54 protein-coding genes (2 of these 54 running past the window's edge) are annotated in these 55,098 nt (G+C 66.7%); 36 read left to right on the top strand and 18 right to left on the bottom strand.

Translation table 11 applies throughout. The annotated features are described in order from the left end of the window. Nucleotides 1–341 carry the 3' portion of an ABC transporter ATP-binding protein gene (locus AC07ZS_RS03000; protein WP_494797155.1) on the top strand. 745 nt of this gene lie to the left of the window's left edge, so the window shows 341 of its 1,086 coding nt (coding positions 746–1,086); its start codon lies beyond the left edge, outside the window; its stop codon occupies nt 339–341. Then, complete coding sequence (locus AC07ZS_RS02995; protein ID WP_494797147.1) at nt 341–1,237, top strand: LysR family transcriptional regulator; 897 nt, start codon at nt 341–343, stop codon at nt 1,235–1,237. The genes AC07ZS_RS03000 and AC07ZS_RS02995 overlap by 1 nt, the downstream gene beginning before the upstream one ends. 6 nt (nt 1,238–1,243) lie before the next feature. Here AC07ZS_RS02995 and AC07ZS_RS02990 read toward each other — a convergent pair whose 3' ends face one another. Genes AC07ZS_RS02990 through AC07ZS_RS02975 form a run of 4 tightly spaced genes read right to left on the bottom strand, consistent with a single transcriptional unit; the run spans nt 1,244 to nt 4,669 of the window. After that, nucleotides 1,244–1,645, bottom strand: coding sequence for a YbaN family protein (locus tag AC07ZS_RS02990; RefSeq protein ID WP_494797146.1), 402 nt, complete (start codon nt 1,643–1,645; stop codon nt 1,244–1,246). 30 nt (nt 1,646–1,675) lie between these two features. Further along, on the bottom strand, nt 1,676–2,377 hold the full coding sequence (locus AC07ZS_RS02985) for a fumarylacetoacetate hydrolase family protein (protein ID WP_494797145.1): 702 nt from the start codon (nt 2,375–2,377) through the stop codon (nt 1,676–1,678). A 16-nt stretch (nt 2,378–2,393) separates the two neighbouring features. Continuing rightward, on the bottom strand, nt 2,394–3,452 hold the full coding sequence (locus tag AC07ZS_RS02980; protein WP_494797144.1) for a cupin domain-containing protein: 1,059 nt from the start codon (nt 3,450–3,452) through the stop codon (nt 2,394–2,396). Between the two features lie 14 nt (nt 3,453–3,466). Further along, the gene (locus AC07ZS_RS02975) at nt 3,467–4,669 is read right to left on the bottom strand and encodes a 3-hydroxybenzoate 6-monooxygenase (protein ID WP_494797143.1); all 1,203 of its coding nucleotides are present in this window, start codon (nt 4,667–4,669) and stop codon (nt 3,467–3,469) included. Between the two features lie 111 nt (nt 4,670–4,780). Between AC07ZS_RS02975 and AC07ZS_RS02970 the strand changes: the two genes are divergently transcribed. After that, complete coding sequence (locus tag AC07ZS_RS02970) at nt 4,781–5,257, top strand: MarR family winged helix-turn-helix transcriptional regulator (protein ID WP_494797142.1); 477 nt, start codon at nt 4,781–4,783, stop codon at nt 5,255–5,257. Between the two features lie 16 nt (nt 5,258–5,273). Here the strand turns inward: AC07ZS_RS02970 and AC07ZS_RS02965 are convergent, their stop codons facing one another. Both AC07ZS_RS02965 and AC07ZS_RS02960 read right to left on the bottom strand, forming a co-directional pair. Beyond that, on the bottom strand, nt 5,274–6,158 hold the full coding sequence (locus AC07ZS_RS02965; RefSeq protein WP_494797141.1) for an alpha/beta hydrolase: 885 nt from the start codon (nt 6,156–6,158) through the stop codon (nt 5,274–5,276). Nucleotides 6,159–6,215: 57 nt separating this feature from the next. Continuing rightward, nucleotides 6,216–6,818, bottom strand: coding sequence for a TetR/AcrR family transcriptional regulator (locus AC07ZS_RS02960; protein ID WP_494797140.1), 603 nt, complete (start codon nt 6,816–6,818; stop codon nt 6,216–6,218). 132 nt (nt 6,819–6,950) lie between these two features. On the opposite strand from AC07ZS_RS02960, the gene AC07ZS_RS02955 reads away from it, so the two are divergent. Both AC07ZS_RS02955 and AC07ZS_RS02950 read left to right on the top strand, forming a co-directional pair. Then, the gene (locus AC07ZS_RS02955) at nt 6,951–7,424 is read left to right on the top strand and encodes a pyridoxamine 5'-phosphate oxidase family protein (RefSeq protein ID WP_494797139.1); all 474 of its coding nucleotides are present in this window, start codon (nt 6,951–6,953) and stop codon (nt 7,422–7,424) included. Continuing rightward, nucleotides 7,421–8,785 (top strand): GAF domain-containing protein, encoded by a 1,365-nt coding sequence (locus AC07ZS_RS02950; protein WP_494797138.1) that lies wholly within the window; start codon nt 7,421–7,423, stop codon nt 8,783–8,785. Before AC07ZS_RS02955 ends, AC07ZS_RS02950 begins: the two co-directional genes overlap by 4 nt. Here the strand turns inward: AC07ZS_RS02950 and AC07ZS_RS02945 are convergent. From AC07ZS_RS02945 to AC07ZS_RS02930, 4 genes are all read right to left on the bottom strand, one after another. Then, nucleotides 8,782–9,525 (bottom strand): hemerythrin domain-containing protein, encoded by a 744-nt coding sequence (locus AC07ZS_RS02945; protein ID WP_494797137.1) that lies wholly within the window; start codon nt 9,523–9,525, stop codon nt 8,782–8,784. The genes AC07ZS_RS02950 and AC07ZS_RS02945 overlap by 4 nt on opposite strands. 169 nt (nt 9,526–9,694) lie before the next feature. Beyond that, on the bottom strand, nt 9,695–10,099 hold the full coding sequence (gene arfB / locus AC07ZS_RS02940) for an alternative ribosome rescue aminoacyl-tRNA hydrolase ArfB (RefSeq protein ID WP_494797136.1): 405 nt from the start codon (nt 10,097–10,099) through the stop codon (nt 9,695–9,697). Nucleotides 10,100–10,122: 23 nt separating this feature from the next. Continuing rightward, a complete protein-coding gene (eutC, locus tag AC07ZS_RS02935) occupies nt 10,123–10,896 on the bottom strand; it encodes an ethanolamine ammonia-lyase subunit EutC (protein WP_494797135.1) in 774 nt (257 codons plus the stop codon). Continuing rightward, nucleotides 10,893–12,308: an ethanolamine ammonia-lyase subunit EutB gene (locus AC07ZS_RS02930; RefSeq protein ID WP_494797134.1), complete on the bottom strand. Its 1,416-nt coding sequence runs from the start codon at nt 12,306–12,308 to the stop codon at nt 10,893–10,895. The genes eutC and AC07ZS_RS02930 overlap by 4 nt, the downstream gene beginning before the upstream one ends. A 79-nt stretch (nt 12,309–12,387) precedes the next feature. On the opposite strand from AC07ZS_RS02930, the gene mnmA reads away from it, so the two are divergent. Further along, the gene (gene mnmA / locus AC07ZS_RS02925; RefSeq protein ID WP_494797133.1) at nt 12,388–13,539 is read left to right on the top strand and encodes a tRNA 2-thiouridine(34) synthase MnmA; all 1,152 of its coding nucleotides are present in this window, start codon (nt 12,388–12,390) and stop codon (nt 13,537–13,539) included. Here mnmA and AC07ZS_RS02920 read toward each other — a convergent pair. Beyond that, on the bottom strand, nt 13,536–14,879 hold the full coding sequence (locus tag AC07ZS_RS02920) for a DUF3422 family protein (protein ID WP_494797132.1): 1,344 nt from the start codon (nt 14,877–14,879) through the stop codon (nt 13,536–13,538). The genes mnmA and AC07ZS_RS02920 overlap by 4 nt on opposite strands. A 76-nt stretch (nt 14,880–14,955) precedes the next feature. After that, complete coding sequence (locus AC07ZS_RS02915) at nt 14,956–15,453, bottom strand: NUDIX hydrolase (RefSeq protein WP_494797131.1); 498 nt, start codon at nt 15,451–15,453, stop codon at nt 14,956–14,958. Between the two features lie 104 nt (nt 15,454–15,557). On the opposite strand from AC07ZS_RS02915, the gene AC07ZS_RS02910 reads away from it, so the two are divergent. The 6 genes from AC07ZS_RS02910 to AC07ZS_RS02885 all read left to right on the top strand — a co-directional run bounded on the left by AC07ZS_RS02910 (nt 15,558) and on the right by AC07ZS_RS02885 (nt 21,525). Then, entirely contained in the window at nt 15,558–16,688 is a 1,131-nt protein-coding gene (locus tag AC07ZS_RS02910; RefSeq protein WP_494797130.1) for a Re/Si-specific NAD(P)(+) transhydrogenase subunit alpha, read from the top strand. After that, on the top strand, nt 16,685–17,047 hold the full coding sequence (gene panD, locus AC07ZS_RS02905; protein ID WP_291113658.1) for an aspartate 1-decarboxylase: 363 nt from the start codon (nt 16,685–16,687) through the stop codon (nt 17,045–17,047). Before AC07ZS_RS02910 ends, panD begins: the two co-directional genes overlap by 4 nt. Nucleotides 17,048–17,062: 15 nt before the next feature. Beyond that, complete coding sequence (locus AC07ZS_RS02900) at nt 17,063–17,386, top strand: NAD(P) transhydrogenase subunit alpha part 2 (protein ID WP_494797129.1); 324 nt, start codon at nt 17,063–17,065, stop codon at nt 17,384–17,386. After that, the gene (locus AC07ZS_RS02895) at nt 17,383–18,807 is read left to right on the top strand and encodes an NAD(P)(+) transhydrogenase (Re/Si-specific) subunit beta (protein ID WP_494797128.1); all 1,425 of its coding nucleotides are present in this window, start codon (nt 17,383–17,385) and stop codon (nt 18,805–18,807) included. The genes AC07ZS_RS02900 and AC07ZS_RS02895 overlap by 4 nt, the downstream gene beginning before the upstream one ends. Nucleotides 18,808–19,007: 200 nt before the next feature. Next, a complete protein-coding gene (locus AC07ZS_RS02890) occupies nt 19,008–20,696 on the top strand; it encodes a long-chain-fatty-acid--CoA ligase (RefSeq protein WP_494797127.1) in 1,689 nt (562 codons plus the stop codon). Between the two features lie 103 nt (nt 20,697–20,799). Further along, nucleotides 20,800–21,525 (top strand): 5'-methylthioadenosine/adenosylhomocysteine nucleosidase, encoded by a 726-nt coding sequence (locus tag AC07ZS_RS02885; RefSeq protein WP_494797154.1) that lies wholly within the window; start codon nt 20,800–20,802, stop codon nt 21,523–21,525. Nucleotides 21,526–21,531: 6 nt separating this feature from the next. On the opposite strand, the gene corA is transcribed toward AC07ZS_RS02885, so the two are convergent. The 3 genes from corA to AC07ZS_RS02870 form a co-directional block, all read right to left on the bottom strand. Next, complete coding sequence (corA, locus tag AC07ZS_RS02880; protein WP_494797126.1) at nt 21,532–22,518, bottom strand: magnesium/cobalt transporter CorA; 987 nt, start codon at nt 22,516–22,518, stop codon at nt 21,532–21,534. 210 nt (nt 22,519–22,728) lie between these two features. Continuing rightward, complete coding sequence (locus tag AC07ZS_RS02875) at nt 22,729–23,994, bottom strand: patatin-like phospholipase family protein (protein WP_494797125.1); 1,266 nt, start codon at nt 23,992–23,994, stop codon at nt 22,729–22,731. A gap of 31 nt (nt 23,995–24,025) precedes the next feature. Continuing rightward, a complete protein-coding gene (locus tag AC07ZS_RS02870) occupies nt 24,026–25,807 on the bottom strand; it encodes a hybrid sensor histidine kinase/response regulator (protein WP_494797124.1) in 1,782 nt (593 codons plus the stop codon). A gap of 229 nt (nt 25,808–26,036) precedes the next feature. Between AC07ZS_RS02870 and hpf the strand changes: the two genes are divergently transcribed. From hpf to hprK, 3 genes are all read left to right on the top strand, one after another. Then, nucleotides 26,037–26,366: a ribosome hibernation-promoting factor, HPF/YfiA family gene (gene hpf / locus AC07ZS_RS02865; RefSeq protein ID WP_291113681.1), complete on the top strand. Its 330-nt coding sequence runs from the start codon at nt 26,037–26,039 to the stop codon at nt 26,364–26,366. Nucleotides 26,367–26,508: 142 nt separating this feature from the next. Further along, nucleotides 26,509–26,979, top strand: a complete 471-nt coding sequence (locus AC07ZS_RS02860) for a PTS sugar transporter subunit IIA (RefSeq protein WP_382153173.1) — start codon at nt 26,509–26,511, stop codon at nt 26,977–26,979. A 13-nt stretch (nt 26,980–26,992) separates the two neighbouring features. Further along, nucleotides 26,993–27,943 carry an HPr(Ser) kinase/phosphatase gene (gene hprK / locus AC07ZS_RS02855; protein WP_494797123.1) on the top strand — a complete coding sequence of 317 codons (951 nt, stop codon included), beginning with the start codon at nt 26,993–26,995 and terminating at the stop codon, nt 27,941–27,943. Nucleotides 27,944–27,958: 15 nt separating this feature from the next. On the opposite strand, the gene fur is transcribed toward hprK, so the two are convergent. Continuing rightward, nucleotides 27,959–28,402, bottom strand: a complete 444-nt coding sequence (gene fur / locus AC07ZS_RS02850) for a ferric iron uptake transcriptional regulator (protein WP_291113688.1) — start codon at nt 28,400–28,402, stop codon at nt 27,959–27,961. Between the two features lie 175 nt (nt 28,403–28,577). On the opposite strand from fur, the gene AC07ZS_RS02845 reads away from it, so the two are divergent. The 7 genes from AC07ZS_RS02845 (at nt 28,578) to holA (ending at nt 35,449) form a co-directional block, all read left to right on the top strand. Then, nucleotides 28,578–29,114 (top strand): outer membrane protein assembly factor BamE, encoded by a 537-nt coding sequence (locus AC07ZS_RS02845; protein WP_494797122.1) that lies wholly within the window; start codon nt 28,578–28,580, stop codon nt 29,112–29,114. Beyond that, nucleotides 29,111–29,929, top strand: coding sequence for a 4-hydroxy-tetrahydrodipicolinate reductase (dapB, locus tag AC07ZS_RS02840; RefSeq protein ID WP_494797121.1), 819 nt, complete (start codon nt 29,111–29,113; stop codon nt 29,927–29,929). The genes AC07ZS_RS02845 and dapB overlap by 4 nt, the downstream gene beginning before the upstream one ends. A gap of 8 nt (nt 29,930–29,937) precedes the next feature. Next, nucleotides 29,938–30,615, top strand: coding sequence for a MotA/TolQ/ExbB proton channel family protein (locus AC07ZS_RS02835; protein WP_494797120.1), 678 nt, complete (start codon nt 29,938–29,940; stop codon nt 30,613–30,615). Continuing rightward, nucleotides 30,612–31,046: an ExbD/TolR family protein gene (locus tag AC07ZS_RS02830; RefSeq protein WP_494797119.1), complete on the top strand. Its 435-nt coding sequence runs from the start codon at nt 30,612–30,614 to the stop codon at nt 31,044–31,046. The genes AC07ZS_RS02835 and AC07ZS_RS02830 overlap by 4 nt, the downstream gene beginning before the upstream one ends. A gap of 115 nt (nt 31,047–31,161) precedes the next feature. Further along, nucleotides 31,162–33,843, top strand: a complete 2,682-nt coding sequence (gene leuS, locus AC07ZS_RS02825; RefSeq protein ID WP_494797118.1) for a leucine--tRNA ligase — start codon at nt 31,162–31,164, stop codon at nt 33,841–33,843. Between the two features lie 10 nt (nt 33,844–33,853). Next, a complete protein-coding gene (locus AC07ZS_RS02820; protein ID WP_494797117.1) occupies nt 33,854–34,387 on the top strand; it encodes an LPS-assembly lipoprotein LptE in 534 nt (177 codons plus the stop codon). A gap of 9 nt (nt 34,388–34,396) precedes the next feature. After that, the gene (holA, locus tag AC07ZS_RS02815) at nt 34,397–35,449 is read left to right on the top strand and encodes a DNA polymerase III subunit delta (protein ID WP_494797116.1); all 1,053 of its coding nucleotides are present in this window, start codon (nt 34,397–34,399) and stop codon (nt 35,447–35,449) included. Between the two features lie 251 nt (nt 35,450–35,700). Here the strand turns inward: holA and AC07ZS_RS02810 are convergent, their stop codons facing one another. Further along, the gene (locus tag AC07ZS_RS02810) at nt 35,701–36,654 is read right to left on the bottom strand and encodes an AraC-like ligand-binding domain-containing protein (protein ID WP_494797115.1); all 954 of its coding nucleotides are present in this window, start codon (nt 36,652–36,654) and stop codon (nt 35,701–35,703) included. Nucleotides 36,655–36,849: 195 nt separating this feature from the next. On the opposite strand from AC07ZS_RS02810, the gene AC07ZS_RS02805 reads away from it, so the two are divergent. The 11 genes from AC07ZS_RS02805 (at nt 36,850) to AC07ZS_RS02755 (ending at nt 51,331) form a co-directional block, all read left to right on the top strand. After that, nucleotides 36,850–38,046: an amino acid ABC transporter substrate-binding protein gene (locus AC07ZS_RS02805; RefSeq protein WP_494797114.1), complete on the top strand. Its 1,197-nt coding sequence runs from the start codon at nt 36,850–36,852 to the stop codon at nt 38,044–38,046. A 109-nt stretch (nt 38,047–38,155) separates the two neighbouring features. Continuing rightward, nucleotides 38,156–39,058 (top strand): branched-chain amino acid ABC transporter permease, encoded by a 903-nt coding sequence (locus tag AC07ZS_RS02800; protein WP_494797113.1) that lies wholly within the window; start codon nt 38,156–38,158, stop codon nt 39,056–39,058. Next, nucleotides 39,055–40,083, top strand: a complete 1,029-nt coding sequence (locus AC07ZS_RS02795; protein WP_494797112.1) for a branched-chain amino acid ABC transporter permease — start codon at nt 39,055–39,057, stop codon at nt 40,081–40,083. The genes AC07ZS_RS02800 and AC07ZS_RS02795 overlap by 4 nt, the downstream gene beginning before the upstream one ends. Next, nucleotides 40,073–40,867, top strand: a complete 795-nt coding sequence (locus AC07ZS_RS02790) for an ABC transporter ATP-binding protein (protein ID WP_494797111.1) — start codon at nt 40,073–40,075, stop codon at nt 40,865–40,867. The genes AC07ZS_RS02795 and AC07ZS_RS02790 overlap by 11 nt, the downstream gene beginning before the upstream one ends. Then, nucleotides 40,864–41,682: an ABC transporter ATP-binding protein gene (locus AC07ZS_RS02785; protein WP_494797110.1), complete on the top strand. Its 819-nt coding sequence runs from the start codon at nt 40,864–40,866 to the stop codon at nt 41,680–41,682. Before AC07ZS_RS02790 ends, AC07ZS_RS02785 begins: the two co-directional genes overlap by 4 nt. Nucleotides 41,683–41,709: 27 nt before the next feature. Further along, the gene (locus AC07ZS_RS02780) at nt 41,710–43,164 is read left to right on the top strand and encodes an aldehyde dehydrogenase (protein ID WP_494797109.1); all 1,455 of its coding nucleotides are present in this window, start codon (nt 41,710–41,712) and stop codon (nt 43,162–43,164) included. Nucleotides 43,165–43,653: 489 nt separating this feature from the next. Further along, a complete protein-coding gene (locus AC07ZS_RS02775; protein ID WP_494797108.1) occupies nt 43,654–45,213 on the top strand; it encodes a type I restriction-modification system subunit M in 1,560 nt (519 codons plus the stop codon). Continuing rightward, on the top strand, nt 45,210–46,436 hold the full coding sequence (locus AC07ZS_RS02770; RefSeq protein WP_494797107.1) for a restriction endonuclease subunit S: 1,227 nt from the start codon (nt 45,210–45,212) through the stop codon (nt 46,434–46,436). The genes AC07ZS_RS02775 and AC07ZS_RS02770 overlap by 4 nt, the downstream gene beginning before the upstream one ends. Before the next feature lie 55 nt (nt 46,437–46,491). Then, nucleotides 46,492–47,553, top strand: coding sequence for an anticodon nuclease (locus AC07ZS_RS02765; protein WP_494797106.1), 1,062 nt, complete (start codon nt 46,492–46,494; stop codon nt 47,551–47,553). A gap of 3 nt (nt 47,554–47,556) precedes the next feature. Continuing rightward, the gene (locus tag AC07ZS_RS02760) at nt 47,557–50,655 is read left to right on the top strand and encodes a type I restriction endonuclease subunit R (RefSeq protein ID WP_494797105.1); all 3,099 of its coding nucleotides are present in this window, start codon (nt 47,557–47,559) and stop codon (nt 50,653–50,655) included. Nucleotides 50,656–51,010: 355 nt separating this feature from the next. Beyond that, nucleotides 51,011–51,331: a hypothetical protein gene (locus tag AC07ZS_RS02755; RefSeq protein ID WP_494797104.1), complete on the top strand. Its 321-nt coding sequence runs from the start codon at nt 51,011–51,013 to the stop codon at nt 51,329–51,331. An 8-nt stretch (nt 51,332–51,339) separates the two neighbouring features. Here the strand turns inward: AC07ZS_RS02755 and AC07ZS_RS02750 are convergent, their stop codons facing one another. After that, nucleotides 51,340–52,023 carry a winged helix-turn-helix transcriptional regulator gene (locus tag AC07ZS_RS02750; RefSeq protein ID WP_494797103.1) on the bottom strand — a complete coding sequence of 228 codons (684 nt, stop codon included), beginning with the start codon at nt 52,021–52,023 and terminating at the stop codon, nt 51,340–51,342. Nucleotides 52,024–52,150: 127 nt separating this feature from the next. On the opposite strand from AC07ZS_RS02750, the gene AC07ZS_RS02745 reads away from it, so the two are divergent. From AC07ZS_RS02745 to AC07ZS_RS02735, 3 genes are all read left to right on the top strand, one after another. Further along, on the top strand, nt 52,151–53,032 hold the full coding sequence (locus tag AC07ZS_RS02745; protein WP_494797102.1) for a class I SAM-dependent methyltransferase: 882 nt from the start codon (nt 52,151–52,153) through the stop codon (nt 53,030–53,032). A gap of 126 nt (nt 53,033–53,158) precedes the next feature. Beyond that, nucleotides 53,159–54,805, top strand: coding sequence for a PhoX family protein (locus AC07ZS_RS02740; protein WP_494797101.1), 1,647 nt, complete (start codon nt 53,159–53,161; stop codon nt 54,803–54,805). Nucleotides 54,806–54,881: 76 nt separating this feature from the next. After that, a protein-coding gene (locus AC07ZS_RS02735; protein ID WP_494797100.1) for a CreA family protein crosses the window boundary here: on the top strand, nt 54,882–55,098 show its 5' end (the start). The gene runs 257 nt beyond the window's last position; only the first 217 of its 474 coding nucleotides appear in the window; it begins with the start codon at nt 54,882–54,884; its stop codon lies off the right edge, out of view.

Genomic DNA, 55,098 nt, shown 5'->3' with positions numbered 1-55,098 from the left:
TCAACGGCGAGACCCTGCATTTCCAGGCCGACGGCCTGGGCGAGATGGTGCTGCCGCGCAACCAGGAGAGCCCGGGCACGGGGCCTGCTTCCCTGGCGTTCCGGCCGCACACCGTGCACATCCGCGTGCGCGACGAGCATGGCGATGCCTCGCGGATCTGGCTGGACGGCCGGGTGGAGAGCTCCGAGTTCCTGGGCGAGACCTCGCGCTACCGCGTGCGCGTGGGCGAGACCCTGATCGTCGCCAACCAGGCGCACTTCTCGGGCCTCTCGCTGTTCCCGCCCGGGGCCGAGGTGCGGCTGGGCATCGAGCCTTCGCAGGCGCGCTTCCTGACGCACTGATGGAGATCTACCAGCTGCGTGCCTTCGTCACGGTGGCCAAGATCGGCCAGCTCACGCGCGCGGCCGAGGCCCTGCACGTCACGCAGCCCGCGGTCACCGGGCAGATCAAGGCGCTGGAAGAAGAGCTGGGCGTCTCGCTGTTCGACCGGCGGCCCGGGCGCATCGCGCTCACGCGCGCCGGCGAGCGCCTGTTGCCCGAGGCCGAGAAGGTGCTGGCCGCCGCGGGCTCGCTGATCGGGCGCGCGCGCGAGCTGCAGGGCGAAGTCGCTGGTTCCCTGGTCATCGGCACGCTGGGCGACCCCGATGCGCTGCGGCTGGGCTCCCTGCTCGGCGGTCTGGTGGCGGCCTTGCCCCTGCTGGACATCAAGACCCGCTCGGGCGATGCCGAGACGCTGCGCGAGGGTGTGGCCACCTCCACGCTGCAGGCGGCGTTCTACATCGGGCCCCACATCCCGCGCGACGTGCTCGGGCTGCCCTTGCAGACCCTGCACTACCGCGTGGTGGCACCAGTGGCCTACCGCGATCGGCTGTTGCACGCGGGCTGGCGCGAGATCGCCGACCTGCCCTGGATCGGCACGCCGCACGCCGGCCATGTGCAGACACTGCTGCGCGACCTTTTTTCGCGCCAGGGGTTGCTGCCCAACCAGGTGGTGGAGTCCGACGACGCCTCGGCGCCCTACAGCCTGGTGCGCGCCGGGCTGGGGCTGGCGCTGCTGCGCGAGGACATGGCGGTGCCGGCGGCCGAGCGCGAGGAGCTGGTGATCTGGCCGCACACGCGCGTGGCCGCCTTGCTGAGCTTCATCTACCCCAAGACCGCGGAGCACGACCCCGCCATCGTCGCGGCGCTGTCGGTGCTGCGCCAGGTCTGGGGCCTGCCGCCGCGCCAGCCGGCCTGAGGCGGTTCAGGAAGTGGGGCGTTCGCGCGTGGGGATGCGCGCCACCACGATGAGCCCGATGGCGGCGGCGGCCAGCAGCGCGGCCAGCACCCAGGGTTGGTGGCGAAAGCCCCAGGCCGAGAGGCCGACCATCACCACCATGGAGCCGATCGCCACCGTCTTGGTGCGGCGCGTCAGGCTGCGGTGCTGCTCCCAGTCGCGCACCATGGGGCCGAGAAAACGGTGGTTGAGCAACCAGGCGTGCAGGCGGGGCGAGGCCTTGGCGTAGCAGGCGGCGGCCAGCAGCACGAAGGGCGTGGTGGGCAGGCCCGGCAGCACCACGCCGATGAGGCCCAGCGCCAGCGACACCGTGCCGGCCAGCCAGAGCAGCCAGCGCACGGTGCGGGAAGACGAGGGCGTGGAGGACATGACGCTGGCATCATAGCCAGCGCCTCTGTTTCAGGGTTTCGGGCCGACCGTAAGTTCGACCGTGCCGACACCGTCCACGCTGCCGGTGATCTTGTCGCCCGGCAGCACCGCGCCCACGCCTTCGGGCGTGCCGGTGTAGATCAGGTCGCCGGGTTGCAGGTGGTAGAACAGCGAGAGGTCGGCAATGATCTCGCGGATGTTCCAGATCAGCTTGTCCACATCGGACTTCTGCTTCACGGCGCCGTTGACGGCCAGCTCGATGCCGCCGCGCTCGATCACCACGCCCGGCATGGGCACGATCTCGCTGCACACGGACGAGTGCTCCACATCCTTGCCCAGGTCCCAGGGGCGGCCCTTGTCGCGCGCGACCAGCTGCAGGTCGCGCCGCGTCATGTCCAGGCCGCAGGCATAGCCGTAGATGATGTCCTGCGCGTCTTCCGCCTTCACGCGGAAGCCCGCCTTGCCCACCGCCAGCACCAGTTCCATCTCGAAGTGGTAGTTGTTCGTCTCGCTGGGGTAGGGCGTGGTCGCGCCCGAGAGCGCGAGCGTCTGCGGGGCCTTGGTGAAGTAGAACGGCCGCTCGGCCGTCTTGTCCACCGGCCGGCCCATTTCCACGGCGTGCGCGTGGTAGTTGCGGCCAACGAAGAACAGGCGGTTGACGGGGAATTGTTCGGTCTTGCCGCGCACGGGAACGGACGCGACGGGGGGCGGGGGGAAGAGGTAGGTGGTCATGGGAGGTCAGGCCGCTTCACGGCATGTGGGGTTGGTTGTCGGGGCGCACTTCATAGACACCGAGCTTGCGGTGCAGCGGCGACTCGTCGGCGAGGAACAGGAACGCGGGAGCGGTGGACGAGGCGTTGGTGAGCGTGGTGCCGGTGTAGCCGGGGATGCAGCAGGTGTCGGCCGACACGAGGTCGAAGCCCTGCGCGTCGGTGGCCACGCGGGCCGCACCTTCGATCACGTGGTAGACCACGGCGGGGGAGCGCGCGGGCAGCGTGAGCGTCTGGCCCGGGCGCAGCATCAGCGCGTGAAAGCCCAGCACGTTTTCCGCGTCCTCGCCGGATTCGGGGTTGGTGTAGGTCACCTGCACGGCCTCGAGGTCGGGTCGGTCGGCGGCCATCGATTCCAGCGCCGCCTTGGCGTCGACCCAGGCGTAGCGCAGCATGGGGTAGCGCTTGCCGCTGCGGCCGAACACCGGCGTGGGCACCACGCCCGGTCGTGCGTAGGCGCGGTCGCCCCGGCCCGGCAGGGTTTCCTGGCGCCCGCCGTTGAGGTGGTAGCTCACCTCCAGGTAGTACATCAGCGGCAGGTCGAGCACGTCGAGCCAGATCACGGGCTGGTCGCCGTCGTGGCCGTGCTCATGCCAGCGGCCTGTGGGCGTGAGGATCAGGTCGCCGCGCGACATCGGGCATTTCTCGCCGTCCACCGTGGTCCAGGCGCCTTCGCCTTCGACCACCATGCGCACCGCGTTGGGCGTGTGGCGGTGGCTGGGCGCCCACTCGCCGGGCAGCAGCAGCTGCATGCCCAGGTAGATGGCCGAGCTGGCCTGCATCTTCTCCAGCGTGTGGCCCGGGTTGGCCAGCACCAGCACGCGGCGTTCGGCCTTTTCGATCGGCGTGAGTTCACCGGCCTTGAGCAGCAGGGGCTTGATCGACTGGTAGGCCCAGTGCGTGGCCTGGGTCTGGCGCGTGGGGATCTTCGGCGGCAGCACGCCGCGCAGGCTGGGCCACAGCGGCACCAGGTTGAGCGCGCGCAGCTCGGCCACGTAGTCGGCGGGCAGGTCTTCGAGTCGTCCGAGGTCGTTCATGGGGTCTCCTGGGTTCAGTGATCGGCCAGACAGTTGTCGACGTTCCAGCCGTACAGCCACTCCATCGCATCGTAGAAGCGCTCGGGGCTGCGGCCGCGCCAGAGGTCGTTGCGCACCAGGCGCTCCACACCGCTGGCGTGGTAGATGCGGCCCATCTCGCGCGAGCTCAGCACGATGCGCGCGGTGCGCGCCACGCGCGACCGTTGGTACAGGTCGAACGCCTTCTCGAAGTGATTGTGGTTCGCGCGCAGGGCCTCGCCCAGCGTCACCGCGTCCTCGATCGCCATGCAGGCACCCTGCGCCATGTACTGCGTGGTGGGGTGGGCGGCGTCACCCAGCAGCGTGACGCGGCCGTAGCTCCATTGGCCGATCGGCTCGCGGTCGGCCGTGGCCCAGCGCTTCCAGCTCTTGGGCAGGTCGATCAGCTGGCGGGCCCGCGGCACGATGCCCTGGAAGTAGCTCTGCACCTCTTCCTTGCTGCCTTCCTTCACGCCCCACTCTTCGGCGTCGCGGCTGTGGAAGGTCACGACCACGTTGTACTGCTCGCCGCCGCGCAGCGGGTAGTGCACCAGGTGGCAGTTCGGGCCGACCCAGATGCTGGCCGCGTTCCAGCGCAGGTCTTCGGGGAAGTCGGCCTTGTCCACCACCGCGCGGTAGACCACGTGGCCGGTCACGCGGGCCTCGTCGCCCACGAACTGCTGGCGCACCACGGACTTCACGCCGTCGGCCCCGATCAGCGCCAGGCCCCGGTGCGCCGTGCCGTGCTGGTCGTGCACCGTCACGCCGTCGGCGTCCTGCTCGATGCGTTCCACGCGCGTGGAGGTGAGGAATTCGATCTGGCCGCTGGCCTGCACGCCTTCGAGCAGCGAGCCGTGGGCGTCGGCGCGGTGGATCACCGCGTAAGGGTTGCCGAAGCGCTGGCGGAAGGCCTCACCGGTGGGGATCTTGCCGACCTGGTATTCGTTCAGCGCGTCGTGCATCACCATGAAGTCGGTGTAGACCGCGCGGCTGCGCGCCTGCTCACCCACGCCCAGTGCGTCGAAGGCGTGGAAGGCGTTGGGGCCGAGCTGCATGCCGGCGCCGATCTCGCCGATCTCCGGCGCCTGCTCCAGCACCTTGACGCGAAAACCCTGGCGCACCAGGGCGAGCGCGGCGGCCAGGCCGCCGATGCCGCCACCGGCCACCAGCACGGGAAGTCCCTGGGAGGGCGAAGTCATGGGTGTCTCCTTCACATGCACGGCATGCAGATGCTAAGTGTACTTATTGTATGGGCGATGCTAGGATTCCGGCAACCCCCTCCTGTCTCCTGACGCCCTCCCGACCTTCTCATGAAGCGCTGCCAGCCTCCGGCCATCGACATCGACGATCAGCCCGGTCACAACATCCGGCGGCTGCACCAGATTTCGGTCGGCATCTTTCTGCAGGAGCTGGGCGAGCTGGGCCTCACGCCGGTGCAGTACGCGGCGCTGCAGACCGTGGCCAACCACCCGGAGATCGACCAGCGCACGCTGGCGCGCACCATCGCGCTGGACGCGTCCACCACCGGCGGCGTGGTGGATCGCCTGGCGTCGCGCGGCCTGCTGGAGCGGCGCACCTCACCCGAGGACCGGCGTTCGCGTCAGCTGGTGCTGACGGACGCCGGCCAGGCCCTGCTGGCCGACGCCGTGCCGGCCATGCTGCAGGTGCAGGAGCACATCCTGGCGCCGTTGTCCGAGCGCCAGCGGAGCGAGTTCATGAAGCTGCTTCGCCTGCTGGTGGACACCAACAACGAGCACAGCCGCGCGCCCAGCGAAGCGATGAAGTAGGTGAGCGCGGCGGGGCTCAGCCCTGCACGTGGGCGACCACCGCCTGCAGCACCTGCTCGTCGCGCAGCAACCGGGTGTGGCCCAGGCCCTGGGTGGCCACCAGTCGCGCCCCGGCAATCGTGTCGCGGTAGGCCTCGGCGTCGGCAAAGCGGTTGATGCGGTCCTCGCGGTCGTGCACGATCAGCGTGGGCACGGCCACGCGCGGGCCGACCGCGGCCGGCTCGAACTGGCGCATCAGAATGCCCTCGCGCGCTTCCACCCGCTGCTGCAGGCGTTCCCGGGTGTGTTCGCTCAGGCCGAAGACCATGGCAAACAGGCGCGTGTACGCGTGGGGCGAGGCCGGCGGCGCCAACAGGGCCAGCCGGGCCACGGGCAGGCCGCGCGCGGCCGCATAGGCCAGGGCGTTCGCAGCCAGCGAATGCGCCACCACGGCGCGCACCTCGTGGCCTTGCTGCTGCAGGCGGGCGGTGAGGTACTCGATCGCGCGGGCGAACTGCGGCAGGTTGCTGGTGCTGCCCTGGCTGCGCCCGTGGGCGGGCAGGTCCACCAGCACGGGGTGCAGGCCCTGCTCGATCAGGGCCTGCGCCAGCGGCAGCATCTGCGCGGCGTGGCCGCCCCACCCGTGCAGCAGAAGCACCACCGCCCCTTGCGGGTTGGGCGGCTGGTAGAGCGTGACGCTGGCCTGCTCGAAGGGCCAGGGCGTGGCCTGCCAGCCGCTCAGCCCGGGTTGCCGGCGGTGCAGCCATTTGGGCGGCAGGGGCGTGCCGAACAGGCGGTAGGCCCCGCGCACGGCCAGCGCAGGCCAGAGCCGTTCCGACAGGCCCAGCGCCCAGCGCAGCCAGCGCGTGCCCGGGTTGGCCTGGTAGTAGGCGGAAGCGGTCTGCAGCGGGGTGGTGTTCATGAGAATCTCCTGTAAATCGCACAGTCGTGCGAAATTGATGGAAAAAAAGGAAATGGGTCAGCGTTCGTAGGTCTTGACCAGGCGTTGCCAGGTGGCCTGGGCGCGCTCGGCGGCGCGGGGATCGCGCAGGAAGCGCACGTCGTGAACCAGCCCGATCGCCAGGCTGCAGATTTCGCCGACCAGTTGATCCGGGTCGGTGTCGGGCTGAAGGTGGCCGATCTCGATCGCCTGCAGCACGGTGCGCCGCAGCGCGGCGCGCCAGCGCGTGACCTCGCCGAGCAGGAGCTCGCGCAGCTCGCCCTCGCGGTCGTCGAGCTCGAAAGCGCCCGAGGTGTAGAGGCAGCCGTTGTGTGCTTCCACGTCGCGCAGGCGGATCAGCCAGCGCCGCACGATCTCGCTCAGGCGCGGCAGCCCCTTGGGCATCTGCATCGCGGGCACGAAGACGTCGCCGATGAAGCGGCGGCCGAACTCCTCGATCACCGCCTTCTGCAAGGCCTCGCGCGAACCCACCCGCGAGAACACGCCGCTCTTGGACAGGCCGATGCGGTCGGCCACCGACTGCAGGCTGATCGCCTCCAGGCCGTCGGACGCGGCGAGGTCCAGCGCCGCGCCCACGATGGCGGCGCGCGTCATTTCACTTTTCTGGGTCCGGGCGTCCATGGAATAACTTTAGCACGGTTGTGCGAAATTGCAAGGCCGCGCCGCGCTTGGCGCCACCACCCGCCGTCGCTATGATTTCGGGGTCCTGTGCACCTCGAGCCGCTGCCCTTGGAACAACCCCATTCACCCCTGTTGACACCGGCGCACCTGGCCATGCTGGACGCCGGCATCTCCGTCATCGTCAGCAGTTGCGGGCCGGACCTCGTGCCCAGCGTCATGCGCGCGGTGGGCAGCCGGGTGGGGCCCCAGGGCCGCCTGTTCACGGTGTACCTGTGCCGAAGCCAGTCCGCGCAACTGCTGCGCGATGTGGCCCGCAGCGGGCGCCTGGCGGCGGTGTTCAGCCAGCCCAGCACCGACAAGACCGTGCAGCTCAAGACGCGCGCCGCCCGCCTGCGCGAGGCGCGCGAGGACGATGCGCCGGTGCTGCAGCGCTACCTGCGCAACATGGAGCGCGAACTGGGTCTGCTCGGATTCCCGCCCGTCTTCGCGCGCGCGATGCTCGCGCACCGCCTCGACGACGTGGTGGCGATCGAGTTCGAGCCCGAGCAGGCCTTCGACCAGACGCCCGGCAGCAAGGCCGGTCAGCCGATCGCGGTGCGTGCATGAGAGCCGTGGAACTCGCCGAGGTGCGGCCCTGCCTGGAGGGCGTGATCCCGGCCATGGTGGCGACCACTGCCGCCGACGGCACGCCCAACGTGGCCTACATCTCGCAGGTCTACTACGTGGACGAGGGCCATGTGGCGCTGTCGTTCCAGTTCTTCAACAAGACGCGCCAGAACCTGCTGGCGCATCCCCGCGCGACCTTGCTGGTGCTCAACCCGCTCGATTCGGTGTTCTACCGGCTGCACCTGCGCTACCTGCGCACCGAGGAAGAGGGGCCGGTGTTCGAGAGCATGAAGGCGCAGCTCGCCGGCATCGCCTCCCACACCGGCATGGCCGACGTGTTCCGCCTGCGCGGCTCGGACATCCACGAGGTGATCGAGGTCGAGCGCCTGCCGCAGGAGCCGCTGGCCGAGGCCTTGCCGGCCCCCCCGCCCAGGCCGCCGGCGCTGGCGGTGCTGCGCACGGTCAGCGTGCGGCTGTCGGCCGCGCGCAGCCTGGACGCGGTGCTGGAAGCCACGCTGGATGTGCTCGACAAGTCGCTCGCGATGCCCCACGCGATGCTGCTCATCCTCGACGCGGCCACACAACGCCTCTACACCGTGGCCAGCCGCGGCTACGCCACCTCGGGCGTGGGCTCGGAGATCGCGCTGGGCGACGGCGTGATCGGCGTGGCCGCGCGCGAGCGCACGCCGGTGCGCATCGGCCACATGGCCGGCGCCTACCTGTACAGCCGGGCCATGCGCGACAGCCTGGTGGGGGACGGCAGCGGTCCGGCTGCGACCGACATCCCGTACCCCGGCCTGTCGGAGCCGCACAGCCAGCTGGCCGTGCCCCTGGTCTCGGCCGACCGGGTGATCGGGGTGCTGTTCGTCGAGAGCCCGATGGACCTGCGGTTCGGCTACGAAGACGAGGACCTGCTGGTCGCGCTGGGTGGGCAGCTGGCCACGGCGATCGACCTGATGCAGGAGGCCGAGACGGTCTGCACCGACGAAGAGGTGCAGAGCGCCGCCGCTCCGGTGCCGCCGGTGCCCGCAGGCCCCCCGCTGCGCGTGCGGCACTACCGCAGCAACGACAGCGTCTTCGTCAACAACAACTACCTGATCAAGGGCGTGGCGGGCGCGATCCTCTGGAAGCTGCTGCAGGACAGCCATCGCCAGGGCCGCAGCGAGTTCACCAACCGGGAACTGAGGCTCGACACCTCGCTGCGCCTGCCCGACGTGGCCGACAACCTGGAGGCCCGCCTGCTGTTGCTGCACCGGCGGCTGGCCGAGCAGTGCCCGCAGTTGCGCATCCAGAAGACCGGGCGGGGCTGCTTCCGCTTCGAGGCCCTGCGTCCGGTCGAGCTGGAAGAGGTGGCCGCTTAGAAGGTGGCCAGCCCGGGCACGGGCGGCAGCCCGAGGCCGCGCGCGAGCTTCATCGCGTTGTGCGCATTGAGCATGCCGCGCGTGGCGTCGAGCATGCCCTCGAACACCGGCGCCGGTGCGCCCGAGCGCATCTCCTGCAGCACGCCCAGGCGCTCGGGCGCGTTCAGGTTGGGCAGCATCCAGCGCATCACGAGCATCATCTCGGCCTGCGGAATCGTCGCGATCAAGGCGTCGTGAATCGCCACCAGTTCGGCGTCGGTGTAGGCGGCCCACAGCGCGGCGTTGTGCACGGTCTCCTCCTGGTGCATGTGCTGGAAGTTGTCGGCCACGAACAGGGCCAGCGCCAGGTACAGCGCGTGCAGACCGGCTTCGCGCTCGTCTGCGTCGCAGGCGGGCAGGGCCCGGGCGGCATCGCCCAGGTGGGCGATGTGGTGGAGGTGGCCGACGTGCTCCTCTGCCACGGGGGCCGAGACGCCGGGGCAGCGCGCCTCCAGAGCCGGGTGCGCGAAGTTGTTCTCGTGCGCCACGTGGCTGGCGCACAGCTCCATCAGCTCGGTGACTTGCGCGACGGTGCGCGCCAGCTCCGCGTCGTCGGTGGGGTCGGTGCGGCCGACCGTGAGCAAGGTGTCGGCCATGAAGGCGCGCAAGGCCTTGTGGATGCCGGCATAGAAGTTGAAACGGCCCAGGCCGGTGCGGGCGGTGGCGGCGACGTGCGCCATTTCGAGAGTGTGGGATTGCATGGTGTGGATTCCTTGGGTGGGCGGTGGCCCGGGTTGTCTCTGCATGACCGCCGCACCCCATGTGCGACGAATCATGGAAAGGCAGTCTAGGAATCCGCGCCGAAGCGCGCCGCTAAATAGCGCTTAAAGGAATCGTAAAAAAACCTTAAGCGCCCAGAACGGGTTTCGATCAGTCCAAACCGCGCACGCGTCCGCGCAATTGTTTGACTTCCGAGCGCGTGGCCTTGCCTTCGAGCCGCCGTTGTTTCGAGCCGAAGCTGGGCTTGGTGGCCTTGCGCGCCTTGGGCACCGTGGCCACGCTATCGACCAGCGCCTGCAGCCGCTCCAGGGCTTCGGCCTTGTTCTGCTCCAGGCTGCGGCTGGTCTGGGCCTTGATCACCACCACGCCCTCGGTGGTGATGCGCTGGTCGCTCAGCGCGAGCAGGCGTTCCTTCACGGCCTCGGGCAGCGAGGAGCCGTGCACGGCGAAGCGCAGGTGGACCGCGTTGGAGACCTTGTTCACGTTCTGTCCGCCCGCGCCTTGCGCGCGGATGGCGGTGAATTCGACCTCGGCGGGATCAATGGTGAGCGGCATCGGCGCAGTGTGCCACGCAGCCTTCAGCCTGAAGGCAAGGCCGCGGTGCCGTCGTCGGTCTCGTCCTTCAACCCGATGCCCGTCAGCCGGCGCTCTCGGGCCTGTGTGAGCAGTGCGTGCAGCTTCGCTGCGGCGCGCGCGGGCGGCAGGCCGGCATCGCGCACGTTGGAGATGCAGTTGCGCTCGGCATCGCTGCGGCCCGGCCGGGGCGCCCAGGTGAAGTAGATGCCCAGGCTGTCGGGCGAGCTCAGGCCGGGCCGCTCACCGATCAGCACGACCACGGTGCGCGCGCCCAGCGCTTCGCCGACCTCGTCGCCGATGGCCACGCGGCCCTGTTCGACCAGGGCCACGGGCGCCACCGTCCAGCGGTGCGCGGGATCGGCGCGCAACCGGGCCATCAGCGCGGCCATCAGGGGCGCGGCATGGCGCATCACGGCCAGCGCCGAGAGACCGTCGGCGATCACGAAGGCCAGGTCGGGTTCAGCGCGCCAGGCGGACAGGGTCTCGCGCGAGGCGGCATCCAGCTGCCGCCCGAGGTCGGGGCGCTGCAGGTAGGTCGCGCGGTCGGGTGCGGCGCTGTGCAGGGGCAGGGTGGGGAGGTCGAGTGCCCGCAATGCGCCGGCCAGTTCGCGGGTGTCGAAGGCCTCGTGCACCGCGTCGCGGGCCTGGGCGTGCGCCAGCTGGAAGGCCAGGTGCGCGGCGGTGGGCTGGCTGTGGCCCGCGCGGCCCAGCGCGATGCGCGCGTCGGTGAAGCGCCGCAGGCCCTCCCACCCGGCGGGGATCACGGGCCGGTTCATGGCGCGCTGCCCAGCCGGGCGATGGCGGGGGCCAGGGCGGGCGGCAGGGCCGGGCTCAGGCGCAGCGCCTTGCCCGGCTCAGTGACGCCCATGCGCTGCAGCCAGGCGGCGAACTCCGGGGCCGGTTGCAGGCCCAGCAGCTGCCGCATGGCCAGCGCGTCGTGGAACGAGGTGCTCTGGTAATTGAGCATGATGTCGTCCGCCCCCGGCACGCCCATGATGAAGTGAACGCCGGCGGTGCAGAGCAGGGTGAGCAGCGCGTCCATGTCGTCGGCGTCGGCCTCGGCGTGGTTGGTGAAGCACACGTCGCAACCCATGGGCAGGCCCAGCAGCTTGCCGCAGAAGTGGTCTTCCAGCCCGGCGCGCAGGATCTGCTTGCCGTTGTAGAGGTACTCGGGGCCGATGAAGCCGACCACGGTGTTGACCAGCAAGGGCTGGAAATGCCGCGCCACGGCGTAGGCCCGTGCTTCAAGGGTCTGCTGGTCGCAGCCATGGTGCGCGCCGGCCGACAGGGCGCTGCCCTGCCCGGTCTCGAAGTACATCACGTGTTGCCCGCGCTGCCCGTCGTCGAACAGCGCGCCGCGCTGCAGCGAGAGCGCGGCGGCGCGCGCCTCGGCCAGCAGCGCGAGGTCGATCCCGAAAGCCCGGTTGGCGGCCTCGGTGCCGGCGACGGACTGGAACACCAGGTCCACCGGCGCGCCGCGTTCGATCGCCTGCAGCGTGTTCGTCACGTGGGTGAGCACGCAGCTCTGGGTGGGCATGGCGTAGCGGGCGATGAGTTCGTCGAGCATGGCCAGCAGGCGCATCACCTGGAGCACGTTGTCGCTCGCGGGGTTGATGCCGATCACCGCGTCGCCGCTGCCGTGCAGCAGGCCGTCGAGCAGGCTGGCCGCGATGCCGGCGAGGTCGTCGGTCGGGTGGTTGGGCTGCAGCCGCGTCGCGAGCCGCCCTGGCAGGCCGATGGTGCCGCGAAAGCGCGTCACGACCCGGCATTTCCGCGCGATCAGGGCCAGGTCCTGCAACCGGCAGAGCTTGCTCACCGCCGCGACCATCTCGGGTGTGAGGCCGGGCGCCAGTGCGGCGAGCGCCTCGGGGCTGGCGGCGTCGCCCAGCAGCCAGTTGCGGAAATCGCCCACCGTGAGATGGGCCACCGGTGCAAAGGCCGCCGCGCCGTGCGTGTCCACAATCAACCGCGTGACCTCGTCGTCCTCGTACGGCACCACGGCTTCTTGCAGGAAATGCGACAGCGGCAGCTCGGCCAGCGCCATCTGTGCCGCCACGCGCTCCTGGCTGCTGGCGGCGGCCACACCGGCCAGCTGATCGCCCGAGCGCAGGGGCGTTGCGCGCGCCAGGAGCGTGCGCAGGTCGTCGAACCGGTAGGTCTGCGCGCCGACGCGGTGGTGAAAGCCCATGCGCCCCACTGTACGGCCAAGCGCGGGCGCAGTCACCCCAGGCCCTGCGGGTGGATCGGGGCGCTGGGATAATCGCGCCATGGCAAGCAAACAGCGCGTGGTGGTCGGATTGAGCGGGGGCGTGGACTCCGCGGTGAGCGCGTACCTGCTCAAACAGCAGGGCTACGAGGTCATCGGCATCTTCATGAAGAACTGGGAAGACGACGACGACAGCGAATACTGCTCGACGCGGCAGGACTTCCTGGACGCCGCCAGCGTGGCCGATGTGCTCGGCATCGACATCGAACACGTGAACTTCGCCGCCGAGTACAAGGACCGGGTGTTTGCCGAGTTCCTGCGCGAGTACCAGGCCGGGCGCACGCCCAACCCCGACATCCTGTGCAACGCCGAGATCAAGTTCAAGGCCTTCCTCGACCACGCCATGCGCCTGGGCGCCGAGAAGATCGCGACCGGCCACTATGCCCGGGTGCGCGAGCGTGCCGGGGCCTTCGAGCTGCTCAAGGGCAGGGACCCGCTCAAGGACCAGAGCTACTTCCTGCACCGCCTGAACCAGGCGCAACTGGCCAAGACCCTGTTCCCGGTGGGCGAGCTGCCCAAGACCGAGGTGCGCCGCATCGCCGCCGAGATCAACCTGCCCAACGCGAAGAAGAAGGACAGCACCGGCATCTGCTTCATCGGCGAGCGGCCGTTCCGCGACTTCCTCAACCGCTACATCGCCAAGGAACCGGGGCCGATCAAGGACGCCAAGGGCCGCGTGCTCGGCCAGCACGTGGGGCTGAGCTTCTACACGCTGGGCCAGCGCCAGGGCCTGGGCATCGGCGGCGTGCGCGAGAAGGGCGCCCAGAAGGGCGGCAACGACCACGCGCCCTGGTTCGTGGCGCGCAAGGACGTCGAGAAGAACACGCTGTGGGTGGTGCAGGGCCACGACCATCCCTGGCTGCTCACGCCGCGCCTGCGCGCGCAGGACGCGAGCTGGGTGGCGGGCCGTCCACCCGAGGCCGCCGCGCTGGCCGCCAAGACGCGCTACCGCCAGGCGGACGCGCCCTGCCGTTTCGAGGCCGAAGGCGAGAGCGGTTTTGCCCTCGACTTCACCGACCCGCAATGGGCCGTGACCCCGGGCCAGAGCGCGGTGCTGTACGACGGCGAGGTCTGCCTGGGCGGCGGCGTGATCACCACCGACGCCGCGTCCTTTCAGGCACCACCGGCGAGTGCCCGGCCTGTGGCGGCCTAGGCCTTGTGCGACGCCCCGAGCCGGGCGTGAATCCGCCGCGTGGTGCGCCACACGGCCCACAGCACCAGCGGAATCAGGGCGCCCGCCGCCATCTCGGGCTGGATCGGCAGGCCCGCGGCCTTGGCGCCCTTGGCGAGGTAGAGCAGCAGGCTGATCACGTAGTACGAGATGGCCGCGATCGACAGGCCCTCCACCGTGGTCTGCAGGTGCAGCTGCATTTCCTGCCCGCGCGTGAGCTTCTCCAGCAGTTGCTGGTTCTGCGCCTCGGTCACGATGTCCACCCGCGTGCGCAGCAGGGCGCTGGTGCGCGAGATGCGCTCGGACAGCGAGGTGAGCCGTTGCGCGCTGGCCGCCACCGTGGCCATGGCCGGAGAGAGGCGCCGCTGCATGAACTCACCAATGGTCTGTGTGCCCGGGATGGGGCGCTCGCGCAGCTCGGCGATGCGCTGCTTGACCAGCGCATCGTAAGCGCGGGTTGCGGAAAAGCGGTAGGTGTGTTCGGCCGTGGCGCGTTCCACGCGCGCGGCGAGTGACACCAGCTGGTCCAGCAGATCCTGTTCCGAGGCCGACTTGTTCTCCAGCTGCGCGGCGATGCTCGCGAGCTGTGCTTCGGCCTGCGTCAATGTGGGCCCGAGCGCCTTGGCCACGGGCAGGCCGCGCAGCGCCATCAGCCGGTAGGTCTCCAGCTCCAGCAGGCGTTGCGAGATGCGCCCCGCGCGGGTTTCGCTGACGTCGGGCGGTGCGATCACCAGCACGCGCTCGAACCCCGAGGGCTGGAGCTGGAAGTCCGTCACCGCCCACGAATGGCCACCGCCGAGCTGGGAGGCCACCACGGTGCGGCCGCCGAACCAGCGCTGGGCCGGGCCCATGAGCGCGGCCTGCGCCGACGTGGTCTGCTCCGGCAGTTCGGCGTGCAGCATCACGAGCTGGATCGCCGCGATGGTCCGGCCGGGGATGTCGCGCAGCCAGCCGGGCGGGGCCACCAGCGCCTCCAGCAGGTCGGGGTCGCTGGCCCCCAGGCCCGCCTGGGCGGGCAGCGGCTGCACGATGGAATAGCGCGTGAACTCGGTGTGGCGCTCCCACTTCAGCGTGTGTTCCTCGAAGCGCAGCCGCAGGAAGTTGCCTTGCATCTGCTCGAGGGCAAGGTCCTGCTGGCCGGGCAGCCGGCGCAGGTGTTCGCACTCCTGCTCCCGGCTCACGCCCTCGTTGAGCACGGCGACGAACACCACGAGCGCGGGCAGGCGGATGCGCGCGGAAGGCCGCGCATGCACCTCGTTGTGCAGCTCGGCGCGCAGCGCATCGTCGGCGGGCAGGATGGAAGGTTCGAGAGATTCGATCATGGTCGGGGCATCGGCGATGGACGCTCACTGTATGCGAAGTGACAGCGCCTTCCGTGCCCCGTGAGGGGTGACAGCCTTACCGAATAACGGGGCTGACCGATGGGTCGGTGAACACCAGTGACAAGGGATAGCGCTGCCCCGACAAATGGTCTTCCATGCAGCGCAGCACCAGCGGGCTGCGCAGGCGCGCGGCGTTGGCGCGGATCTCCTCGGGTGTCATCCACAAGGTGCGCACGATGCCGGTGTCCAGTGCGCGGCCGGGCAGCGCCTCACCCAATTCACCGCTGTAGGCGAAGCGCAGGTAGGTGATGTCTTCGTCCGGCTGGCCCGCGCGGCCCGGGCGCTGGAAGCGCGAGAGGTACACGCCGACGAGGGCCGTGGGCGTGAACGCGTGCGTGGTTTCTTCCAGCGTTTCGCGCACCACGCCTTCCAGCGGGCCCTCGCCCGGATCGAGGTGGCCAGCCGGGTTGTTCAGGCGCAGGCCTTCGGCGGTGTGCTCCTCGACCAGCAGGAAACGCCCGTCGCGTTCGATGACGGCGGCCACGGTGACGCTGGGTTTCCATCGGGTGTCCATGGCGCGCATTATGGGGTTTGCGGCGTTCTGACATGGGCCGGATCGACCGCTTTCGGGTAAGCTCGCGCGACTTTCACATTCAACCTGTGGGTGAGGAGATATTCATGCTGATAGGCGTACCCGCTGAGACCACAGTGGGCGAGACCCGAGTGGCCGTGACCCCGGAGACGGCGAAGAAATACGTGGCGCAAGGCCACACCGTGCGCGTGCAGTCGGGTGCCGGCGTGGCCGCGAGCGTCACCGATGCCGCGTACACCGCGGTCGGTGCCGAGATCACCGACGCCGCCGGCGCCCTGGGCGCTGACCTGGTGCTCAAGGTCCGCTCGCCGTTCGACAACGAGATCGCGCTGATGAAACCGGGCGCCACCGTGGTCGGCATGCTCAACCCCTTCGACGCCGCCGGCCTGCAGCGCCTGGCCACGGCCGGCCTCACCGCCTTCGCGCTCGAAGCCGCGCCGCGCACCACGCGCGCGCAGAGCATGGACGTGCTGTCCTCGCAGGCCAACATCGCCGGCTACAAGGCCGTGATGGCCGCCGCGCACCACTACCAGCGTTTCTTCCCCATGCTCATGACGGCGGCGGGCACGGTCAAGGCCGCGCGCGTGGTCATCCTGGGCGTGGGCGTGGCGGGCCTGCAGGCCATCGCCACGGCCAAGCGCCTGGGCGCGGTGATCGAGGCGTCCGACGTGCGCCCGAGCGTGAAGGAGCAGGTCGAGTCGCTGGGCGGCAAGTTCATCGACGTGCCCTACGAAACCGCCGAAGAGAAGGAAGCCGCTGAAGGCGTGGGCGGTTACGCCCGCCCGATGCCGCCGTCCTGGCTGGAGCGCCAGAAGGCCGAGGTGGCCAAGCGCGTGGCCCAGGCCGACGTGGTCATCTCCACCGCGCTCATCCCCGGCCGCGCCGCGCCCGTGCTCATCACCGAGGACATGGTCAAGTCCATGAAGCCCGGCAGCGTGATCGTGGACATCGCCGCCGGCAAGGGCGCCGACGGCGTGGGTGGCAACTGCCCGCTCACCGAAGCCGACAAGACGGTCGTCAAACACGGCGTGACGCTGGTGGGCGAGACCAACCTCGCCGCCATGGTCGGTGCCGATGCTTCGGCGCTGTATGCGCGCAACGTGCTGGACTTCCTCAAGCTCATCATCAACAAGGATGGTGCGCTGCACGTGGACATGGAAGACGACATCGTGGCGGCCTGCCTGATGGCGCAAGGCGGTGAGGTCAAGCGCAAATGAGCCGTGTGATGCTGCGCGCGAAACTGCACCGCGCGACCGTGACCGAAGCCGACCTGCACTACGAAGGTTCCTGCGGCATCGACGAGGACCTGATGGACGCTGCCGACATGCGGGAGTACGAGAAGATCGAGCTCTACAACGTCAACAACGGCGAGCGCTTCTCCACCTACATCATCAAGGCCGCGCGCGGCTCGGGCGCCATCTCGCTCAACGGCGCGGCCGCGCGCAAGGCGCATGTGGGTGACCTGCTGATCATCTGCACCTACTCCCCGGTGGACGACGCGGCCGTGCCGCAATGGAAGCCCCGTGTCGTGTTGCTCGGCGAGGGCAACCGCATCAACGAGATCAAGAAAACCTGAATCGAGGAGATTCTCATGGAAGCTGTATCCCCCACCGTCCTCAACCTCATCATCTTCGTGCTGGCCATCTACGTTGGCTACCACGTGGTGTGGAACGTCACGCCCGCGCTGCACACGCCGCTGATGGCCGTGACCAACGCCATCTCGGCCATCGTGATCGTGGGCGCCATGCTGGCCGCCGCGCTCACGGAAACCAACCTGGGCAAGACCATGGGCGTGCTGGCCGTGGCGCTGGCCGCGGTCAACGTTTTCGGTGGCTTCCTGGTCACCCGGCGCATGCTGGAGATGTTCAAGAAAAAGGAGCGCAAGGCGCCCGCTGCTGAGGGAGCGCACAAATGAGCATGAACCTCGTCACGCTGCTGTACCTGGTTGCCAGCGTCTGCTTCATCCAGGCCTTGAAGGGCCTGTCGCACCCCACCACCTCCATCCGCGGCAACGTCTTCGGCATGACCGGCATGGCGATTGCCGTGCTGACCACCGCCGCGCTCATCGTCGAGCTCTCCGGCGGCAAGGCGCAGGGCATGGTCTGGGTGCTGGGCGGCCTGGTGGTCGGTGGCGCCATCGGCGCCCTCATGGCCAACCGGGTCGAGATGACCAAGATGCCCGAGCTGGTCGCCTTCATGCACAGCATGATCGGCCTGGCCGCTGTCTGCATCGCCGTGGCCGTGGTGGCCGAGCCCTGGGCTTTCGCCATCGTCGCCAAGGGCGAAGCGATTCCGGGCGGCAACCGCATCGAACTCGCGCTGGGCGCCTTCATCGGGGCGGTCACCTTCTCAGGCTCGGTCATCGCCTTCGGCAAGCTCTCGGGCAAATACAAGTTCCGCCTGTTCCAGGGCGCGCCGGTCACGTTCGCGGGTCAGCACAAGCTCAACCTGCTGCTGGGCCTGGCCACGGCCTTCTTCATCTTCGGCTTCTGGCACTCGCAGAGCTGGATGGACATCGTGCTGGTGATCGCCCTGGGCTTCATCCTGGGCGTGCTCATCATCATCCCCATCGGCGGCGCCGACATGCCGGTGGTGGTGTCCATGCTCAACAGCTACTCGGGCTGGGCGGCGGCCGGCATCGGCTTCAGCCTGAACAACTCCATGCTGATCATCGCCGGCTCGCTGGTGGGCTCCTCCGGTGCCATCCTCTCGTACATCATGTGCAAGGCGATGAACCGCTCGTTCTTCAACGTGATCCTGGGCGGCTTCGGTGGCGATGCTGCGGCGGCCGTGGCCGGTGGTGGCGTGCAGCGCACCGCCAAGAGCGGCAGCGCGGACGATGCGGCCTTCATCCTGGGCAACGCCGAGACCGTCGTCATCGTGCCCGGCTACGGCCTGGCCGTGGCGCGCGCTCAGCACGCGGTGAAGGAACTGGCGCACAAGCTGACCGAGAAGGGCATCACCGTGAAGTACGCCATCCACCCGGTGGCGGGGCGCATGCCGGGCCACATGAACGTGTTGCTGGCCGAAGCCGAAGTGCCTTACGACCAGGTGTTCGAGATGGAAGACATCAACGGCGAGTTCGGCCAGGCCGACGTGGCCATCATCCTGGGCGCCAACGACGTGGTGAACCCGGCCGCCCTGCAGAAGGGCAGCACGATCTACGGTATGCCGATCCTGGAGGCCTACAAGGCCAAGACGGTGATCGTGAACAAGCGCTCCATGGCCGCCGGTTACGCGGGCCTGGACAACGAGCTGTTCTACATGGACAAGACCATGATGGTCTTCGGCGACGCCAAGAAGGTCGTCGAAGACATGACCAAGGCCATCGAGTAAATCGAAAGCGTCCATTTCCGACCGATACCCGAAGGGCCCGTGGCGACACCGGCCCTTCGGTTTTTGTAGCATGCTTGCAGCCAGTCGCGGGTTTTAGAGTCGGCTGTCAGAGCCGCGTAAGGGAAAAACACGAGGCCCCGGGTCTTGCTTCCCACTGAAAATGCCCGGTTGATCTATCCACAAGAACGAGGAGATTCCGAATGAGCGAACCGACGGCCAACCGTCCCTGGCTGGGTGCCTACCCCGCCGGCGTGCCCGCCGACATCGACGTGGCGCAATACCCCTCGCTGGTGCATCTGATGGAGGAGAGCTTCCAGAAGCACGCCGGCCGCACCGCCTACAGCTTCATGGGCAAGGACGTCAGCTTCGCGCAGACCGACAGCCTTTCGCAGGCCTTCGCGGCCTACCTGCAGGGCCTGGGCCTGGTCAAGGGCGATCGCGTGGCCATCATGATGCCCAACGTGCCCCAGTACCCGGTGGCGGTGGCGGGCATCCTGCGCGCCGGCTTCGTGGTGGTCAACGTCAACCCGCTGTACACGCCGCGCGAACTGGAGCACCAGCTCAAGGACTCCGGCGCCAAGGCCATCGTGATCATCGAGAACTTCGCGCACACGCTGCAGCAGTGCATCGCCAACACGCCCACCAAGCACGTGGTGCTCGCGGCCATGGGCGACCAGCTGGGCCTGCTCAAGGGCGCGCTGGTGAACTACGTGGTGCGCAACGTCAAGAAGATGGTGCCCGCCTACAGCCTGCCCCAGGCGGTGCGCTTCAACGACGCGATCGCCAAGGGCACGCGCGGCACGCTCAAGCGGCCCGAGATCAAGCCCGACGACATGGCCGTGCTGCAGTACACCGGCGGCACCACCGGCGTGAGCAAGGGCGCCGTGCTGCAGCACCGCAACGTGATCGCCAACGTGCTCCAGTCCGAGGCCTGGAACGACCCGGTGATGAAGAAGGTGCCGGCCGGCGAGCAGCCCACCAGCGTGTGCGCCCTGCCGCTGTACCACATCTTCGCGTTCACGGTGAACATGATGCTGGCCATGCGAACGGGCGGCAAGACCATCCTGATCCCCAATCCGCGCGACCTGCCGGCGGTGCTCAAGGAGCTGAGCAAGCACACCTTCCACAGCTTTCCGGCCGTCAACACGCTGTTCAACGGCCTGGCGAACCACCCCGACTTCAACACCGTCAACTGGAGCAACCTCAAGGTCTCGGTGGGCGGCGGCATGGCGGTGCAGAGCGCGGTGGCCAAGCTCTGGCTGGAGAAGACCGGTTGCCCGATCTGCGAAGGCTACGGCCTGAGCGAGACCAGCCCGTCGGCCAGCTGCAACCCGACCACCAGCACCGAGTACAGCGGCACCATCGGCGTGCCTCTGCCCAACACGTTCATGAAGTGCCTGGACGACGACGGCAACGAGGTGCCGATGGGCCAGCCGGGCGAGATCGCCATCAAGGGCCCGCAGGTCATGGCGGGTTACTGGCAGCGCCCCGACGAAACCGCCAAGGTCATGACGGCCGACGGCTTCTTCAAGAGCGGTGACGTGGGCGTGATGGACGCGCGCGGCTACTTCAAGATCGTGGATCGCAAGAAGGACATGGTGTTGGTCAGCGGCTTCAACGTGTACCCCAACGAGGTGGAGGACGTGGTGGCCTTGCTGCCCGGCGTCATGGAGTGCGCGGTGGTCGGCGTGCCGGACGAGAAGTCGGGCGAGGCGGTCAAGCTGGTGATCGTGAAGAAGGACGAAAGCCTCACCGAAGCGCAGGTGCGCGAGTACTGCAAGACCAACCTCACCGGCTACAAGCAGCCCAAGGTGGTGGAGTTCCGCACCGAACTGCCCAAGACGCCCGTGGGCAAGATCCTGCGCCGCGAGTTGCGCGACAAGAAATGACCCCCGGCGCCCTGCGCCACAATGCAAGGCGGCTTCGGCCGCCTTTTCTTTTTGCTTCTCCAGGAGTGAGCTTCCCGTGACCATCACCGCCATCGTGAGTGCCATGCACGAAGAGCTGGCCGCCGTGCTCGATCTCATGCCCGACGAACAGCAGCAGACCGTGGGAGGGCGCACCTTCTGGCGCGGCCACCTGCACGGGCAGGCGGTGGTCGCGGTGCTCTCGGGCATCGGCAAGGTGGCGGCGGCCACCACCGCCGCCGTGCTCATCGAGCGCTTCGGCGTGCAGCGCATCGTGTTCACCGGCGTGGCCGGCGGGCTGGCGCCGGGCGTGAACGTGGGCGATGTGGTGGTGGCCCGGCACTTTCTGCAGCACGATATGGACGCCTCGCCGCTCTTTCCGCGCCACGAGGTGCCGGGCTATGGCCGATCCCGCTTCGACGCCGATGCCGACCTGAGCGCGCGGCTGGCGCGGGCGAGCGAGCAGGTGCTGCGTGATCTGCCCTCGCGGCTCGGTGCCGGGGTGATGCAGGCCTTCGGGCTGGAGGCCCCGCGTTGCCACCAGGGCCTGCTGATCAGCGGTGACCGGTTTGTCTCGTCCACCGCAGAGAGCCTGGCCCTGCGCGAGGCGCTGCCCGACGCCCTGGCGGTGGAGATGGAAGGCGCGGCCTTCGCCCAGGTCTGCCACGATTTCGGCGTGCCGCTGGCCGTGGTGCGCACCATCTCGGACCGGGCCGACGACGCGGCCCATGTGGATTTCCCGCGTTTCCTGCGCGAGGTGGCGAGCCGTTACAGCGGCGCGGTCATCGACGCGCTGCTGACGCAGCGCTGAGCAGGTCTACCTCAACCAGCCTCGTTTGCGGAAGTAGAGCATCGGCAAGACCGCCGACAGCACCATCAGCGCCAGCGCCAGCGGGTAGCCGTAGTGCCACTTCAGCTCGGGCATGAAGTCGAAGTTCATGCCGTAGCTGCTGGCCACCAGCGTCGGGGGCAGCAGCGACACGCTGGCCACCGAGAAGATCTTGATGATCTTGTTCTGGTTGATGTTGATGAAACCGACCGTGGCGTCCATCAGGAAGTTGATCTTGTCGAACAGGAACGCGGTGTGGCTGTCCAGTGAATCCAGGTCGCGCAGGATCTGGCGCGCGTCCTCGAACTGCTCGGCGCTGAGCATGCGGCTGCGCATCATGAAGCTCACGGCACGGCGCGTGTCCATCACGTTGCGGCGGATGCGGCCCGACATGTCCTCGTGCCGTGCGATGGCCGACAGCGCCTCGCTCAGCAGGTTGTCCGAGGCGTTGCTGTCGAGCACCTTCTTGCTCACGGTCTCGATCTCGTCGTAGATGTCCTCCAGCGTGTCGGCGCAGTACTCGGCATCGGCGTCGAACAGCATCAGCAGCACGTCCTTGGCGTCCTCGATCAGGCCCGGCATGCGGCGCGCGCGCATGCGCAGCAGGCGGAACACCGGCACGTCTTCGTCGTGGATGGAGAACAGCACGCCCCGGCTCTTGAGCGTGTCGTTGTGCTCGTTCAGGATGAAGGCCACACGCACCGCGCGCGGGTCTTCGTCGTCGTCGATCAGGAAGTCGGAGCGCACATGCAGCTCGCCGTTGTCTTCCTCGAAGAAGCGCGCCGATTCCTCGATGTCCTCGTCCATCGCGTCTTCGGGAATCGACAGGCCGAAGTGCTGCTTGACCCAGCGGCGTTCTTCGGGGGTGGGGTCTTCCAGGTCGACCCAGATCGGCTTGAACCGGGCCAGCTCTTCGAGCGACTCGATTTCTTCCTGGAACAGGCGGCCATTGGCCAGGGTGAATACGTTGAGCATGACGGCGCTCCCGGCGGTTTCGTGCTGTCTGGCAAAAGGTCGAGGCCGGCGCGGCGGGCCTCGGGGGCGGTTCGGGTGCTGCTTTCAGCCGTCCGGCCGCCTGACCCAAAGCCGCTCGGGGCGGCGCTCAGACGGTCGCGGGGGTGGCTGAAAGCACGCAACTGGGGGGCGTGCTTTCCATGCGGGTCTCCATGTGTGAAACAGGCCGAATTATGGCACCGAGGTGCCGGCCTTCTGTTCCCCGGATGGGGCAAAAAACCGCATCAATTCGTCCTTTCGGCGCCAGGCGTCGTGTTCGCCCAACTCGATCAGGGCGTTGACGAACCCCGGCTCGAAGAGCAGGTAGCTCGCCAGCGCGGCGGCGCTGCCGGCCGCACCCCGCCGCGTGTCGAGCGCACCCAGGCCGGCCAGGGTGTTGCGGGTGGGCGCTGGAAGCTCCCGAATGTGCTTGCTCGCCAGCTCGTCCAGCGAGAAGCTGGGCTGGATCGCCAGCACCTCCACCGGCCGGTAGGGCAGCGCGGCCGCGAGGCCCGGGGGCAGCCGTGCCAGCGTCTGGCTCACCCGCTGGGCCTGCTCCACGTCGGCCTGCAGCGTGTCGTGGAACACGCTGGCCATGGCGTGGCCGGCGATGGTGCCCGCCGTCGGCTCGCCCGCGCTGCCGGCGGCCAGACCGGCCCGTTGCGGCTGGCCCACCCCGATCACCAGGATGCGGCGCGCGCCGAACTGGATCGCGGGCGAGAGCGGCGAGAGCTGGCGCATCGAACCGTCGCCGAAATGCTCCTTGTGGCCGTCCACCCAGAGCGGTACGGCCGGGAACAGGAAGGGGATGGCGCTCGACGCCATCAGGTGCTCGATGGTGATGGGCTGGAACTCCGAGCGCCGACCGGGGCGGTGCCAGGGCTGCACCGGGTGGTCGGGGCGGGTCTGGCAGAAGGTCCAGTGCTCACCGGTGCTGTAGCTGGACGCCGTGACACCCAGGGTGTGGATCAGCCTTTGCTCCAGCGCGCGCTCCAGCCCTTGCAGGTCGATCGCCCGGTGCAGGGTGTCCACCAGCGGCAATGTGTCGAGCAACGCACGGTGCCGGCGCACCTGCCGGGCCAGCGTCAGCCCGGCCACCACGCGGTTGGCCCGCACCCAGCCGGGTGCCTGAAGCTGGTAGACGCGATCGGAGTGCAGCGCGCTCCAGAAGGTGGCCAGCTGCGACAGGGCGGGCAGGCCCTGGGTGGCGATGCTGCCCAGGTAGGCGGCGTTGAGTGCGCCGGCCGAGGTGCCGAACAGCCACTGGAAGGGAAATGCCGGTATCGCCGCGCCGGCGGCCACCCGCGAAGCCAGGAGAGCCCCCACCGCCTTGAGAACGCCCACCTGGTACGCGGTGCGCGCCCCGCCGCCCATGAGCACCAAGGCACAGGCATCGTCACCGTATTCGGGTGCGGCCGGCAGCAGCGTGTTGTGGGTGATGAGGGTGTCGAGGGACAAGGGTGGGGCGAATGGTTGGGTTCGTCACATCCTAATCAATCGTCGCGGGTGTTGGTGTGGCTTCGTTCATCCAGCGCAACAGCGCGCGGGGATCGACGGGCTTGTTCAGCAGGACAATGTCCTGGTCCCCGTCCTCATCGGTCAGGTGCACGCTCGCATCGCCGGTGATGATCAGCGCCGGCACATCGCGCTCGAGAATGCCTCTGAGGCGGGCGATGGCCTGAAGGCCGTCGAAGGTCTCGCTCAGGTGGTAGTCGGCCACGATCAGCGAAATCGAGGCACTGTTGTTCCAGGCCAGGACGAGGGCTTCGCGCATCGCCTGTGCCCCCAGCACCGTGTGGCCCACGCCAGTCAGCAAGTGCGTGAGCGCGCGCACCACCTGTTCGTCGTTGTCCAGCACCAGCACGACCTGGCCGGATGCGGTGGGAGCGGGCGTCTTGCGGACACCCGGCGCATCGGCCTGGGCTTCGCAGCGCTGCAGGAACACCGAGAACACGGAGCCTCGACCCAGGCGCGAGTGCACATCGAGGCGGGCATCCAGCAACTCTGCCGAGCGCTGCACGATCGACAGGCCCAGGCCGAAGCCGCGCGTTTGCGCCGATGCCCGGTGCGCATTGCGGGCCTGGTAGAACTCGTCGAACACCCGGGGCAGGTCCTGCTCAGGAATGCCGATGCCGGTGTCCCAGACCTGAATCTCCACTTCGCCGCCTCGCCGCCGGGCGCCCACCAGCACCCCGCCATGCTTGCAGTACCGCACCGCGTTGGTGACCAGGTTGAGCATCACCGTGTGCAGGACCGCTGGGTCGGCCCGGACCCACAGCGGCGTTTCCACCAGCCGCAGCCGAAGGCCTTTGGCCTTGGCCTGTTCGCGCAGGACCTCGCCGACCTGCTGCAGGACCGGGTTGACCGCGCAGGGGCTTCGTCGGACCGTGACGACGCCGGAGTCCAGTCGGGAGATCTCCATCAGCACGTGCAGCAGCTGGCCCATGCTCTCCAGCACCGAGTGCATGCGGTCGGCAATGTCGGTGAGCGCGTGGGGCGACGGCCGCGCGTGCCGCACCAGGCGCTGGAGCGCGGGCACGAACAGGCCCATGGCGTGGATCGGTTGGCGAAGGTCGTGGCTGGCCGCGGCGAGAAACCGCGTCTTTCGGCGATCGGCCGCCTCGGCATGCTCCTTGGCCCGGGTGAGGCTTTCCACCAGCGCCTCGTTTTCCATGCGCAGCGCGATCGATTGGCGCAGCGACAAGGGGATGCTGCGTGCGAACGAGGCGGAGAACGCCAGAAACAGCAGCGACAGCACCCCCAGGGTGATCGACGCCGATCCACCCTCGATCAGGCAATGGATCGAGAAAGGCAAGGCGCAAGGGATGGCAAACGCCAGGTGCGCAGGCCAGTAGGCGCCGATGGACTGGGTGGCGCTGGCGAGGATGCCGCACAGGGCGATCGCGATGACGGCTTGCGCGTACAGGTCATCGTGTGTGAAGAACAGCCAGGGGATCGCCCCCCACATCGCACCAGCACCGCCCGAGGCCACGGTCAGCGCCAACGCCCATTGACGCAAGTTCGCTCCGGCAGGAGGGTATCGGCGGCGCCCCAGGAGCAGCACCAGACGAAAGATCGAGTACAACGCCATGCTCGCCAACCAACCCAGCACCTTGACCGCGGGCTGATCCTGCAGGATCAGCAACCAGGCCACGCCGCTGGCCAGTACTACAGTTCCCACCGCCATGCCTGGCAGGTGGTTCAACAGAATGCTCACCTGTTCGTGCAGCAGGCGCTGCTCGAGATCCATCGATTTGACGGTGTTGGGCATGAACGAGTTCGTACCTGAGGTCGCCTCCATTAGCGAGCCAACTCCCGTTTGCCCCTTAGTTTACGATTTTGTCGGGCTTTCTTTTCATCGGTTTCTCACGCTTTGTTGCCCCCTGCGGCTTGCGCCAGCGGGCATTCATGGGCATAGTGGTCTCAAGACATCCCCGTGGCCGTCGGGAGGTCTTGCCCCAGGCGGCTTGTGTCAACCCGGAGCAAATGGAGGCTCATCTATGAACCTGACGATCAGCGGTCACCACCTCGAGGTCACGCCCGCCCTGCGCGGCTATGTCACCACCAAGCTGGAACGCATCTCCCGACACTTTGACCAAGTGGTCGACATCAAGGTGCTGTTGACGGTGGACAACCTCAAGGAGAAAGATCTGCGACAAAAGGCCGAATGCAATGTCCACGTGAAGGGGCGCGATCTGTTTGCGGAAAGCGTCCATGCCGATCTGTATGCCGCGGTGGACGAACTGGCCGACAAACTGGACCGCCAGGTGCTGCGCTACAAGGACAAGACGCAAGACCATCACCACGGTACGGTCAAACGATTGATGTGACCCACCTCACGGCCCCTGCCGCAGGGGGCGTGAACAATGTTGCAATGCAGCAAGCCGCTTGATATGTCAAGCGGCTTTTTTGTCTCCGCAGTCTAGCCAAGGGACACCAACTCGGCATAATTTGCGGTCCGAAAGGGCCTACATGAACCGACTTTCCGCCATATTGCCCGCCGTGCAAGTGCTCGTTGGCGTTGACGCCACCAGCAAGAAACGTGCATTCGAAGAGGCCGGCCTGCTGTTTGAAACCGAGCACGGACTCAACCGTGCCCTGATCACCGACAGTCTCTTCGCGCGCGAGCGCCTCGGCTCCACCGGTCTCGGCCATGGCGTGGCCATCCCCCACGGTCGCATCAAGGGCCTCAAACAACCGCTGGCCGCGGTATTCCAGCTGGCCAGCCCGATTGGCTTCGACGCCCCCGACGAACAGCCAGTGCAGTTCATGATCTTCCTGCTGGTGCCCGAAGTGGCAACGCAGAAACACCTGGAGATCCTCTCCGAGATCGCCGAAATGCTCAGCGACAGCGCCTTGCGTGAACAGATGAAAACGTCCACCGATGCCGCCGAGCTGCACAAGCTGATCACCTCCTGGCAGTCGGCCCACGCCGCCGCCTGAGCCTGAGCCCCGTTTGAAACCCACCGTCGTCAGCGCCGATGTCCTGTTCGAGGACCATCGCGACGCCCTGAAATGGCAGTGGATCGCCGGTCTCGGTGCCTCCGAGCGCCGCTTTGACGAGGTGGCCATCCGCGCCGCCCGCTCGGGCGCGGATCTGGTGGGCTACCTCAACTACATCCACCCTTACCGCGTGCAGGTCTTCGGCGAGCGCGAGGTGAAGTACCTCACCAGCCCGAGTGAAGACGACAACCGCCGGCGGGTGGCGCGCATCGTCACGCTGGAGCCGCCGGTGCTGGTCGTGGCGGATGGGCAGACCGCGCCCGATGCCCTCACGGCCATGTGCGAGCGCGCCCAGATCCCGATGTTCTCCACGCAGGAGTCGGCGGCCTTTGTCATCGACGTGCTGCGCGCCTACCTCTCGCGCCATTTCGCCGACCGCGCTTCCATGCACGGCGTGTTCATGGACATCCTGGGCATGGGCGTGCTGATCACCGGCGAGTCCGGCCTGGGCAAGAGCGAGCTGGGGCTGGAGCTGATCTCGCGCGGCCACGGCCTGGTGGCCGACGACGCGGTGGACCTCTACCGCATCAACCAGACCAGCATCGAAGGCCGCTGCCCCGAGCTGTTGCAGAACTTGCTGGAAGTGCGCGGTATCGGCCTGCTCGACATCAAGGCCATCTTTGGCGAAACCGCCGTGCGCCGCAAGATGCGGCTCTCGCTGATCGTGCACCTGGTGCGCCGCGAAACCATGGAGCGGGACTACGAGCGCATGCCCCACGAACCGCTGTACCAGGACGTGCTGGGCGTGCCGGTTCGCAAGGCGGTGATTCAGGTGGTGGCCGGCCGCAACATCGCCGTGCTGGTGGAGGCGGCTGTGCGCAACACCATCCTGCAGCTGCGCGGCATCGACACGTATCAGGAGTTCGTCTCACGCCACCGCGCCGCCATGTCGCGCAGTGAATGAGGCGTTCGCGTCGCCTCAGGTGACGCGGTGCACATTGCCCCGGTGAGGGCAATCGGTCTTGCTGCAGTTCGCGTAGAGCGAAAGGGCGTGCTCCTGGAGCACGAAGCCGCGTGCCTTGGCCACCATCTGCTGGCGCTTCTCGATCTCGGCGTCGAAGAATTCCTCGACGCGTCCGCAGTCCAGGCACACCAGGTGGTCGTGGTGCTGGCCCTCGTTGAGCTCGAACACCGATTTGCCCGACTCGAAGTTGCTGCGCGTGAGCAGGCCCGCCTGCTCGAACTGCATCAGCACACGGTAGACCGTGGCCAGGCCGATGTCGGAGCGTTCTTCGAGCAACACGCGGAACACATCTTCGGCCGTCATGTGCCGCTGCTTGGCGTTCTGGAACACCTCCAGAATCTTCAGGCGGGGCAGGGTGGCCTTGAGCCCCGTGCTCTTGAGTTCTTCGATGTTGGTCATGGCAGGCAGGTGCAAGGGGTTGAAACAGGCGCCCACCGGCGCCACCGACCCCTGGGGCGGGCGCCCGCCGGCGCAGAACCCCGGGGCTACAATGACCGGATCATATCGCCAGCGTCCGCCGCCTGCCGCATTACCCCCTGTGTCGCACACGGCGTTTCGTCTCCAGGGTCAGCCCATGCATCTCTTCTCTTCCCGTTTTGCCCCCGTCCTGTGTGCGCTGGTGGCCGCTGCGTCGCTCTCGGCCTGCAGTTACGTGCCAACCGTCGTCACCCCCTACAAGATCGACATCGTGCAGGGCAATGTGGTCACGCGCGAGCAGGCGCAGGCCCTCAAGCCGGGCATGACCCGTGCCCAGGTGCGCGACATCCTGGGCTCGCCCTTGCTGGCCAGCGTGTTCCACGCCGATCGCTGGGACTACGTGTTCACCTTCCGTCGCCAGGGCCAGCCGGCCCAGGAGCGCAAGCTGACGCTGTTCTTCAAGGGGGAGGCGCTCGAGCGCTTCGAGGGCGACGACCTGCCCAGCGAAATGGAGTTCGTCGCGTCGCTCGACGCCCGTCGCAAATTCGGCAAGGTGCCGCCGCTGGAGGCCACCGACGCGCAGTTGAAGTCCTTCCAGGACAAGAACACCCCCGCGGCGCCCGAGCCCACGCCGCCCGCGCCGTCGGCCGACACCGTCTACCCTCCGCTGGAAAACTCGGGAGCATCGCGATGAGCGCCGGCAACGCACCCCTGCGCATCAGTGTGGCCGGCGCCAGCGGCCGCATGGGCCAGATGCTGGTCGAAGCCGTGCGCGGCAGCGGCGATTGCGCGCTCTCGGGCGCGCTCGACATCGCCGGCAGCCCGGCCATTGGCCAGGACGCGGCCGGCTTCGCGGGCCAGGCCAGCGGCGTGGCCATCACCGCCGACCTCGCCGCCGGCCTCTCGGGCAGCCAGTTCCTCATCGACTTCACCCGGCCCGAAGGCACCATGGCGCATCTGCGCGAGTGCGCGAAGCACGGCGTGGCCGTGGTCATCGGCACCACCGGCTTCTCCGATGAGCAGAAGGCCGAAATCGCGCAGATCGCGAAGCAGATCCCCATCGTCATGGCACCCAACATGAGCGTGGGTGTCAACGTCACGCTCAAGCTGCTGGAAATGGCCGCCAAGGCCATGTCCACCGGCTACGACATCGAGATCATCGAAGCGCACCACCGCCACAAGGTGGACGCACCCAGCGGCACGGCGCTCAAGATGGGCGAAGTGATCGCCGATGCGCTGGGTCGCGACCTCAAGGAATGCGCGGTCTACGCGCGCGAAGGCATCACCGGCGAGCGCGATCCGTCCACCATCGGTTTTGCGGCCATCCGGGGCGGCGACATCGTGGGCGACCACACGGTCCTGTTCGCCGGCACTGGCGAGCGCATCGAGATCACGCACAAATCCAGCAGCCGCGCCACCTACGCGCAAGGCAGCCTGCGCGCCGTGCGCTTCCTCGCCGGCAAGCCGGCCGGCCTGTACGACATGTTCGACGTGCTCGGCTTGCGCTGAGCCGACTCATGGACGCCGCCAGCGCCCCGGTGAGCCTCCTGCAGACCCTGGCCCAGGCCGATACCCTCGGCCGCGCCGTGGCCCTGCTGCTGCTGGCCATGTCGGTCGCGAGCTGGGTGGTCATCCTCTGGAAGGCGTGGCTGCTGCGCCGCGCCGCCGCCGACCTGAACCTGAGCACCGCCGCCTTCTGGCAGGCCAGCGACCTGGACGACGCCCAGGCGCGCCTGGGCCGTTTCGACCCGCAGCAGCTCGTGTTGCCCCTGCTGCAGGCCGCGCGCGGCCTGGACAGCGCCGCACCGCACACCCTGGCCGCCGCCGGTGACCGCTCGCAGCAACTCACCCGCGTGCTGCGCGACGCCCTGCACCGCGTGCTGCACCGGTTGCAGTTCGGCCAGGTGCTGCTGGCCACCGTGGGCTCCACCGCCCCCTTCGTGGGCCTGCTGGGCACCGTCTGGGGCATTTACCACGCGCTCACCGGCATCGGGCTCGACGGGCCCTTTCGCATCGAGCAGGTCTCCGGCCCGGTGGGCGAGGCGCTGGTGATGACCGCCGCCGGCCTGGCGGTGGCCATTCCCGCCGTGCTGGCCTACAACGTGCTGGGTCGCCAGATCGCCCGCATCGAGGCCGACCTGGAAGGCTTCGCGCGCGACTTGCGCGAACTGCTGGCGCACAAGGAACAACAGTGAGCTTCGGCAGGCTGGAGCGGCCCACGGGCGACCGGCCCATGAGCGACATCAACGTCACGCCCCTGGTGGACGTGATGCTGGTGCTGCTGGTCATTTTCATCATCGCCGCCCCCTTCATGGCCAGCCGGCTCGCGCTGGAGCTTCCCAAGGCAGAGGTGCCCGCCACCGCGCCGGCCGCCGCCGAAGCCTCCGTCTCCCTCGCCCTGGACGCCCAGGGGCAACTGCACTGGAACGACGAACCCCTGGCCGAGGACGCGCTGCGCCAGCGCCTGGAGGAGACCGCCCGGCGCAACCCCGCCACCGAGCTGCAACTGCGGGCCGACGCCGCCGCGCCCTATGGCCGCGTGGTGCAGCTGATCGGCCTGGCGCAGGCCGCCGGCCTCTCGCGCATCGGCTTCGTGGCCGATGCCGCGCCCCCCGCCGCGCGCTGAATGCCGGGGCACGGGCGTGCGGATCGGGCCAAGGCCTAAAATCCCGCATCTCCCCCGCGCCACCGCGCGCCCTCTCTCCTTTCACACCGTCCCCGGCTGGTCCGGCCCCTGGTTCATGCAAGACAAATACGCCCACAAGGAAGTCGAGCGCGCCGCGCACGCCCACTGGAACGCCATCGACGCCTACCGCGTGAGCGAGGATGCAGGCAAGTCGAAGTTCTATGCCTGCTCGATGCTGCCCTACCCCAGCGGCAAGCTGCACATGGGGCATGTGCGCAACTACACCATCAACGACATGCTCGCGCGGCACCTGCGCATGAAGGGCCACAACGTCCTCATGCCCATGGGCTGGGATGCCTTCGGCCTGCCGGCCGAGAACGCCGCGCTCAAGAACGGCGTGCCGCCCGCCAAGTGGACCTACGAGAACATCGCGTACATGAAGCAGCAGATGCAGGCCATGGGCCTGGCCATCGACTGGTCGCGCGAAGTCGCCACCTGCGACCCGAGCTACTACAAGTGGAACCAGTGGCTGTTCCTGCGCATGCTGGAAAAGGGCATCGCCTACCGCAAGACCCAGGTCGTCAACTGGGACCCGGTGGACCAGACCGTGCTGGCCAACGAACAGGTGATCGACGGCAAGGGTTGGCGCACCGGCGCCGTGGTCGAGAAGCGCGAGATCCCGGGCTACTACCTCAACATCACCGCCTACGCCGACGAGCTGCTTGACCACGTGCAGATCGGCAACCCCAAGGCCACCCTCAACGGCTGGCCCGACAAGGTGCGGCTGATGCAGGAAAACTGGATCGGCAAGAGCGAAGGCGTGCGCTTCGCCTTCCCCCACACGATCCAGGACGCCGGTGGCGCGCCGATCGGCGGCGGCCGCATGTACGTCTTCACCACGCGCGCCGACACCATCATGGGCGTGACCTTCTGCGCCGTGGCGCCCGAGCACCCGCTGGCCACGCATGCCGCCGAGAGCAACAAGGCCCTGGCCGCGTTCATCGAAGAGTGCAAGACCGGTGGCACCACCGAAGCCGAACTCGCCACCCAGGAAAAGAAGGGCATGGCCACGGGCCTGACCGTCACCCACCCGCTCACCGGCAAGGAAGTGGATGTGTGGGTCGGCAACTATGTGCTCATGAGCTACGGCGACGGCGCCGTGATGGGCGTGCCCGCGCACGACGAGCGCGACTTCGCGTTCGCCAACAAGTACGGCATTGCGATCCAGCAGGTCGTGGCGGTCGAAGGCGAGACTTTCAGCACCGAGACCTGGGCCGACTGGTACGGTGACAAGCAGCGCGGCGTGTGCGTGAACTCCGGCGCGCTCGACGGCCTGGGCCACAAGGCCGCCGTCGACAAGGTCGCCGAGCTGCTGGCCGGCAAGGGCATGGGCGAGAAGAAGACCACCTTCCGCCTGCGCGACTGGGGCGTGAGCCGCCAGCGTTACTGGGGCACGCCCATCCCCATCATCCACTGTGCCGAACACGGCGCCGTGCCCGTGCCCGAAAAAGACCTGCCGGTCGTGCTGCCGCAGGACTGCATCCCCGACGGCTCGGGCAACCCGCTGCACAAGCACGAAGGCTTCCACGCCGGTGTGGTCTGCCCCGTGTGCGGCCAGCCCGCGCGCCGCGAAACCGACACCATGGACACCTTCGTGGACTCGTCCTGGTACTTCATGCGCTACTGCGACCCCACCAACGACGAGCAGATGGTCGCCGACGGCGCCGACTACTGGATGCCGATGGACCAGTACATCGGCGGCATCGAACACGCCATCCTGCACCTGCTGTACGCGCGCTTCTGGACCAAGGTCATGCGCGACCTCGGCCTGGTCAAGGTCGACGAACCCTTCACCCACCTGCTCACGCAGGGCATGGTGCTCAACCACATCTACAGCCGCCGCACCGCCAAGGGCGGCAAGGACTACTTCTGGCCGCACGACGTGGAGCACGTGCTTGACGACACCGGCAAGGTCGTGGGCGCCAAGCTCAAGAACCCCGCCACCAGCGGCGACGGCATGCTGCCCGCGGGCACACCGATCGACTACGAGGGCGTGGGCACCATGTCCAAGTCCAAGAACAACGGCGTGGACCCGCAGGACCTGATCGAGAAATACGGCGCCGACACCGCGCGCCTGTACACCATGTTCACCGCGCCGCCCGAAGCCACGCTGGAGTGGAACGACGCGGCCGTGGAAGGCAGCTACCGCTTCCTGCGCCGTGTGTGGGCCTTCGGCGTGAAGCTCTCGGCCGTCGGCGGCCTGGGCGCGCTGGCCGCCGGCGTGTCCGGTCAGGCGCTGTCCAAGTCCGCCAAGGCGCTGCGCCTGGAGATCCACACCGTGCTCAAGCAGGTGGACTACGACTACCAGCGCATGCAATACAACACCGTGGTCTCGGGCGCGATGAAGATGCTCAACGCGCTGGAAGACTTCAAGCCCGACGGCTCCGCCGGTGACAACGCCGCGCTGGCCGAAGGCTTCGGCATCCTGCTGCGCTCGATCTACCCGGCCACGCCGCACATCGCGCACACGCTCTGGAGCGACCTGGGCTACGCTGGCGAGCTGCTCGACGCGCCCTGGCCCGAGGCCGATCCCGCCGCGCTGCAGCGCGATGAAATCGAGCTCATGCTGCAGATCAACGGCAAGCTGCGCGGCAGCGTGACCGTGCCCGCCGGCGCCGACAAGGCCGCCATCGAGGCCGCGGCGCTGGCCAGCGAGGCCTTCGTCAAGCAGGCCGCGGGCGCTGCCCCGAAAAAAGTGGTGGTCGTGCCCGGCCGCCTGGTCAACGTCGTCATCTGAGGGCCGATCCATGCCAACCCACCGCCCGTCCCCGACCCCTATCGCCGCGCGCCGCCGTGCGCTGCTGCAGCTGGCGGCGGGCGCTGCGGCCTTGGCGGGCGTGACCGGCTGCGGCTTCAAGCTGCGCCAGGCGCCCACCTTTGTCTTCCAGACCGTGCGCCTGGTGGGTGGCACCAACACGCCCGTGACGGCCGAACTGCTGCGCGCCCTGGCCACCAACGGCTTGCAGGTGGTGTACGGCGCGACGCCCGCCGACGTGGTGCTGACCGTGGTCACCGACCAGCGCGAGCGCATCGCCGTGGGCCAGACCGCCGCCGGCCAGGTGCGCGAACTGCAACTTCGCACGCGCTTCACCTTCCGGCTGCGCACGACGAGTGACAAGGATCTGATCGACGACACCGAGCTGCTGCTCGAGCGCGACCTGAGCTTCAGCGAAACGGCCGTGCTCTCGAAGGACGCCGAAGAGGCGCTGCTGTACCGCGACATGGTGTCGGACGCCGTGCAGCAGGTGGTGCGCCGCCTGGCCGCCGTGAAATCCCTCTGACAGGTCCCCATGCAGATTGCCGCCCCGCAACTCGCCGCTCAACTGCAACGCGGCCTGAAGAGCCTGTACACCCTGCACGGCGACGAGCCCCTGCTGGTGCAGGAGGCGGCCGATGCCATCCGCACGGTCGCGCGCGAGCAGGGCTACACCGAGCGCACGGTGCACACCGTGGCCGGCGCGCATTTCGACTGGGGCGAGGTGCTGGCCAGCGGCGGCTCGATGAGCCTGTTCGCCGACAAGCAACTGATCGAGATCCGCATCCCCTCCGGCAAGCCGGGCAAGGACGGCTCGCAAGTGCTGCAGCAGATCGCCGAAGCCGCGCAGGGCAACGACAGCACCCTCACGCTCGTGCTCCTGCCGCGCCTGGACATGGCCACCCAGAAGGGCGCCTGGTTCGCCGCGCTGGAGAGTTTCGGCGCCACCGTGAAACTCGACCCGGTGGACCGCAAGGCCCTGCCGTCGTGGATCGCGCAGCGCCTGCAACAGCAAGGCCAGCGCGTGGCCTCGGGCGAGGAGGGCCAGCGCACGCTGCAGTTCTTCGCCGACCGGGTCGAGGGCAACCTGCTCGCTGCGCACCAGGAAATCCAGAAACTCGCGCTGCTGCACCCGGCGGGTGAGCTGAGCTTCGAGCAGGTGGAAGGGGCGGTGCTCAACGTGGCCCGCTACGACGCCTTCAAGCTGGCCGAGGCCGTGCTGGGTGGGCAGGTGCAGCGGGTGCAGCGCATGCTCGACGGTCTGCAGGCCGAGGGTGAGGCGCCGGTGCTGGTGCACTGGGCCTTGTCGGAAGACATCCGAACCCTGCACCGCATCCGCACCGCGATGGACGCGGGTCGGCCGTTGCCGATGGCCTTGCGCGAGAACCGGGTGTGGGGGGTGAAGGAAAAGCTCATGGAGCGGGCGATTCCCTTGCTCAGCATCGCTACCTTGTCGCGCTGGCTCGATGATGCGCACACGGTGGACGGCATCGTCAAAGGCCTCAAGGCGCCTTCCTGGCCGGCCGATCCCTGGCAGGCTTTGCAGCAGATGGCCATGAAGGTTTCTCTGGCCTGCTCTGTTCGGTAGGTTCTTTCATTTTTCACGCCATGCGGTTGGCGGGGTATCAGCCCTCCCAGGGTGGCGTGCCGGCGTGTCTTGCAGGACAGTGGCGGTGTCCGAATGCGCAGGCCCCCATTCGCGGTTGCCACAGAGCCTGAGCGCCCACAGAGGTGTTGACGAAGGGGTATGAGCGGACCAGGGCAGTCGTCCGCGAGCAGGGCCGGAGCAGTCGGATGCCGCCACTGTCCTGACGCGAGGTCTCGGCCAGAAAACGCAACTCAGGCCGCCGAAGCCCCAGCCCGCAAAGCAGACTCCCGGAAGTCGCTGGGCGACTGCCCCGTGTGCTCCCGAAACACGCGGCTGAAGTGGGCCCCATTGTTGAAGCCCCAGGAAAACGCGATCTCCGTGATCGTGCGGTGCGCCCGGGAAGGGTGGGCCAGCTCCCGCATGCAGGCCTGAATGCGCTGACGCTGGATGTAATGCGCCAGCGTATCGTCCTCCGCGCTGAACGCCTTGTGCAGATGCCGCTTGCTGCAATTCAGCGCCTGCGCAATGTGGTCCAGCGTCAAGGACGGATCGCGCAAATGCTGCCCGATGTGCTCACGGATGCGGTCGCGAAACGCCTCCAGCTGCGTCGTGCCGTTCTCGCGCCCCGACAACTCCTGCAACGACAAACGCACCAGCTCCACGATCAGCTCGCCCGCACCCCGCGCCGCGTTCTCGCTCATCCCGGGCAACTCCTGGTACGTCGTGCGCATCGTCTCCAGCGCCACCCGCGCGATCCCGCTCACACCGCCCACGTGCCGCGCCATCAACGGCTCCAGCCGCAAACCGCGCTCCGACAGCTGCTCCTTCGGCAACATCACGATCAAGTGCTCCACCCGCTCCGGGTTCGCAATCTCGTAACTGCCCGTCGTGTCGTAAATCGCCCAGCCCCCCGGCCGCACCCAGGCCTCGCGGTTGTGCTGCTGCACCCCCGCACTGCCTTGCCACGGCGCCACGATCTTCAGGTACGCCCGCTCGCTGCCGCGCGCCAGCTGCGGGCTGCGCAACACGCGGTGCCGGTTCGCCTCCAGCTTGGTCAACACCACATCGCCCGCGTGCGACGCGTGCATGTGGCCGTCGAACCCCACATCGCCGTACAGATCCGACTCCAGCCCCCCGAAATGCGTCCACACCCAGTCGCGCCAGATCGCCGCCCGCTCGCCCGGGGCGACGGCGTCGGTGCTCATGGTGGACGAGGAGGGGGCTGCGCTCATGACGGCAAATTATCGGGCGCGGTCCCGCCGCGTGCAGCGCGTGGGGTCAAGGGTTAACCCGAATGGGTGTGCGCATTCCGACAAGCCGACGTGCGCGGCCAGCATAGCGGCGCGCCCCGCTTCTGCCTACGATGCGGCTTGGTCCACCACAACTCCAGGAGACACACCATGGCCCATCCCAATCGCCGTCTGGTCATTCAAAGCGCCGCCGCCACGGTGGGCGCCATGTCCTTCGCGCCCCAGCTGCTGGCGCAACCCGCGCCCGTGCGCATCGGCTACTCCATGTCGCGCACCGGCCCCTGGACGGGCGGCGCCCAGGTCAGCCAGGAACCCAACTACCTGCTGTGGGCCGAGCAGCAGAACGCCGCCGGCGGCCTCGATGTGAAAGGCGTGCGCCGCAAGATCGAGCTCATCAGCAGCGACGACCGCAGCGACATGGAAACCGTCGTGCGCACCTACGAAAAACTCATGGGCAGCGACAAGGTCGACCTCGTCCTCCCGCCCTGGGGCAGCAACGCCAACTTCGCCGTCGCTCCGCTGGCCAACCGCCTGGGCTACCCCTTCCTCGCGCCCACCGCACTCTCGCGCCGCCTGGCCGAGATGAAATTGCCCTACTTCTTCCTCCTGCTGCAACAGCCCAAGCCCATGTGCGACGCGCTGGTGGACATGTTCAAGGCCAGCGGCGTGAAGACCGTCGCCGTCATCTACGTGGACGACCTCTTCGGCCTGGAAAACTACGCCGCCTTCAAGGTCGCGCTGCAAGGCAGCGGCATCACCATGGTGGAAGACAAGAGCTACCCCGGCGGCGTCAAAGACCTCTCGCCCGTGCTGCGCTCCATGAAGGACAAGAACCCCGACGCCTTTGTCGGCTTCACCTACCCGCCCGACACCATCCTCGCCAGCCGCCAGGCCAAGGAAATCGGCTTCAACCCCAAGTTCTTCTACGCCTCGGTCGGCACCGCCTTCCCGCTCTACAAAAACGTCATGACCCCCGCCGGCGCCGAAGGCGTGCTCGGCATGGGCTCGTGGAACGGCAAGACCAGCCCGGGCGCCAAGGCCTACTTCGACGCCCACGTCGCCAGCCAGAAGAAGGAACCCGATCGCTGGGCCAGCGGCGCCTGCTGGGCCGGCCTGGAAATCCTCACCAACGCCGTCAAGGCCCAGGGCCTGGACCGCAAGGCCATCCGCGACTACGTGGCCAACACCACCCACAAGACCATCATCGGCGACATCAAGTTCAGCGGCAGCGAGAACGTGGGCACGCCCGGCACCGTGGGCCAGTGGCAGAACGGTGAGTTCGAAGTGGTCTGGCCGCAGAAGGTCGCCACCGCCAAACTGAACCCGGCCAAACCGGCCTGGAAGTAAGGACCACCCCGCGCCGCGCCTGCGGCGCGTCACCCCTCAAGGGGCAACGCCTGCGGCCCGGCAAAGCCGGTTCCGCGGCGTTCTGGATCCCGTTTCTTCTCTCCTCTGTATGTCTTTCTCCGCCTGGTTAGAACTCATCGCCTCCGGTCTCATCACCGGGGGCATCTACGCGCTCGTCGCGCTCGGGCTGAACCTGCAGTACGGGCTGATGCGCATCCTCAACATCGCGCACGGGGAATTCCTCATGGTGGGGGCCTTCCTCACCTGGATGGTGCAGACCTCCTTCGGCCTCTCGCCGCTGTGGATGATCCCGGTCTCGTTCGGCCTGCTGTTCGCCCTCGGTGTGGCGGTGCACTGGCTGTGTTTCCGCCGCCTCACCGCCACCTCGCCCAACCTCGACGTGTTCGAGGCCCGCGGCCTCATGGTCGCCTTCGGCCTCATGTTCCTGGTGCAGAACTTCATCTCCTACGTGTGGGGCGGCGACCTGCGCGGCTACGACTACCTCACGCAGCCGCTGTCCATCCCGCTGCCCGGCGGCAACGCGCAGTTCGCCGTCAACAAGCTGGTCGTGTTCGCCCTGGCCCTGCTGTTCTCGGGCGCGCTCATCCTGCTGCTGCGCACCACCCTGCTGGGCAAGGGCGTGCGCGCGCTCATGCAGTCGCCCACCGGCGCGCAGCTCATGGGCATCAACACCAAGCGCCTGCACCCCATGATGTTCGGCATCGGCCTGGGCCTCTCGGGCGTGGCGGGCTGCCTGCTCTCCATGGCCTACACCATCAGCCCCTCCATGGGCGAGCCCTACACCGTCACCGCCCTCATCGTCATCACCCTCGGCGGCTTCGGCAGCATGGGCGGCGCGCTCGCGGGCGGCCTGCTGCTCGGCGTCATCGAAGCCCTGGGCATGCACTTCACCAACCCCTCACTCAAGGCCTTGCTGAGCTACGTCGTCTTCATCGGCGTGCTGCTGCTGCGCCCTGAAGGACTCTTCGCTCGAAAGAGTCGCAAAGCATGAATTCCCGTCAATTCCTCATTCGCGACCTGCTGGTCCTCTTCGGCTTCACCGGCTGGGCTGTGGCCTTGCCCGGCTTCGGCAGCGACTTCGTCGTCTCCATGGCGCTCACCTGCCTCATGTACATCGCGCTGTCTTCCAGCTGGGCGCTGTTCTGTGGCACCACGCGTTATCTCTCGCTCGCCACCTCGGCCTTCTTCGGCATCGGCGCCTACGCCAGCGCCATCCTGCTGGAGAGTGTGAGCTGGTCGCAGGCCATCGGCCTGGGCGCGCTCATCGCCGCCGGCGTGGCCATCGTCATGGGCGCGGCCGTGCTGCACCTGCGCGGCACCTACTTCGCCGTGCTCACCTTCGGCATGACCGAGCTCATCCGCCACGCCATCAGCTACTTCGAGAAATCGGTCACCGGCACCGTCGGCCGCGTGCTCATGGTCGTGCCCGAGCGCGACACCATCTACTTCACCGTGCTGCTGCTCGCGGTGGGCACGGTGGCGCTCTCCATCGCCATCCGCCGCACCCGCTTCGGCCTGGCCATGCTCGGCATCGGTGCCGACGAACAGCGCGCGCAGACCCTGGGCGTGAACACCCGCCTCGTCAAGATCGCCGGCTTCGCGATCACGGCCGCGGTGGCCGGCGCGGTGGGCGCGGCCATGTCCGTGCGCTGGACCTACATCGACCCGCACACCGTGTTCAACCCCTTCATCGGCTTCCAGACCGTGCTCATCGCCCTCATCGGTGGCGCGGCCACGCTCTGGGGCCCGCTGATCGCGGCCATCGTCTTCAGCGTGCTCGCCGAAACCCTGCGCCTGCAGGTGCCGCAGGTCTACATGATGTCGCTCGGTCTGCTGCTCATCCTCTCGGTGCTCTACCTGCCCGGCGGCCTGGCCTCCGTGCGCACCGACACCTTCCGGGCCTGGCGCGACGACGCCAGGGCCTGGTGGAAAGACATCAAGGACGACCTGAGCGGCGAAACCAAACGCCGCAAGCAGCGCGAGAAAGACCAGCGGGAGCGCAGCCATGTCTTCTGACCTGCAAGCCCCCCTGCTCGACGCCCGCGACGTCACCGTGCGCTTCGGCGGCCTCACCGCCGTGGACGCCGTCAGCGCGCGCTTCCTGCCCGGTGAACTCGTCGGCATCATCGGCCCCAACGGCGCCGGCAAGACCACCTTCTTCAACGCCATCTCCGGCGTGACCAAACCCACCAGCGGCGCGCTCTCGGTGCAAGGCCGCGAACTGGCCGGCAAGGGCCCGCACCGCTTCGCCGCCAACGGCCTGGCGCGCACCTTCCAGACCCCGCGCGTCTTCGGCGACATGCTCGTGCGCGACAACATCGCCTTCGGCCTCAAGTTCGCCGGCCGGCGCCCGCGCAAGTACATCCTGTGGGGCGAAGAAGCCTCCGTGCCCTGGGTGCTGCGCACCCCCGAAAGCATCCTCGGCCTCATCGGCCTGAGCGCCCAGGCCGACCTGCCCGCCGCCGCCATCACGCCCTCGCAGCAGCGCCTGCTCGAAATCGGCATGGCCCTGGCCACGCGCCCGCGCCTGCTGCTGCTCGACGAAGTGGCCGCCGGCCTCACCGAAAACGAAGTGGAAGAAATGGCGCGCCTCATCCGCCGCCTGCGCGACGAGCTCGACCTCACCGTGGTCTGGATCGAACACGCCGTCACCACCCTGCTGCGCCACGTGGAGCGCGTGATCGTGCTGCACCAGGGCCGCAAGATCGCCGACGGCACGCCCGCCGAAGTGGTGCGCAACGCCGAAGTGATCGAAGCCTACCTGGGCGATGAAATGACCGAAGAAGAGGCCGCCGCATGATGTGGTACCGACCCACCCCCTTCGAGCTCGGCGGCGGCGCCCGCGCGCGCCTCAAGATCGACGGCCTCTCCGCCGGCTACGGCGCTTTCCTCGTGCTGCGCGATGTGAAGCTCGACATCCAGCCCGGCCTCACCGTCGTGCTCGGCCCCAACGGCGCGGGCAAGACCACGCTGCTCAAGGCCCTCAACGGCCTCATCCCGCGCCGCGGCACCGTGTTGCTCGACGGCCAGGAGCTCGCCGAAAAAACCCACGAGATCGTGCAGGCCGGCGTGGCCCTGGTGCCCGAGGGCCGGCAGCTGTTCCCGCAGATGACCGTGACGGAAAACCTCGAACTCGGCGGCTGGCTTGTGCCCAAGGCCGCGCGCGCCCAGCGGCTCGAACAGGCCTTTGCCGACTTCCCCAAACTCAAGGAACGCGCTACGCAGCTGGCGGGCACCATGAGCGGCGGCGAACAGCAGATGGTGGCCGTGGCCCGCGCCATGATGTGCGCGCCGCGCCTGCTCATGCTCGACGAACCCTCGCTCGGCCTCGCGCCGCGCATGGTCGATGAACTGCTTGCCATCGTGCGCCGCATCGCCGACGCCGGCACCACCGTGCTCATGGTCGAGCAGAACGTGAAGAAAGCCCTCGCCGTGGCCGACCGGGGCTACGTGCTCGAACGCGGCACGCTTGTGGCCAGCGGCCCGGCCAAGCTGCTCGCGCGCTCCACCGTCATCCGCGAAGCCTATCTCGGCGCCGACAAAGACCCCGCCACCGGCACCACCAGCGCGGCCGACGCCGTGCAGCGCCGCAAGGCCGTCGCTGCCACTACCTGAATACACCAACACCAAGGAGAAACCCAGATGTCCGACCTGTCCATGCTCATCAACGGCCTCAAAGTCACGGCCGAAAAAGGCGCCACCTTCGAGCGCCGCAACCCGCTCGACGGCAGCGTGGCCACCCGCGCCCCCGCCGCCAGCCCGGCCGATGCCGTGATGGCCGTGGAAGCCGCCGCCGAAGCCTTCAAGACCTGGAGCGAAACCGGCCCCAACGAACGCCGCGCCCTGCTGCTCAAAGCCGCCGACGCGCTCGAAGCCAAGCTGCCCCAATTCATCGAAGCCGTGGCCGCCGAAACCGGCGCCACCGGCATGTGGGCCGGCTTCAACACCATGCTCGCCGCCAGCATGATCCGCGAGGCCGCCTCCCTCACCACGCAAGTGGCGGGCGAAGTGATCCCGTCCGACGTGCCCGGCTCGCTCGCCATGGGCGTGCGCCAGGCCGCCGGTGTGGTGCTCGGCATCGCCCCGTGGAACGCCCCCATCATCCTCGGCGTGCGCGCCATCTGCGTGCCCCTGGCCTGCGGCAACACCGTCATCTTCAAAGGCAGCGAAAACTGCCCGCGCACCCACCAGCTCATCGTCGAGTCCTTCCAGGACGCGGGCTTCCCGCCCGGCGTGGTGAACTACATCACCAACGCCCCGGCCGATGCCGGTGCCGTGGTGGAAGCCATGGTGGCCCACCCGGCCGTGCGCCGCGTGAACTTCACCGGCTCCACCAAGGTCGGCAAGATCATCGCCATGACCTGCGCGAAATACTTGAAGCCCGTGGTGCTGGAGCTGGGCGGCAAGGCGCCCATGGTCATCCTGGACGACGCCAACATCGAAGACGCCGTCAACGGTGCCGCCTTCGGCTGCTTCGCCAACAGCGGCCAGATCTGCATGAGCACCGAGCGCCTCATCGTCGACCAGAAGATCGCCGACGAATTCGTGAAGAAATTCAGCGACAAGGCCAAGGCCCTGCCGCTGGGCGACCCGCGCAAGCCCGAGCCCGTGGTGCTCGGCTCCGTCATCGGCCAGGGCACGGTCGACCACTGCAACGCCCTCATCGACGACGCCATCGCCAAAGGCGCCAAGCTGCTCTGCGGCGGCAAGGCCGACAGCACCCTCATGCCCGCCACCGTGCTCGACCACGTCACGCCCGCCATGCGCATCTACCACGAGGAAACGTTTGGCCCCGTGAAATGCGTGGTGCGCGTGAACGGCGTGGAAGAGGCCATTGCCTGCGCCAACGACAACGAGTACGGCCTGTCATCCGCCGTGTTCGGCGGCGACATCGCGCGTGCCTTCAACGTGGCGCGCAAGATCGATTCCGGCATCTGCCACGTGAACGGCCCCACCGTGCACGACGAGGCGCAGATGCCCTTCGGCGGCGTGAAGGGCTCGGGCATCGGGCGCTTTGGCGGCAAGGCCGGCATCAATGAGTTCACCGAGCTGCGGTGGATCACGATGCAGACGACGCCGCGGCACTACCCGTTCTGATCCTCGCTTGGCGATGTGAAAAGCCCCGAAGCTGAAGGCGTCGGGGCTTTTTGTTTTTGTGACAGGTCCCGGCAGACCGAATGCGGCTTGTGTGACCGCTTCAGACTGAATGCAGCCGGTCAGGACTGGCTCTGCCAACGACTGCCGACCTCAAATCCGGTCGTCCACGTTAGCGACTACCTGCAGAGCATTCTCCTGTTACACCCCTTGGCCGAAATGGCTAGTCGAGCAGCCGCTAGCCTGCTCGACTCGTGCGCCTGCTATGACGCTTTGATTGGCTGGGCTTTTAGGTGCGATGCGGCACTGACAGTCTGACTAGATCCTCGGGGCACCACTGCGCCAGACGCTGCACAGCTTATGGCCTCGGATAGAGGGGTGCCTTCCGGACGTAGGTAGACTAGCCGCAAAAAGAATGCCGCTGACCTACGCGTCTTCGCCGGAGTACGGGTAGGACGAAGGCTTCGTACCTGCCACTTTCCCCAAAGCAACATGACAAGCAACGAACAACGCGCCGCACTGCAACGCAAGATCTGGGACATCGCGAACAAAGTTCGCGGCGCCGTCGATGGCTGGGACTTCAAGCAATACGTGCTGGGCACCCTGTTCTATCGCTTCATCAGCGAGAACTTCATCGACTACATCACTGGGAGCGACACCAGCGTGAACTACGCCGCCATGGCGGACGATGACGAGAACATCGAGGCGGCCAAAGACGACGTTATCAAGACCAAGGGCTACTTCATCTACCCCAGCCAGCTATTCGTAAATGTTGTGGCTAATGCCAACACCAACGAGAGCCTGAACACCGATCTGGCAAACATCTTCAAGGCAATCGAAGCATCTGCAAGTGGCTATCCCTCCGAGCAAGACATCAAAGGCCTGTTTGCCGACTTCGACACCACCAGCAACCGCCTGGGCAACACGGTCAAGGACAAGAATTCGCGACTGGCCGCCGTGCTCAAGGGCGTTGCGGAACTGGACTTTGGTGGCTTCGATGCCAACCACATCGACCTGTTCGGCGACGCCTATGAGTTCCTCATCTCCAACTACGCCGCCAACGCCGGCAAGTCGGGCGGCGAGTTCTTCACGCCGCAGCAAGTCTCCAAGCTGATTGCGAAGCTGGCAATGTACGGCCAGACCAGCATCAACAAGATCTACGACCCGGCCTGTGGCTCAGGCTCTTTGCTACTGCAAGCCAAGAAGCAGTTCGATGACCACCTGATCGAAGACGGCTTCTTTGGGCAAGAAATCAACCACACCACGTACAACCTTGCGCGGATGAATATGTTCTTGCACAACGTCAACTACGACAAGTTCAGCATCCAGCTGGGCAACACCCTGGAAGAGCCGCACTTTGCCGACGGCCGGCCCTTTGACGCCATCGTCTCCAACCCACCGTATTCTGTGAAGTGGATCGGCAGCGATGACCCCACGCTGATCAACGACGAGCGCTTCGCCCCGGCAGGCGTGCTGGCCCCTAAGTCAAAAGCCGACTTCGCCTTCGTGCTGCACGCGCTGAACTACTTGTCGGCCAAGGGACGTGCGGCCATCGTGTGCTTCCCGGGAATCTTCTACAGGGGCGGGGCTGAGCAGAAGATTCGCAAATACCTGGTGGATAACAACTACGTGGAGAGTGTGATCTCGCTCGCGTCCAATCTGTTTTTCGGCACCACCATCGCCGTGAACATTCTGGTGCTGTCCAAGCACAAGAAGGACACCGTCACACAGTTCATAGACGCCAGTGGGTTGTTCAAGAAGGAGACCAACAACAACGCGCTGCTGGACAAGCACATCGACGACATCATGGCCGTGTTCGACCGCAAGGCCAACGTCGAGCATTTCGCCAAGTCCGTGCCGTTGGAGCAGGTGGCTGCCAACGATTACAACCTGTCGGTCAGCAGCTATGTGGACGCCAAGGACAGCCGCGAGGTGGTGGACATTGCCAAGCTCAATGCCGAGCTGAAAACCACTGTGTCCAAGATCGACCTGCTGCGGAGGGACATTGATGCCATCGTGGCGGATATCGAGGGCGAGGAGCAGGGGGCATGAGCGGCGCCCACTTCATGAGAAAGCTGTTGGATGGCGCTGGGGTGCGTTGGACACCATTGGAGTCATGCGCAACTATCGATCGAGGACGTCGCGTAACAAAAAGTGAGTTGGGGCCTGAAAAGGATTACCCCGTATACAGCGGGGGAGTTACCCCTATGGGATTTTTCGATAGATTTAATCAGAAGAAGGATACGATCACTATCGTCAAGTATGGGACCGCTGGTTTTGTTAACTTCATTGAGGAAGTTTTTTGGGCCAATGATGTTTGCTATTGCATAAAACCGAGCAAGAGGCTTAATAACAAGTATCTTTTCCATTATCTCAAGAGTCGGCAAAGAGAAATCCAATCGCTGGCAACAGATGCCATACCCGCACACCTGCCAACGGAAGTGATTTCCGATTACCCAATCCCAATCCCCATCCCCGACAATCCCCAAAAATCGCTTGAAATCCAAGCCGAAATAGCCCGCATCCTGGACGCCTTCACCGAGCTTACGGCCGAGCTTACGGCCGAGCTTACCGCCGAGCACGCAGCGCGTAAGCTGCAATACAGGTACTATCGCGATCAGTTATTGAGCTTTCCGCGTGGCGAGGCCGAATGGAAGCCGCTCGGCGAAATTGGTCAATTCATTCGTGGCAAGCGCTTTACCAAAGCCGATTTCGTCGACGACGGCATCGACGCGATCCACTACGGCGAGATCTACACCCAGTACGGTGCGTGGACGGATCGCGCCTTTTCCAAGGTGCGTCGTGATATGAATAAGTCTCTGCGATATGCGTTGCCCGGCGACGTCATCATGACGGGCGTGGGTGAAACTGTTGATGACGTTGGCAAGGCCGTCGCCTGGCTTGGCATGGGGGCCGTCGCAATTCACGATGACAGCTACGCCTTTCGTCACTCCATGAATCCCAAGTTCATTGCCTATGCCATGCAGACCAATGCGTACATCGACGAGAAGGCAAAGCATGTTTCGCGCGGCAAGGTGAATAGGCTGTTGGTGGATGGCATTGCCAAGGTTGAGATTCCCGTTCCATTTCCCGACGATCCCGACAAGTCGTTGGCCGAACAAACTCGAATCGTCGCCATTCTCGACAAGTTCGACGCCCTGACCAGTTCCCTCATCGAGGGCTTGCCCCGCGAAATCGAATTGCGTCAGCAGCAATACGAGTACTACCGCGACTTGCTGTTGGGCTTCCCCGAGCCGGAAGAAGTCGAGGGATAAGATGGGCAGGACGCTTACGGAGGTCGCCCGACAACTGCAAGAGGCCAACAAGAAGGTGCAGCTGATCTACGCCTTCAATGGCACGGGCAAGACGCGCCTGTCGCGGGCATTCAAGCAGCTGATTGCACCCAAAGGGGACGTCGACGACGCATCGTCGGCGGCGTTGGCCGACAAGAAGCTGCTGTATTACAACGCCTTCACCGAAGACCTGTTCTATTGGGACAACGATTTAGGGCGGGATGCCGAGCCCAAGCTGAAGATCCAGCCCAATGCCTTCACGAAATGGGTACTGGAAGAACAAGGCCAGGACCAAAGCATCACCACCACCTTTCAGCGCTACACCAGCGACAAGCTGACGCCACACTTCAGCGCGGACTTCTCCTCTGTCAGCTTTTCGTTTGAGCGCGGTAACCAGCAACCAGAGCCCCACATCAAGATCTCTAAAGGCGAAGAAAGCAACTTCATCTGGAGTGTGTTCAATGCCCTGCTGGAGCAGGTGATTGCCGAGTTGAACATCCCGGAATTTGTCGACCGGTCCACCGATGCCTTCAACAACCTGACCCACGTTTTTGTGGATGACCCGGTGAGCTCACTGGATGAAAACCACCTGATCGAGCTGGCGGTTAACCTGGCCTCGTTGATCAAATCCAGTCAATCGGACCTGAAGTTCATCATCACCACGCACAGCCCGTTGTTCTACAACGTGCTATTCAATGAGCTGAATGGCAAGGGCAGCTTCATGCTCGAGCGCTACGAAGATGGTAGTTTCGAGCTCATCGAAAAGCAGGGTGATTCCAACAAGTGCTTTTCGTACCACCTGCACTTGCTGAAGACCATCGAGCAGGCCATAGCTGACAGCAGGGTCGAGCGATATCACTTCACCCTGCTGCGCAATCTCTACGAGAAGACCGCCAGCTTTTTGGGCTACCCAAGGTGGTCAGAGTTGTTGCCCGAGGACAGGCAGCTCTACCTGAGCCGAGTCATCCAGTTCACCAGCCACAGTACGCTGTCCAATGAAACCATTGCTCAGCCAACGGCGGCCGAGAGCGCGACGGTCAAGCTGCTGCTGGACCATCTGAAGAACAACCATGCCTTCTGGCAGCCGCAGGTTGCCTGACCAATGAACGACTACAAGGCCATCGCCGAGTCCAAGAACTTCATCGTTCTGGACCAGTACAACCGGGAGTGGAAGGTCGCCGAGAGCTACCAGAGCGAAAGTGATCTGGAGCGCGAGTTGATCCAGGATCTGCTCAATCAGGGCTACGAGTTCGCCGCGTCCATCAAGTCCCTAGTCGACCTGCTGGCCAACGTGCGCGTGCAACTGCAAGCGCTCAACGCCGTTCAGTTCACCGAAGGCGAGTGGCTGCGATTCGTCGAGTCATGGCTGGACAAGCCCAGCGATGGCATCGTCGAGAAGACCCGCAAGATCCACGACAACTACATCCACGACTTCGTCTTTGACGACGGGCGCATCCAGAACATCTATCTGCTGGACAAGAAGAACGTCGCCCGCAACAAGGTGCAGGTGATTAAGCAATTCGAGCAGACGGGCAAGCACGCCAACCGGTACGACGTGACCATTCTGGTCAATGGCTTGCCACTCGTGCAGGTGGAACTGAAGAAGCGTGGTGTAGCCATCCGCGAAGCCTTCAACCAAGTGCACCGCTACAGCAAGGAGAGTTTCAACAGCGATCAGTCTCTGTTCAAATTCTTGCAGCTGTTCGTGATCTCGAACGGCACCGACACCCGCTACTTCGCCAACACCACGCAGCGCAACAAGAACAGCTTCGACTTCACCATGAACTGGGCGAAGGCGGACAACACGCTGATCAAGGATCTAAAGGACTTCACGGCCACCTTCTTCCAGAAGCACACGCTGCTCAACGTGCTGCTGCACTACTCGGTGTTCGACGTCAGCAACACGCTGTTGGTGATGCGTCCCTACCAGATCGCCGCGACGGAGCGCATCTTGTGGAAGATCAACAGCAGCCATCACGCCAAAAAGTGGAGCAACGCGGAGAGTGGTGGCTTCATCTGGCACACCACGGGTTCAGGCAAGACGCTGACCAGCTTCAAGGCTGCACGCTTGGCTACCGAGCTGGACTTCATCGACAAGGTGTTCTTCGTGGTAGACCGCAAAGATCTGGACTACCAGACCATGAAGGAGTACCAGCGCTTCTCGCCGGACAGCGTCAACGGCTCTGACAGCACGGCAGGCCTGAAACGCAATCTGGAAAAGGACGACAACAAGATCGTCGTGACCACCATCCAGAAGCTCAACAACCTGATGAAGAGCGAGGCGGACTTGCCCGTCTACGGCAAGAAGGTGGTGTTCATCTTCGACGAGTGCCACCGCAGCCAGTTCGGTGAAGCCCAGAAGAACTTGAAGAAGAAGTTCAAGAAGTTCAGCCAGTTCGGCTTCACCGGCACGCCCATCTTCCCGGAGAACGCTTTGGGTGCCGAGACCACGGCCAGCGTGTTTGGCCGCGAGCTGCACTCGTACGTGATCACCGATGCCATCCGGGACGAGAAGGTCTTGAAGTTCAAGGTGGACTACAACGACGTACGCCCGCAGTTCAAGGCCATCGAGACCGAGAAGGACGAGAAGAAGCTGAGTGCGGCCGAGAACAGGCAAGCCCTTCTGCACTCGGACCGCATCCGAGAGGTCAGCCAGTACATCCTGAACAACTTCCGACAGAAGACCCACCGGCTGCATGCAGGCAACAAGGGCTTCAACGCCATGTTTGCCGTCAGCAGCGTGGATGCCGCCAAGCTCTACTACGAGTGCTTCAGGGAGTTGCAGAAGACCAGCGACAAGCCGCTCAAGGTCGCGACCATCTTCTCGTTCGCCGCCAACGAGGAGCAGGACGCGATCGGCGACATCCAGGACGAGAGCTTTGATGTGTCGGCCATGAACAGCAGCGCCAAGGAATTCTTGAGCGCGGCCATCGCCGACTACAACACGCTGTTCAAGACCAACTTCAGTGTTGACAGCAACGGCTTCCAGAACTACTACCGAGACCTGGCCAAGCAGGTCAAGGCCAAGGAGATCGACCTGCTCATCGTGGTCGGCATGTTCCTGACCGGCTTTGATGCGCCCACGCTCAACACGCTGTTTGTCGACAAGAACCTGCGCTTCCACGGGCTGATGCAGGCCTACTCGCGCACCAACCGCATCTTTGACGCCACCAAGACCTTCGGCAACATCGTCACCTTCCGCGACTTGGAGCAAGCGACGATCGAAGCCATCACCCTGTTCGGTGACAAGAACACCAAGAACGTGGTGCTGGAGAAGAGCTACAGGGAGTACATGGAGGGCTTCACCGATGCGGCCACCGGTGAGGCGCGGCGCGGCTTCAAGGATGTGGTGCAGGAACTGGAGGCTCGCTTCCCTGACCCGGCAGCCATTGAGAAGGAGTCCGACAAGAAGGCCTTTGCCAAGCTGTTCGGGGAGTACCTGCGCGTCGAGAACATCCTGCAGAACTACGACGAGTTCGCCAGCTTGAAGGAGCTTCAAACCGTCAACCTGACGGATGCTGCGGCGGTGGAGGCGTTCAAGGCCAAGCACTATCTGAGCGATGAAGATCTGACGGCGCTGCAAGCCATCACGCTTCCTGCCGAGCGAAAGATCCAGGACTACCGCTCCACTTATAACGACGTACGCGACTGGCTGCGCCGCGAGAAGGCCGGCGCCGAGAAGGAGAAGTCAACCATCGACTGGGACGACGTGGTCTTTGAGGTGGACCTGCTGAAGTCGCAGGAAATCAACCTGGACTACATCCTGGAACTGATCTTCGAGCACAACAAGAAGATCAAGAGTAAGACTGAGCTGGTGAACGAGGTGCGGCGCGTGATTCGTGCAAGCCTTGGCAACCGCGCCAAGGAAAGCTTGCTGGTAGATTTCATCAACCAGACCGACCTAGACCAGCTCGGCGACAAGGCCAGCGTGATCGATGCGTTCTTCAAGTTCGCCCAGGCCGAGCAGCAGCTTGAAGCACAAGAGTTGATCACGACTGAAGGCCTCAACGCAGAAGCTGCAAAGCGCTACATCACCGCTTCACTCAAGCGCGAGTTCGCTAGCGAGAACGGCACCGAACTCAACGCGGTACTGCCCAAGATGAGCCCTTTGAACCCTCAGTTCAAAACCATGAAGCAGACCGTCTTTCAGAAGATCGCTGCCTTTGTTGAGAAGTTCAAGGGTGTCGGTGGGAAAATTTGACCCACCTTGTTGCTGATCCGTTACGCGAACGACGGCTTACAGTCTGTCATCGCGAGTACGCACGACGCTCGTGAACGTCGGCTCCCGCTGCATTGCAGTCTCCGACTGATACCCGAGAACGGAGGCCGAAGCAGACAGAAATCTCATTTGCTGCTCACGCAAAAGGTCGCTCTACATAGGGGTTAACTTGAATTCTTTCGGGTTGCCCGGCTGCCTACACTCCGTCGTCGCGACCAAAAAACGTGACTTGGCCGGGAAGCCAGAAAAATCAACCGCTGCATCGAGCCGCTGCCTGCATCCTTCATCTCTGGTGATGGGCGGGCGGTTGTCATCAACCGATCGCAGGAAGCCAAACATGGCCAAACCCGAAACGCCTCGCAGCGCGTCCACGCGCGCCCAAGCCGACGCACTTTTTACGTACCTTCTCACGCTCGCCGTCCAGGCCAACGAGCAGATGGCGCACCTCTCGCTGCTCATGGACACCCGCTCTTCGCTGGAGCCCAGGTTGGAGCCCCCGGCCGGCAAGGACATTCTGGAGATCGCCTCACCCGAGGTGCAGCGGGCCGTGCTCAAGCAGGCGCTCTCCGACGAGATGCGGCGTGAGCTCAAGGCCTTGTCGCTCACCGTCGAAGCGCTGTACGACTGCACCGACAAGGTGACGGGCCTGGCAGCCTGATCGAACGCTCAGCGCTGCGCCATGCGCGTCGGGGCGAACATGCTGCGCCCCAACCAGCGCCAGAGCCGCTGGCCGTTGCGGCCCGCGCCCTGCACCGTGAGGCTCCCGGTCTGTATGGCCAGCTCCGGGTCGCTGTCGCCGGTCCAGATTTCGGTGAGCGCACGCACCGTCGAGTCGACCAGCACGTTGATGTCGTGCCCGGGGTCGTCGCGGCAGAGGTCGGCCTCGTGGTGTTCCACCACGAGCCACCATTGCCGCTCGGCCGCCGGCGCATCGCTGAACCGGAAGTGGACGACGGTGCGTTCTCCGTCGGGGAACGCCTCCAGGCGCGCGAAGCGGCGGATGTCCCACATCAGAAAGCCGGCGTCGAGCTGCTCGTGCCGCAGCCGGCTGCCGATCCAGCGCGCCCCCCAATGGCCGATGCCGACGACGATCGGCCGCAGCTCCTCGCCCGCGGGGGTCAGGTGGTATTCCCAGTTTTTCTCGACGCGCCGCCGCTCGACGACACCGATCTCTTCGAGCTTGCGCAGCCGCTGCGTCAGCAGCGTGGCCGACATGCGCGGCACGCCGCGGTGAATGTCGTTGAAGCGGTGGCTGCCGCAGAGCAGCTCGCGCACCACGAGGGGTGTCCACAGTTCGCCCAATACCTCGGCGCCTCGGGCGACGGTACAGAACTGCATGTAGTCGATCATGCGGGCCAGTCTATCGGCGTGCCGCCGGCTTGCCTACTCCAGATTCTGGACTTGAGAGCCTTCGGCATCGGGCTTAACTTGAAGATCGACCGTGCACCTCGCACCGGTCTTTTCAAGGAGCACTGCCATGACCGAGACCCTCATTGCCTCCCCGGCTGTTTTCGACGCCGAGAAGTTCCGCCAGACCACGCGCGCGCAGTGGGAGAACGCCGCCGAAGCCTGGGACCGCTGGGCCCCATTGCTCGCCCGCTGGCTGGGCCCGGCGACCGAGGCCATGCTGGACATGGCGGCCGTCGGCCCCGGCGCGCGCGTGCTCGACGTGGCGGCGGGCGCAGGCGAGCAAACCCTGGTCGCCGCGCGCCGCGTGGGTGCGCGCGGCCACGTGCTGGCCACCGACATTTCCCCGGCGATCCTGCGCCACGCGAAATCGGCGGCCGAGCAGGCCGACCTGTCGAACGTGGACACCCTGGAGCTCGATGGCGAGCGCCACGACCTTTTGCCGGGCGCTTCCTTCGACGCGGCGGTGTCGCGCGTCGGCCTGATCTACTTCCCCGACCAGCAGCGCGCCCTCGCCGGCATTCGCCATGCCTTGAAGCCGGGCGGGCGCTTTGCCGCGGTGGTGTATTCCACCGCCGATCGCAACCCCTTCTTCGCCGTGCCGGTCGGCATCATCCGGCGCCGCGCACAGCTGCCGCCGCCCCTGCCAGGGCAGCCGGGGCCGTTCTCCCTGGGCGCTGAGGGCGTGTTGGCGAAGACGCTGGAGCAGGCGGGGTTTCGGGACGTGGAGGTGCGCCGGGTCGACTCCCCGGTGCGCCTTCCCACGGCCGCCGAGTGCGTGCGCTTCGAGCGCGAGTCCTTCGGTGCCCTGCACCAGATGCTGGCGGCGCTGAGCGACGAAGAACGCGCCGACGCTTGGGCGGAGATCGAGCAGGCCCTGGCCCGCTTTGAAACCGAGGCGGGCGGTTTTGTGGGCCCGTGCGAGATGCTGGTGGGGGCGGGCACGCGCTGACCCGGCGGCGCATGCTTTGGGGGCGCTCTGCACCAAACGGCCCATTCCCCCACGGCCGCTGTGTGTCACAACGGCAATGAGCGCGACAGAAGATGGTGGCAAACCCACAACCCACGAGGAAATGCCATGTCGTCTGTCCCGTTCTCCCCCGTTCGCCGCCGCCTGCTGCAAGGCTCCGGCGCCATGGCCGCCGCGCGCTTCACGGGCCTGATGGGCGCGCTCTATGCGAGCAACGCACGCGCCGCCACCGGCAAGCAGGCGGTTTCCGCCGTGTCGCCCTATGGGCCGGTCTCCCCGGTGAACGACATGACCACCGGCCTGCCGTTGCTGCAGTTGCCAGCCGGTTTCAGCTACCGCAGCTACGGCTGGACGGGTGACGCCATGAGCGACGGCGCTCCCACCCCCGGCAGCCACGACGGCATGGCCGTGGTGGCTTCGCGCCGCGTCGGCCGCAGCAGCGAGCTGGTGCTGGTGCGCAACCACGAGCGCGGCCTGGTGGCCACGCCGGGCGAGGCGATCCAGGCGCCCCATGCCTACGCCACGACCGAGGTCAACGGCATCATCACCGTGTTCTATGGCGGCCAGCCGATCCGCATCGGCGCGGGCGGCATCGTGACCAACCCCGCCGCCCCCGCGCCCACGCCTTTCGTGGGCTACCCCGCGGGCGGCACCAGCAACCTGCTGTTCCGCGACGGCCAGTGGGCCGGCTCGGTGGGCTCCATCAGCGGCACGCTGGGCAACTGCGCGGGCGGCCCCACGCCCTGGGGCACCTGGCTCACCTGCGAAGAAACCATTTACGACTTTTCGGGCATCGGCGGCAAGAAGCACGGCTATGTGTTCGAGGTGGCCGACGACGCGGCCGAGTCGATCGCCCAGCCCATCGTGGGCATGGGTCGCTTCATCCACGAGGCGGTGGCGGTGGACCCGGCCACCGGCACCGTCTACGAGACCGAAGACAACCGCAACGTGGCGGCCTTCTTCCGCTATCTGCCGGACGACACCTCGGGTCAGCTCGGCAGCCTGCACCACGGTGGGCGCCTGCAGGCCGCGCGCATCAAGATGCTGCTGCGCCAGGCGCGGCCTTCGACGCTGGCGCAGGCCAACGACCAGGGTTTGCTGAACCCCGACATCGGTGACGAGTACGAGCTGGAGTGGGTCGACATCGCCGACCCGGACGCCGACCCGGTGGTCGTGGTCGGCCAGCCCGGTGGCGTGAGCATGGGCTTCGCGGCCGGCCCGACCTACCAGGCCTTGAGCCAGGGCTGTGCGCGCATGAGCCGGGGCGAAGGCATCTGGTACTCGGGCGGCAAGCTGTTCATCGTGGACACCGCCGCCGGTGTGGACGGCAACGGCCGCGTGGGGCAGGGCGAGGGCGCGGTGTGGGAGCTGACGCTCTCGACCATGCGCCTGCGCGCGGTCTTCGTCAGCGGCCACCAGACCGCCGGCAACAACCCGGACAACGTCACGGTGAGCCCGCGCGGTGGCGTGGTGCTGTGCGAAGACGGCGGCGGTTCCACCGATGCCTTCGGCACCGGCTCGCGCCTGCTGGGATTGAACGCGGCGGGCGAGGCCTACATCCTGTGCAAGAACAACCTCAGTCTGGACGCCGGCCAGATTGCCACCGCCGGCAAGGCGGTGGGCCCGGCGGACTACCGGGGCTACGAGTTCTGCGGCGCCTGCTTCGACCCGACCGGCCGCATCCTGTTCGCCAACCTCCAGACGCCGGGCATCACGGTGGCCATCGTGGGCCCGTGGACCAAGGGCAACCTCTGACAGCATCCACGGCAGCGGCGGGCGCGCCGCTGCGACCTGCTACCGTGTCGGCATTCGTATGCCCCGAAAGCCGACCATGCGCCACTTCCTCTCTCCCTGCCTCCTCTTGCTCGTCGCTGCCGCCTCCAACGCCCACGCCGAAGAGATCGGCTCGGTGGACACGGTGTTCAAGTTCATCGGGCCTGACCACAAGATCGTGGTCGAGGCCTACGACGACCCGGGGGTAAGCGGTGTCACCTGCTACATGTCGCGCGCCAAGACGGGGGGCATCAAGGGCGCCTTCGGTCTGGCCG

Source organism: Hydrogenophaga sp. GW456-12-10-14-TSB4 (assembly GCF_059424305.1).
This window is presented reverse-complemented; position numbering and strand designations above follow the sequence as displayed.

Excerpts from the sequence above, each read along its gene's own strand:
- AC07ZS_RS02995 (WP_494797147.1), top strand. The coding sequence starts at position 341 with ATGGAGATCTACCAGCTGCGTGCCTTCGTCACGGTGGCCAAGATCGGC.
- AC07ZS_RS02990 (WP_494797146.1), bottom strand. The coding sequence starts at position 1,645 with ATGTCCTCCACGCCCTCGTCTTCCCGCACCGTGCGCTGGCTGCTCTGG.
- AC07ZS_RS02985 (WP_494797145.1), bottom strand. The coding sequence starts at position 2,377 with ATGACCACCTACCTCTTCCCCCCGCCCCCCGTCGCGTCCGTTCCCGTG.
- AC07ZS_RS02980 (WP_494797144.1), bottom strand. The coding sequence starts at position 3,452 with ATGAACGACCTCGGACGACTCGAAGACCTGCCCGCCGACTACGTGGCC.
- AC07ZS_RS02975 (WP_494797143.1), bottom strand. The coding sequence starts at position 4,669 with ATGACTTCGCCCTCCCAGGGACTTCCCGTGCTGGTGGCCGGTGGCGGC.
- AC07ZS_RS02970 (WP_494797142.1), top strand. The coding sequence starts at position 4,781 with ATGAAGCGCTGCCAGCCTCCGGCCATCGACATCGACGATCAGCCCGGT.
- AC07ZS_RS02965 (WP_494797141.1), bottom strand. The coding sequence starts at position 6,158 with ATGAACACCACCCCGCTGCAGACCGCTTCCGCCTACTACCAGGCCAAC.
- AC07ZS_RS02960 (WP_494797140.1), bottom strand. The coding sequence starts at position 6,818 with ATGGACGCCCGGACCCAGAAAAGTGAAATGACGCGCGCCGCCATCGTG.
- AC07ZS_RS02950 (WP_494797138.1), top strand. The coding sequence starts at position 7,421 with ATGAGAGCCGTGGAACTCGCCGAGGTGCGGCCCTGCCTGGAGGGCGTG.
- AC07ZS_RS02945 (WP_494797137.1), bottom strand. The coding sequence starts at position 9,525 with ATGCAATCCCACACTCTCGAAATGGCGCACGTCGCCGCCACCGCCCGC.
- arfB (WP_494797136.1), bottom strand. The coding sequence starts at position 10,099 with ATGCCGCTCACCATTGATCCCGCCGAGGTCGAATTCACCGCCATCCGC.
- eutC (WP_494797135.1), bottom strand. The coding sequence starts at position 10,896 with ATGAACCGGCCCGTGATCCCCGCCGGGTGGGAGGGCCTGCGGCGCTTC.
- AC07ZS_RS02930 (WP_494797134.1), bottom strand. The coding sequence starts at position 12,308 with ATGGGCTTTCACCACCGCGTCGGCGCGCAGACCTACCGGTTCGACGAC.
- mnmA (WP_494797133.1), top strand. The coding sequence starts at position 12,388 with ATGGCAAGCAAACAGCGCGTGGTGGTCGGATTGAGCGGGGGCGTGGAC.
- AC07ZS_RS02920 (WP_494797132.1), bottom strand. The coding sequence starts at position 14,879 with ATGATCGAATCTCTCGAACCTTCCATCCTGCCCGCCGACGATGCGCTG.
- AC07ZS_RS02915 (WP_494797131.1), bottom strand. The coding sequence starts at position 15,453 with ATGGACACCCGATGGAAACCCAGCGTCACCGTGGCCGCCGTCATCGAA.
- AC07ZS_RS02910 (WP_494797130.1), top strand. The coding sequence starts at position 15,558 with ATGCTGATAGGCGTACCCGCTGAGACCACAGTGGGCGAGACCCGAGTG.
- panD (WP_291113658.1), top strand. The coding sequence starts at position 16,685 with ATGAGCCGTGTGATGCTGCGCGCGAAACTGCACCGCGCGACCGTGACC.
- AC07ZS_RS02900 (WP_494797129.1), top strand. The coding sequence starts at position 17,063 with ATGGAAGCTGTATCCCCCACCGTCCTCAACCTCATCATCTTCGTGCTG.
- AC07ZS_RS02895 (WP_494797128.1), top strand. The coding sequence starts at position 17,383 with ATGAGCATGAACCTCGTCACGCTGCTGTACCTGGTTGCCAGCGTCTGC.
- AC07ZS_RS02890 (WP_494797127.1), top strand. The coding sequence starts at position 19,008 with ATGAGCGAACCGACGGCCAACCGTCCCTGGCTGGGTGCCTACCCCGCC.
- AC07ZS_RS02885 (WP_494797154.1), top strand. The coding sequence starts at position 20,800 with ATGCACGAAGAGCTGGCCGCCGTGCTCGATCTCATGCCCGACGAACAG.
- corA (WP_494797126.1), bottom strand. The coding sequence starts at position 22,518 with ATGCTCAACGTATTCACCCTGGCCAATGGCCGCCTGTTCCAGGAAGAA.
- AC07ZS_RS02870 (WP_494797124.1), bottom strand. The coding sequence starts at position 25,807 with ATGCCCAACACCGTCAAATCGATGGATCTCGAGCAGCGCCTGCTGCAC.
- hpf (WP_291113681.1), top strand. The coding sequence starts at position 26,037 with ATGAACCTGACGATCAGCGGTCACCACCTCGAGGTCACGCCCGCCCTG.
- AC07ZS_RS02860 (WP_382153173.1), top strand. The coding sequence starts at position 26,509 with ATGAACCGACTTTCCGCCATATTGCCCGCCGTGCAAGTGCTCGTTGGC.
- fur (WP_291113688.1), bottom strand. The coding sequence starts at position 28,402 with ATGACCAACATCGAAGAACTCAAGAGCACGGGGCTCAAGGCCACCCTG.
- AC07ZS_RS02845 (WP_494797122.1), top strand. The coding sequence starts at position 28,578 with ATGCATCTCTTCTCTTCCCGTTTTGCCCCCGTCCTGTGTGCGCTGGTG.
- dapB (WP_494797121.1), top strand. The coding sequence starts at position 29,111 with ATGAGCGCCGGCAACGCACCCCTGCGCATCAGTGTGGCCGGCGCCAGC.
- AC07ZS_RS02835 (WP_494797120.1), top strand. The coding sequence starts at position 29,938 with ATGGACGCCGCCAGCGCCCCGGTGAGCCTCCTGCAGACCCTGGCCCAG.
- leuS (WP_494797118.1), top strand. The coding sequence starts at position 31,162 with ATGCAAGACAAATACGCCCACAAGGAAGTCGAGCGCGCCGCGCACGCC.
- AC07ZS_RS02820 (WP_494797117.1), top strand. The coding sequence starts at position 33,854 with ATGCCAACCCACCGCCCGTCCCCGACCCCTATCGCCGCGCGCCGCCGT.
- holA (WP_494797116.1), top strand. The coding sequence starts at position 34,397 with ATGCAGATTGCCGCCCCGCAACTCGCCGCTCAACTGCAACGCGGCCTG.
- AC07ZS_RS02810 (WP_494797115.1), bottom strand. The coding sequence starts at position 36,654 with ATGAGCACCGACGCCGTCGCCCCGGGCGAGCGGGCGGCGATCTGGCGC.
- AC07ZS_RS02805 (WP_494797114.1), top strand. The coding sequence starts at position 36,850 with ATGGCCCATCCCAATCGCCGTCTGGTCATTCAAAGCGCCGCCGCCACG.
- AC07ZS_RS02800 (WP_494797113.1), top strand. The coding sequence starts at position 38,156 with ATGTCTTTCTCCGCCTGGTTAGAACTCATCGCCTCCGGTCTCATCACC.
- AC07ZS_RS02795 (WP_494797112.1), top strand. The coding sequence starts at position 39,055 with ATGAATTCCCGTCAATTCCTCATTCGCGACCTGCTGGTCCTCTTCGGC.
- AC07ZS_RS02790 (WP_494797111.1), top strand. The coding sequence starts at position 40,073 with ATGTCTTCTGACCTGCAAGCCCCCCTGCTCGACGCCCGCGACGTCACC.
- AC07ZS_RS02785 (WP_494797110.1), top strand. The coding sequence starts at position 40,864 with ATGATGTGGTACCGACCCACCCCCTTCGAGCTCGGCGGCGGCGCCCGC.
- AC07ZS_RS02780 (WP_494797109.1), top strand. The coding sequence starts at position 41,710 with ATGTCCGACCTGTCCATGCTCATCAACGGCCTCAAAGTCACGGCCGAA.
- AC07ZS_RS02775 (WP_494797108.1), top strand. The coding sequence starts at position 43,654 with ATGACAAGCAACGAACAACGCGCCGCACTGCAACGCAAGATCTGGGAC.
- AC07ZS_RS02770 (WP_494797107.1), top strand. The coding sequence starts at position 45,210 with ATGAGCGGCGCCCACTTCATGAGAAAGCTGTTGGATGGCGCTGGGGTG.
- AC07ZS_RS02760 (WP_494797105.1), top strand. The coding sequence starts at position 47,557 with ATGAACGACTACAAGGCCATCGCCGAGTCCAAGAACTTCATCGTTCTG.
- AC07ZS_RS02755 (WP_494797104.1), top strand. The coding sequence starts at position 51,011 with ATGGCCAAACCCGAAACGCCTCGCAGCGCGTCCACGCGCGCCCAAGCC.
- AC07ZS_RS02750 (WP_494797103.1), bottom strand. The coding sequence starts at position 52,023 with ATGATCGACTACATGCAGTTCTGTACCGTCGCCCGAGGCGCCGAGGTA.
- AC07ZS_RS02745 (WP_494797102.1), top strand. The coding sequence starts at position 52,151 with ATGACCGAGACCCTCATTGCCTCCCCGGCTGTTTTCGACGCCGAGAAG.
- AC07ZS_RS02740 (WP_494797101.1), top strand. The coding sequence starts at position 53,159 with ATGTCGTCTGTCCCGTTCTCCCCCGTTCGCCGCCGCCTGCTGCAAGGC.